The organism is Acinetobacter sp. IK23 (assembly GCF_035615275.1).
GTDB lineage: Bacteria > Pseudomonadota > Gammaproteobacteria > Pseudomonadales > Moraxellaceae > Acinetobacter > Acinetobacter seifertii.
The window spans coordinates 173,014-230,336 of the sequence record NZ_JANBNX010000003.1 but is presented as its reverse complement, the minus strand read 5'-3'; the positions used below and the strand labels follow the sequence as shown (position 1 = coordinate 230,336).

The 57,323-nt window shown below is 38.4% G+C and carries 58 protein-coding genes, 2 tRNA genes and 3 pseudogenes (1 of these 63 running past the window's edge); 35 read left to right on the top strand and 28 right to left on the bottom strand.

Annotation, left to right across the window (positions count from 1 at the left end; genetic code table 11):
* Positions 1–165, bottom strand: partial view of an alkyl hydroperoxide reductase subunit C gene (ahpC, locus tag MSG95_RS04300; RefSeq protein WP_324624549.1) — the start only. Its footprint begins 399 nt before the window's first position; the window shows 165 of its 564 coding nt (coding positions 1–165); its start codon is at positions 163–165; its stop codon lies off the left edge, out of view.
* A 352-nt stretch (positions 166–517) separates the two neighbouring features.
* On the opposite strand from ahpC, the gene hrpA reads away from it, so the two are divergent.
* Together hrpA and MSG95_RS04290 are read left to right on the top strand one after the other, a co-directional pair.
* Positions 518–4,375, top strand: a complete 3,858-nt coding sequence (hrpA, locus tag MSG95_RS04295; protein ID WP_077164568.1) for an ATP-dependent RNA helicase HrpA — start codon at positions 518–520, stop codon at positions 4,373–4,375.
* 95 nt (positions 4,376–4,470) lie between these two features.
* Positions 4,471–5,577 (top strand): beta-ketoacyl-ACP synthase III, encoded by a 1,107-nt coding sequence (locus MSG95_RS04290; protein ID WP_005802658.1) that lies wholly within the window; start codon positions 4,471–4,473, stop codon positions 5,575–5,577.
* A 105-nt stretch (positions 5,578–5,682) separates the two neighbouring features.
* On the opposite strand, the gene MSG95_RS04285 is transcribed toward MSG95_RS04290, so the two are convergent.
* From MSG95_RS04285 to benA, 7 genes and pseudogenes are all read right to left on the bottom strand, one after another.
* A complete protein-coding gene (locus tag MSG95_RS04285) occupies positions 5,683–6,945 on the bottom strand; it encodes an OprD family outer membrane porin (RefSeq protein ID WP_077164567.1) in 1,263 nt (420 codons plus the stop codon).
* A 44-nt stretch (positions 6,946–6,989) separates the two neighbouring features.
* Positions 6,990–8,348, bottom strand: coding sequence for an aromatic acid/H+ symport family MFS transporter (locus MSG95_RS04280; RefSeq protein ID WP_077164566.1), 1,359 nt, complete (start codon positions 8,346–8,348; stop codon positions 6,990–6,992).
* Between the two features lie 479 nt (positions 8,349–8,827).
* Complete coding sequence (gene benE / locus MSG95_RS04275; protein WP_077164565.1) at positions 8,828–10,021, bottom strand: benzoate/H(+) symporter BenE; 1,194 nt, start codon at positions 10,019–10,021, stop codon at positions 8,828–8,830.
* Positions 10,022–10,061: 40 nt separating this feature from the next.
* Entirely contained in the window at positions 10,062–10,847 is a 786-nt protein-coding gene (locus tag MSG95_RS04270) for a 1,6-dihydroxycyclohexa-2,4-diene-1-carboxylate dehydrogenase (RefSeq protein ID WP_077164564.1), read from the bottom strand.
* Positions 10,848–10,865: 18 nt separating this feature from the next.
* Positions 10,866–11,882, bottom strand: a complete 1,017-nt coding sequence (benC, locus tag MSG95_RS04265) for a benzoate 1,2-dioxygenase electron transfer component BenC (RefSeq protein ID WP_077164563.1) — start codon at positions 11,880–11,882, stop codon at positions 10,866–10,868.
* Between the two features lie 52 nt (positions 11,883–11,934).
* Positions 11,935–12,454: pseudogene (gene benB, locus MSG95_RS04260) on the bottom strand (benzoate 1,2-dioxygenase small subunit).
* Entirely contained in the window at positions 12,451–13,833 is a 1,383-nt protein-coding gene (gene benA, locus MSG95_RS04255) for a benzoate 1,2-dioxygenase large subunit (protein ID WP_004793610.1), read from the bottom strand. The pseudogene benB and the gene benA overlap by 4 nt, the downstream one beginning before the upstream one ends.
* A gap of 106 nt (positions 13,834–13,939) precedes the next feature.
* Here benA and MSG95_RS04250 point away from each other — a divergent pair.
* Positions 13,940–14,069, top strand: a pseudogene (locus tag MSG95_RS04250) (hypothetical protein).
* A gap of 44 nt (positions 14,070–14,113) precedes the next feature.
* Positions 14,114–15,073: a LysR family transcriptional regulator gene (locus MSG95_RS04245; protein WP_003652630.1), complete on the top strand. Its 960-nt coding sequence runs from the start codon at positions 14,114–14,116 to the stop codon at positions 15,071–15,073.
* 48 nt (positions 15,074–15,121) lie between these two features.
* On the opposite strand, the gene MSG95_RS04240 is transcribed toward MSG95_RS04245, so the two are convergent.
* The 7 genes from MSG95_RS04240 to MSG95_RS04210 all read right to left on the bottom strand — a co-directional run bounded on the left by MSG95_RS04240 (position 15,122) and on the right by MSG95_RS04210 (position 20,844).
* A complete protein-coding gene (locus tag MSG95_RS04240) occupies positions 15,122–16,003 on the bottom strand; it encodes a SphA family protein (protein WP_151819335.1) in 882 nt (293 codons plus the stop codon).
* A gap of 183 nt (positions 16,004–16,186) precedes the next feature.
* A complete protein-coding gene (locus tag MSG95_RS04235; RefSeq protein WP_017399432.1) occupies positions 16,187–17,248 on the bottom strand; it encodes an NADH:ubiquinone reductase (Na(+)-transporting) subunit F in 1,062 nt (353 codons plus the stop codon).
* A 14-nt stretch (positions 17,249–17,262) separates the two neighbouring features.
* The gene (locus tag MSG95_RS04230) at positions 17,263–17,625 is read right to left on the bottom strand and encodes a phenol hydroxylase subunit P4 (RefSeq protein WP_077164561.1); all 363 of its coding nucleotides are present in this window, start codon (positions 17,623–17,625) and stop codon (positions 17,263–17,265) included.
* Between the two features lie 59 nt (positions 17,626–17,684).
* Positions 17,685–19,211: an aromatic/alkene/methane monooxygenase hydroxylase/oxygenase subunit alpha gene (locus MSG95_RS04225; RefSeq protein WP_077164560.1), complete on the bottom strand. Its 1,527-nt coding sequence runs from the start codon at positions 19,209–19,211 to the stop codon at positions 17,685–17,687.
* A 45-nt stretch (positions 19,212–19,256) separates the two neighbouring features.
* The gene (locus MSG95_RS04220; protein ID WP_000049450.1) at positions 19,257–19,523 is read right to left on the bottom strand and encodes an MmoB/DmpM family protein; all 267 of its coding nucleotides are present in this window, start codon (positions 19,521–19,523) and stop codon (positions 19,257–19,259) included.
* 11 nt (positions 19,524–19,534) lie between these two features.
* Entirely contained in the window at positions 19,535–20,536 is a 1,002-nt protein-coding gene (locus MSG95_RS04215) for an aromatic/alkene monooxygenase hydroxylase subunit beta (protein WP_077164559.1), read from the bottom strand.
* A 20-nt stretch (positions 20,537–20,556) separates the two neighbouring features.
* On the bottom strand, positions 20,557–20,844 hold the full coding sequence (locus MSG95_RS04210; RefSeq protein WP_049065253.1) for a phenol hydroxylase subunit: 288 nt from the start codon (positions 20,842–20,844) through the stop codon (positions 20,557–20,559).
* Positions 20,845–21,213: 369 nt separating this feature from the next.
* Here MSG95_RS04210 and mobR point away from each other — a divergent pair, with 369 nt between their 5' ends.
* Entirely contained in the window at positions 21,214–22,884 is a 1,671-nt protein-coding gene (mobR, locus tag MSG95_RS04200) for a phenol degradation transcriptional regulator MobR (protein WP_077164556.1), read from the top strand.
* A gap of 57 nt (positions 22,885–22,941) precedes the next feature.
* Here mobR and MSG95_RS04195 read toward each other — a convergent pair whose 3' ends face one another.
* The gene (locus MSG95_RS04195; RefSeq protein WP_077164555.1) at positions 22,942–23,142 is read right to left on the bottom strand and encodes a heavy-metal-associated domain-containing protein; all 201 of its coding nucleotides are present in this window, start codon (positions 23,140–23,142) and stop codon (positions 22,942–22,944) included.
* 166 nt (positions 23,143–23,308) lie between these two features.
* Here MSG95_RS04195 and MSG95_RS04190 point away from each other — a divergent pair, with 166 nt between their 5' ends.
* The 3 genes from MSG95_RS04190 to MSG95_RS04180 all read left to right on the top strand — a co-directional run bounded on the left by MSG95_RS04190 (position 23,309) and on the right by MSG95_RS04180 (position 26,692).
* On the top strand, positions 23,309–25,780 hold the full coding sequence (locus tag MSG95_RS04190; RefSeq protein WP_151819336.1) for a heavy metal translocating P-type ATPase: 2,472 nt from the start codon (positions 23,309–23,311) through the stop codon (positions 25,778–25,780).
* 75 nt (positions 25,781–25,855) lie between these two features.
* The gene (cueR, locus tag MSG95_RS04185; RefSeq protein ID WP_004642046.1) at positions 25,856–26,257 is read left to right on the top strand and encodes a Cu(I)-responsive transcriptional regulator; all 402 of its coding nucleotides are present in this window, start codon (positions 25,856–25,858) and stop codon (positions 26,255–26,257) included.
* Between the two features lie 27 nt (positions 26,258–26,284).
* The gene (locus tag MSG95_RS04180; protein ID WP_025465127.1) at positions 26,285–26,692 is read left to right on the top strand and encodes a GFA family protein; all 408 of its coding nucleotides are present in this window, start codon (positions 26,285–26,287) and stop codon (positions 26,690–26,692) included.
* A 602-nt stretch (positions 26,693–27,294) separates the two neighbouring features.
* Here the strand turns inward: MSG95_RS04180 and MSG95_RS04175 are convergent.
* Entirely contained in the window at positions 27,295–27,651 is a 357-nt protein-coding gene (locus MSG95_RS04175; protein WP_004702697.1) for a four-helix bundle copper-binding protein, read from the bottom strand.
* Between the two features lie 478 nt (positions 27,652–28,129).
* Positions 28,130–28,459, bottom strand: a complete 330-nt coding sequence (locus MSG95_RS04170) for a hypothetical protein (RefSeq protein ID WP_077164553.1) — start codon at positions 28,457–28,459, stop codon at positions 28,130–28,132.
* A 374-nt stretch (positions 28,460–28,833) separates the two neighbouring features.
* On the opposite strand from MSG95_RS04170, the gene MSG95_RS04165 reads away from it, so the two are divergent.
* A complete protein-coding gene (locus MSG95_RS04165; protein WP_004702695.1) occupies positions 28,834–29,427 on the top strand; it encodes a LysE family translocator in 594 nt (197 codons plus the stop codon).
* Positions 29,428–29,474: 47 nt separating this feature from the next.
* Positions 29,475–29,693: a hypothetical protein gene (locus MSG95_RS04160; protein WP_004702694.1), complete on the top strand. Its 219-nt coding sequence runs from the start codon at positions 29,475–29,477 to the stop codon at positions 29,691–29,693.
* Positions 29,694–29,934: 241 nt separating this feature from the next.
* Here the strand turns inward: MSG95_RS04160 and xseB are convergent, their stop codons facing one another.
* Both xseB and xseA read right to left on the bottom strand, forming a co-directional pair.
* A complete protein-coding gene (gene xseB / locus MSG95_RS04155; protein ID WP_004702693.1) occupies positions 29,935–30,129 on the bottom strand; it encodes an exodeoxyribonuclease VII small subunit in 195 nt (64 codons plus the stop codon).
* The gene (gene xseA / locus MSG95_RS04150; protein WP_077164552.1) at positions 30,119–31,384 is read right to left on the bottom strand and encodes an exodeoxyribonuclease VII large subunit; all 1,266 of its coding nucleotides are present in this window, start codon (positions 31,382–31,384) and stop codon (positions 30,119–30,121) included. The genes xseB and xseA overlap by 11 nt, the downstream gene beginning before the upstream one ends.
* Positions 31,385–31,649: 265 nt before the next feature.
* On the opposite strand from xseA, the gene MSG95_RS04145 reads away from it, so the two are divergent.
* Together MSG95_RS04145 and MSG95_RS04140 are read left to right on the top strand one after the other, a co-directional pair.
* Positions 31,650–31,726, top strand: a tRNA-Met gene (locus MSG95_RS04145).
* A gap of 174 nt (positions 31,727–31,900) precedes the next feature.
* Complete coding sequence (locus MSG95_RS04140) at positions 31,901–32,134, top strand: hypothetical protein (protein WP_002119938.1); 234 nt, start codon at positions 31,901–31,903, stop codon at positions 32,132–32,134.
* A gap of 150 nt (positions 32,135–32,284) precedes the next feature.
* Here the strand turns inward: MSG95_RS04140 and MSG95_RS04135 are convergent, their stop codons facing one another.
* Complete coding sequence (locus tag MSG95_RS04135; protein ID WP_019457418.1) at positions 32,285–32,956, bottom strand: XRE family transcriptional regulator; 672 nt, start codon at positions 32,954–32,956, stop codon at positions 32,285–32,287.
* Positions 32,957–33,545: 589 nt separating this feature from the next.
* Between MSG95_RS04135 and MSG95_RS04130 the strand changes: the two genes are divergently transcribed.
* Together MSG95_RS04130 and MSG95_RS04125 are read left to right on the top strand one after the other, a co-directional pair.
* Positions 33,546–33,935 (top strand): hypothetical protein, encoded by a 390-nt coding sequence (locus MSG95_RS04130; protein WP_019457416.1) that lies wholly within the window; start codon positions 33,546–33,548, stop codon positions 33,933–33,935.
* Positions 33,936–33,971: 36 nt separating this feature from the next.
* Positions 33,972–34,517, top strand: coding sequence for a glycoside hydrolase family 108 protein (locus tag MSG95_RS04125; protein WP_077164551.1), 546 nt, complete (start codon positions 33,972–33,974; stop codon positions 34,515–34,517).
* Positions 34,518–34,612: 95 nt separating this feature from the next.
* Here MSG95_RS04125 and MSG95_RS04120 read toward each other — a convergent pair whose 3' ends face one another.
* Entirely contained in the window at positions 34,613–35,230 is a 618-nt protein-coding gene (locus tag MSG95_RS04120) for a LysE family translocator (protein WP_004702682.1), read from the bottom strand.
* Positions 35,231–35,742: 512 nt separating this feature from the next.
* On the opposite strand from MSG95_RS04120, the gene MSG95_RS04115 reads away from it, so the two are divergent.
* From MSG95_RS04115 to MSG95_RS04105, 3 genes are all read left to right on the top strand, one after another.
* Positions 35,743–35,958: a cold-shock protein gene (locus MSG95_RS04115; protein ID WP_004702680.1), complete on the top strand. Its 216-nt coding sequence runs from the start codon at positions 35,743–35,745 to the stop codon at positions 35,956–35,958.
* Positions 35,959–36,162: 204 nt separating this feature from the next.
* A complete protein-coding gene (locus MSG95_RS04110) occupies positions 36,163–36,372 on the top strand; it encodes a hypothetical protein (RefSeq protein ID WP_077164550.1) in 210 nt (69 codons plus the stop codon).
* Between the two features lie 294 nt (positions 36,373–36,666).
* Positions 36,667–37,482, top strand: coding sequence for a pyrroline-5-carboxylate reductase family protein (locus MSG95_RS04105; protein ID WP_004702676.1), 816 nt, complete (start codon positions 36,667–36,669; stop codon positions 37,480–37,482).
* Between the two features lie 161 nt (positions 37,483–37,643).
* Here the strand turns inward: MSG95_RS04105 and MSG95_RS04100 are convergent, their stop codons facing one another.
* On the bottom strand, positions 37,644–37,763 hold the full coding sequence (locus MSG95_RS04100; RefSeq protein WP_004702673.1) for a hypothetical protein: 120 nt from the start codon (positions 37,761–37,763) through the stop codon (positions 37,644–37,646).
* A gap of 421 nt (positions 37,764–38,184) precedes the next feature.
* On the opposite strand from MSG95_RS04100, the gene MSG95_RS04095 reads away from it, so the two are divergent.
* Positions 38,185–38,508, top strand: a complete 324-nt coding sequence (locus tag MSG95_RS04095) for a hypothetical protein (protein WP_004702672.1) — start codon at positions 38,185–38,187, stop codon at positions 38,506–38,508.
* Positions 38,509–38,831: 323 nt separating this feature from the next.
* A complete protein-coding gene (locus tag MSG95_RS04090) occupies positions 38,832–39,596 on the top strand; it encodes a hypothetical protein (protein WP_077164578.1) in 765 nt (254 codons plus the stop codon).
* Between the two features lie 76 nt (positions 39,597–39,672).
* Here the strand turns inward: MSG95_RS04090 and MSG95_RS04085 are convergent, their stop codons facing one another.
* A complete protein-coding gene (locus MSG95_RS04085; RefSeq protein ID WP_077164549.1) occupies positions 39,673–40,890 on the bottom strand; it encodes an MFS transporter in 1,218 nt (405 codons plus the stop codon).
* 110 nt (positions 40,891–41,000) lie between these two features.
* Here MSG95_RS04085 and MSG95_RS04080 point away from each other — a divergent pair, with 110 nt between their 5' ends.
* A complete protein-coding gene (locus tag MSG95_RS04080; protein WP_077164548.1) occupies positions 41,001–41,447 on the top strand; it encodes a winged helix-turn-helix transcriptional regulator in 447 nt (148 codons plus the stop codon).
* A 283-nt stretch (positions 41,448–41,730) separates the two neighbouring features.
* Here MSG95_RS04080 and MSG95_RS04075 read toward each other — a convergent pair whose 3' ends face one another.
* On the bottom strand, positions 41,731–42,603 hold the full coding sequence (locus tag MSG95_RS04075; RefSeq protein ID WP_077164547.1) for an aldo/keto reductase family oxidoreductase: 873 nt from the start codon (positions 42,601–42,603) through the stop codon (positions 41,731–41,733).
* A gap of 80 nt (positions 42,604–42,683) precedes the next feature.
* Between MSG95_RS04075 and MSG95_RS04070 the strand changes: the two genes are divergently transcribed.
* A complete protein-coding gene (locus tag MSG95_RS04070) occupies positions 42,684–43,319 on the top strand; it encodes a TetR/AcrR family transcriptional regulator (protein WP_077162549.1) in 636 nt (211 codons plus the stop codon).
* A gap of 301 nt (positions 43,320–43,620) precedes the next feature.
* On the top strand, positions 43,621–44,241 hold the full coding sequence (locus MSG95_RS04065; RefSeq protein WP_077164546.1) for a hypothetical protein: 621 nt from the start codon (positions 43,621–43,623) through the stop codon (positions 44,239–44,241).
* An 18-nt stretch (positions 44,242–44,259) separates the two neighbouring features.
* Here the strand turns inward: MSG95_RS04065 and MSG95_RS04060 are convergent, their stop codons facing one another.
* Positions 44,260–44,421 carry a hypothetical protein gene (locus MSG95_RS04060; protein WP_171262287.1) on the bottom strand — a complete coding sequence of 54 codons (162 nt, stop codon included), beginning with the start codon at positions 44,419–44,421 and terminating at the stop codon, positions 44,260–44,262.
* 133 nt (positions 44,422–44,554) lie between these two features.
* On the opposite strand from MSG95_RS04060, the gene MSG95_RS04055 reads away from it, so the two are divergent.
* Genes MSG95_RS04055 through MSG95_RS04045 form a run of 3 tightly spaced genes read left to right on the top strand, consistent with a single transcriptional unit; the run spans position 44,555 to position 45,616 of the window.
* Positions 44,555–44,908, top strand: a complete 354-nt coding sequence (locus MSG95_RS04055) for a lysozyme inhibitor LprI family protein (protein WP_077164545.1) — start codon at positions 44,555–44,557, stop codon at positions 44,906–44,908.
* A 29-nt stretch (positions 44,909–44,937) separates the two neighbouring features.
* Complete coding sequence (locus MSG95_RS04050) at positions 44,938–45,324, top strand: hypothetical protein (RefSeq protein WP_077164544.1); 387 nt, start codon at positions 44,938–44,940, stop codon at positions 45,322–45,324.
* Positions 45,325–45,364: 40 nt separating this feature from the next.
* On the top strand, positions 45,365–45,616 hold the full coding sequence (locus MSG95_RS04045) for a kynureninase (protein ID WP_228144394.1): 252 nt from the start codon (positions 45,365–45,367) through the stop codon (positions 45,614–45,616).
* Positions 45,617–45,720: 104 nt separating this feature from the next.
* Here MSG95_RS04045 and MSG95_RS04040 read toward each other — a convergent pair.
* Positions 45,721–45,796, bottom strand: a tRNA-Gly gene (locus MSG95_RS04040).
* Positions 45,797–45,859: 63 nt separating this feature from the next.
* Positions 45,860–47,281 (bottom strand): cysteine--tRNA ligase, encoded by a 1,422-nt coding sequence (gene cysS, locus MSG95_RS04035; RefSeq protein WP_032064088.1) that lies wholly within the window; start codon positions 47,279–47,281, stop codon positions 45,860–45,862.
* Between the two features lie 214 nt (positions 47,282–47,495).
* Between cysS and MSG95_RS04030 the strand changes: the two genes are divergently transcribed.
* From MSG95_RS04030 to MSG95_RS03985, 10 genes and pseudogenes are all read left to right on the top strand, one after another.
* Positions 47,496–48,473: a KpsF/GutQ family sugar-phosphate isomerase gene (locus MSG95_RS04030; protein WP_019457396.1), complete on the top strand. Its 978-nt coding sequence runs from the start codon at positions 47,496–47,498 to the stop codon at positions 48,471–48,473.
* A gap of 3 nt (positions 48,474–48,476) precedes the next feature.
* Positions 48,477–49,016: a KdsC family phosphatase gene (locus MSG95_RS04025; RefSeq protein ID WP_039250639.1), complete on the top strand. Its 540-nt coding sequence runs from the start codon at positions 48,477–48,479 to the stop codon at positions 49,014–49,016.
* A gap of 37 nt (positions 49,017–49,053) precedes the next feature.
* Positions 49,054–49,602, top strand: a complete 549-nt coding sequence (gene lptC / locus MSG95_RS04020) for an LPS export ABC transporter periplasmic protein LptC (RefSeq protein WP_004702654.1) — start codon at positions 49,054–49,056, stop codon at positions 49,600–49,602.
* Positions 49,586–50,134: a lipopolysaccharide transport periplasmic protein LptA gene (gene lptA / locus MSG95_RS04015; protein ID WP_004702651.1), complete on the top strand. Its 549-nt coding sequence runs from the start codon at positions 49,586–49,588 to the stop codon at positions 50,132–50,134. The genes lptC and lptA overlap by 17 nt, the downstream gene beginning before the upstream one ends.
* Positions 50,134–50,880, top strand: a complete 747-nt coding sequence (lptB, locus tag MSG95_RS04010; protein WP_077162546.1) for an LPS export ABC transporter ATP-binding protein — start codon at positions 50,134–50,136, stop codon at positions 50,878–50,880. Before lptA ends, lptB begins: the two co-directional genes overlap by 1 nt.
* 274 nt (positions 50,881–51,154) lie before the next feature.
* A complete protein-coding gene (locus MSG95_RS04005; RefSeq protein WP_039250636.1) occupies positions 51,155–52,621 on the top strand; it encodes a TolC family protein in 1,467 nt (488 codons plus the stop codon).
* Positions 52,618–54,753 (top strand): type I secretion system permease/ATPase, encoded by a 2,136-nt coding sequence (locus MSG95_RS04000; protein ID WP_151819510.1) that lies wholly within the window; start codon positions 52,618–52,620, stop codon positions 54,751–54,753. The genes MSG95_RS04005 and MSG95_RS04000 overlap by 4 nt, the downstream gene beginning before the upstream one ends.
* A 3-nt stretch (positions 54,754–54,756) precedes the next feature.
* Positions 54,757–55,951 (top strand): annotated as a pseudogene (locus tag MSG95_RS03995) (HlyD family efflux transporter periplasmic adaptor subunit).
* A gap of 92 nt (positions 55,952–56,043) precedes the next feature.
* Complete coding sequence (locus MSG95_RS03990) at positions 56,044–56,643, top strand: IMPACT family protein (RefSeq protein WP_077164542.1); 600 nt, start codon at positions 56,044–56,046, stop codon at positions 56,641–56,643.
* The gene (locus MSG95_RS03985; protein WP_077164541.1) at positions 56,636–57,247 is read left to right on the top strand and encodes a DapH/DapD/GlmU-related protein; all 612 of its coding nucleotides are present in this window, start codon (positions 56,636–56,638) and stop codon (positions 57,245–57,247) included. Before MSG95_RS03990 ends, MSG95_RS03985 begins: the two co-directional genes overlap by 8 nt.
* The last annotated feature ends 76 nt before the right edge of the window (positions 57,248–57,323 follow it).

Sequence of the window (57,323 nt, the reverse complement as noted above, 5' to 3'; positions counted from 1 at the left end):
AGCTAAGTCACCAAGTTCAGTTGGGCAAACGAAAGTGAAGTCAGCTGGATAAAAGAATACAACAGACCATTTACCTTTAAGGTTAGTTTCGTTAACTTCAACAAATTGGCCGTTGTGGTAAGCAGTTGCTTGGAAAGGTTTAACTTCAGTATTAATCAAGCTCATCATTGTCTCCATGATTGAGGTTTATATTTAAACTTGTTTACGAGATGTAGAATAAATAAAAATTCTTTATTGGGGAAATAGTATTTTTACATGACTAAAATCGGAAAATTGAATAAGTGATAAATTTACGATTTTTAAGTCCCCAAACACTGTATTCGATTTGACTGCAAAAACATGTAAATCAAATGACAGTTATCGTAAAAGAAACTTGCATAACAACATGAAGTCTAGCGAGACAAAATTCAAGGGTAAAATTTTAAAAAATTAAAAATATATAAAAAACCAACTGTTTTACCTGAAGAGCATTAAAGCGTAAAATAGCGGATTGTTGAATTTTCAGGAAAATTTATCTGTGCTGAATGGTTTAAATATAGATCAATGGGTGATGGCGAGAGATCGTTACCGTTTAAATCGTTTGCGTAAAGATAAAAAAGCCGATACTTCAGAGATTGAAAAATTATTTGAACAGTCTAATGCAAAAGTTAGACAGCGTTTTGAACGTCTACCTAAAATTAAACTGAATCAGGATTTACCTGTTTCTCAATATGCAGACCGTTTAATTGAAGCGATTCAAAAGCATCAAGTTATTATTGTGGCAGGTGAAACAGGTTCGGGTAAAACTACCCAACTTCCTCAAATTGCTATGTTAGCGGGTCGTGGTTTAACGGGCATGATTGGTCATACCCAGCCACGTCGTTTAGCTGCACGTAGTGTGTCGCAGCGTATTGCAGAAGAAGTCGGCGAAAAGCTTGGTGAATCGATTGGTTTTAAAATTCGTTTTAATGAACAAGGCTCGCAGGACTCTATTGTACGGTTAATGACCGACGGTATTTTGCTTGCTGAGTTAGGTAATGACCGTTTTTTATCTAAATATGACACGATCATTATTGATGAAGCGCATGAACGCTCACTCAATATCGATTTTATTATGGGTTATTTAAAGCAGTTACTGCCAAAACGCCCAGATCTAAAAGTGATTGTGACTTCGGCAACTTTAGATGTAAATCGCTTTAGTAACTACTTTAATAATGCACCAGTTTTTGAAGTAGAAGGTCGTAGCTACCCAGTTGAAGTACGTTATCGCCCAATTTCAGAGATGAATATTGGTGGTAGTGATGATGACGAGTTCGATGATTTTGAGGAAAACCTTCCTCGCGCAGTGGTACAAGCTGTAGAAGAATGTTTTGCCGATGCCGAAGAAAAAGGCCATCCTGAACATGCCGATATTCTGATTTTCTCAAGCACAGAACAAGAAATTCGTGAGTTGCAGGAAACCTTACAAAAGTACGGGCCAAGACACACCGAAATTTTACCGTTGTATGCACGTTTAGCTGTTTCTGAACAACAAAAGATTTTTAGTCCGGGTGGAAAAGGCCGTCGTATTATTATTGCGACCAACGTGGCCGAAACTGCACTGACGGTTCCAAATATTCGTTATGTAATCGACAGTGGTTTTGCACGTATATCGCGTTATAACTACCGTTCACGCGTACAACGTTTACCCATTGAAGCAATTTCGCAGGCTGCGGCCAATCAGCGTAAAGGGCGTTGTGGTCGTATTGCTCCGGGTGTGTGTATTCGTTTATATAGCGAAGAAGACTTCTTAAGCCGCCCTGAATTTACCGAACCTGAAATTAAACGAACCAACTTGGCTTCGGTTATTTTGCAAATGCAAAGCTTAGGGTTAGGTGAGCTAGAAAACTTCGATTTTATTGAGCCACCAGATTTCCGCCTTGTAAATGACGGTCGAAAACTACTCATCGAGTTAGGAGCACTTAACGAGAAGAAAAATGAGCTGACTAAAGTCGGGCAAATGATGGCACGTATGCCAATTGACCCACGACTCGCGCGCATGATTGTGGGCGGTGCTCATTTCGGGGTACTTAAAGAAATTTTAGTGGTTGTCAGTGCACTTGCAGTGCAAGACCCACGTGAGCGCCCTGCCGACAAACAAATGCAGGCTGACCAAAAGCATGCACTATTCAAAGAAGCAGATTCAGATTTTCTGTTTTATTTAAAACTTTGGGAGACTTTAAATCCTAAAGGTGAAGCAGGGATGTCTGAAAATAAACGTCGCCAGTTTGCTAAGCAGCACTTCTTAAGCTGGTTACGTTTACGCGAATGGAAACAGACACATAAACAATTGGTTGAGTTAGCTGAAGGTTTAAAACTGAGTTTTAATGAAAAACCTGCGAACTATGAAAACCTGCACCGTGCGTTGCTGACAGGTTTATTGTCTTTTATTGCTAATAAAACTGATGAACGTAATATCTTTATGGCAGTGCGTCAGCAAAAGGCGAAAGTCTTTCCTGCCAGTACTTTGCACAAAACCAATACTGCTTGGGTGATGGCTTTTGAGATGGTGGAAACCTCTCAGGTTTATTTACGTACTTTAGCCAAAATTGATCCTGAATGGATTTTGCTTGCTGCACGTGACTTATTGAAATATCACTATTTTGAGCCGCACTGGTCTAAGAAAGCTGGGATTGTAAATGCGTATGCTCAAATTTCGCTGTTTGGTTTAATTATTGAACCAAAGCGCTTAATTAATTTTGAGAAAGTTGACCAGCCTGCTGCTCATGAAATTTTCTTACGTGATGCATTAACCACAGGTAACTTAGGTACAGTTCCGCCATTTTTAAAACACAATTTACTTAAACTTGAAGAAGTTGAACGCGTTGAAGATAAATTGCGTCGTCGTGATTTGGTGGTGGATGAAGAAACGATTTATCAGTTCTATGCCTCTAAAATTCCTGAAGAAATTGCAAGTCGAAGTAGTTTTGAAGACTGGCGTGCAACGGTTGAAGCAAAAAATCCACGTTATTTATTTGTAGAAGATGATGCACTTTGGCTCAATGACCGTCCAACCACACAGCAATTCCCAGATCATTTGCATAATGGGCAGCTACGTTTAGCAACGACTTATCGTTTTGACCCAAGCCATGATGAAGATGGTGCAACGGTTCAAATTCCGGTACAAGCTCTTCCTCAGGTCGATGAAAACATCTGGTCTTGGGGTATTCCGGGTTGGCGTTTAGATTTAATCGAAGCACTACTAAAAGCTTTACCAAAAGACAAACGTCGTAGTGTAGTGCCTATTCCTGACACAGCTCGTAAACTCATGCAGGGTATCGATGCTGTACATTTGCGTCAGCATATTTTTAGTTATTTAGCTTTTGCTTTACGTGGTGAGCAAATTACTGAAAAAGATTTTTCGTTTGAACGTATTGATCCATATTTGGTGCCTTTCATTAAGGTGATTGATGAAAAAGGTAAGCTGATTGCCAAAGGCCGTGATTTACCCGAGTTAAAAGCACGTTGTCGTGTAGAAACGCATCGTCCAGTGAAACAGCAAAAAGGCGAATTTAAAACTTTCCCTGAAAACTTTACATTTGAAGCTTCGCAAAAGGTGACAGGTGTTGTTGTTAAACAATATCAAGCTTTGGTACCGACCAAAACTTTTGCTGAAATTGAAGTGAAAGATGATTCTGGTGTGGTTATACAAACCTTTAATGATCAGGCTGAAGCTATTAAGCAGCATCGTGAAGGGATTATTCGTCTGGTCCATATGCAACTAGGTGACTTGGTTCGTCAGTTGAAAAAGCAGATTTCAAAACCGCTCGCACTGGCTTATTCACCTTTAGGCGATAAAGCCAAACTTGAGCAGATGTTGGTCTATGCAACATTGCAGATGGCAATTACAACTTTGCCAATTAATGCTGATGAATTTAATAAACTGCTTGAGCAAGTTAAAAAGCAATTTTTGAGTTATGGTCAGCAAGCACTTGAGCAATTAAGTGATATTTACATTCAATGGCAGCAAATCCGTCGTCAGCTTTTAGTGCTTGATGCAGGGGTGTTTGGGCGTAGTATTGATGATATTGAAGATCAGTTAGATCTCATGTCACTTGGCAATTTTGTTTACTGCCAACCAGTCGATCTTTGGCAAGAATATCCGCGTTATTTAAAAGCGCTGCTATTGCGTTTAGATCGATTGCCAAATAATCTACAGCGAGATCATGCCGCTATTGATGATGTCGATCCATGGATGGACAAGGTATTTAAATTCAAAAACGATCCAAGAATCAAAGAATTGTATTTGATGTTGGAAGAATTTCGCATTTCTTTATTTTCTCAGCCGATGAAAACCAAGATGCCTATTTCGCCAACTCGACTGCAAAAGTTATGGGATCGTTTGGGAATCAGTTAAGATAGATCGGGGTTTGTTTATGCGTTTGTTTAGCCTACAAAGCAATTTATAAATGAAAGATTAACAGACCCTATTCATTTTTTTAGGAGTTTTACATGGGCATTCGTATCACAGGTACTGGGTTATTTCACCCAACAGAAATCATTTCTAATGAAGAACTGGCCGACAGTTTAAATGCTTATGTGGAACAATATAACCAAGAGAATGCAGAGAAAATTGCAGCAGGTGAACTCGAAGAATTACGTGGTTCTAGTGCTGAATTTATTGAAAAAGCGTCTGGTATTAAGCGCCGTTACGTGATTGAGAAATCAGGTATTCTCGATCCAACACGTTTACGTCCTCGTTTGTCTGAACGTTCAAATGATGAACTTTCACTTCAAGCAGAGTGGGGCGTGATTGCTGCGAAGCAGGCAATGGAAAATGCAGGCGTAACTGCTGAAGATATTGATGTTGTAATTTTGGCATGTTCAAATATGCAGCGTGCTTATCCAGCTGTAGCGATTGAAATTCAGTCAGCACTTGGCATTCAAGGTTATGCCTATGACATGAACGTTGCATGTTCAGCTGCGACTTTTGGTTTGAAACAAGCGGCTGATGCAATTCGTTCAGGTGCTCGCCGTGTTTTATTAGTGAACGTTGAGATTACTTCTGGTCACCTAGACTACCGTAACCGTGATTGTCACTTCATTTTTGGTGATGTTGCAACGGCTTCTATTATTGAAGAAACGACTACTAAGACTGGTTTTGAAATTTTAGATATTCATTTATTTACTCAATTTTCAAACAACATTCGCAATAACTTTGGTTTCTTAAACCGTAGTGAAGATGCAGTAGTTGACGACAAGTTATTCCGTCAAGATGGCCGCAAAGTATTTAAAGATGTTTGTCCGTTAGTGGCAAAAATCATTAATGCGCAGTTGGAGAAAATGCAGTTAACTGCAAACGATATTAAGCGTTTCTGGTTACATCAAGCCAATGCCAACATGAATGAACTAATCTTGAAATATGTTGCTGGTAAAGAAGCTGATTTAAGCCGTGCACCAATTATTTTAGATGAGTTTGCAAATACCTCTTCAGCAGGCGTTATTATTGCTTTACACCGTACAGGCCACGAAGTAGATAATGGCGAGTATGGCGTGATTTCATCTTTCGGTGCTGGTTATTCAGTGGGTTCGATTGTTGTACAAAAGCATGTTGCTTAAGCTACAAGATTAATTAAAAAAACGCTCGTAAGAGCGTTTTTTTATGAGCGAAATAATATAAAAAAGCAGGCCAAAATTGGCCCGCTTAGATTAAATCAAAATTTATTAAAACTTTTTGGTGTAGTTTACAAACAAGCGGTCTTCACCAAAGTCATTGCCGTGTTTTACGTTGTAATCAATCCGAATGTATTGCAGGGCAAGACCTTTTAAGAATGGTTGTTGAAATGCGTAGTTTAAAATCACATTCGACTCAGTTTCATGGTTTTTCTCACCATTGGCTGCTCTAAAATCATTTCCGTAAACATATTTCACCATCGCATTTAAGCCCGGAACGTAATCTTTAAAGTCGTAGCCGTACATAACGTGGTAAGACTTTTCATCTTTTTTAAAAAAGCCCGTGGCATTCCAGTTAATGAAGTATGTCTCTGGTAAGAAACCATCTGGTAATGGGTAAGCCGACTCACCCATAATTTGTTGATACCCCAAACCAAAGGTATGATTTTTTACTTTAAGTGTTTCTAATACTCCAATGTTTTGCGCATCGATATCAAAAGTATTGCCGTCATTTTTTGCATTGAAGTACTTAAACTTAGAAGTAAGCGCAAAGTTAGGTTGTTTCCAATTATGCTCTAATCCTACATAGTGTTTGTTGTAGAGGTCTTCTAAATTACCAAAGTAATATTCACCCTTGAGTAACGGCGTAAATTGATAGCGCAGGTCAATGTAATTTAAACCATCAGATTCTTTGGTAATACCATTTGAAGTGAACGAAAACTTTTTAAAATCTTCTTCATTTCGTGGCGAGACTTTTTCAACCCGACCAATTTCAGCATAAAGCTGATCTGAAAGTTGCGACTTAAGATTGGTTCCCCAATAAGAAGCAAGTAATTGTCGGCTGGCATCGACAGCCGTTACAGGTAAATCCAGCCAGAGTTCACCGATACTCAACAGGGTTTTGTCATAGCCCAGTTTTAAGGTTGCACCGTATTTTAAGAAATCTGATGCTTGAGATTGTGTTTCCTTATTAAAAGGTAAGACCGTGTCCGCAACGTGTTTATCTGAACTCAAGCGCACGGCGTATTGAACAGAAGCATCGGCTCCAATCGTGATAGGTTTATCTGCTATAACTAGTGGAGTGTCATGCATTTTCGATTTATAAAATAAAGATGCTGCCTGAGACCAACTGCCTGTGTCTTTGAGTGCATCATTATCAAAATCGCGGTTGATATAGGCGTTTTTTAAAGTGAACTTCCATTCATCTTCACTTTGTTGAGCTGTATCTGCCGCCCATAAACTTGAGCTAGTCAATAAACCTAATAATGTAGCTATTGCTAAATTACATGGTCTAAAACGGTGTAATAATTCCATAATCGATTTCCAAAAATATGCGCCAGTCCTCGGCGCATGTATTTTTACTGCTGGGTAAGCGTGTTTTGAGGGTTAAAAGTTGATGGCATTTGTGCAGCAACAGAGGCTTTGAGATTCACCATAAATATTGCAAGTGCAGCAATCACACCTGGAATTGCAATCGCTAAGAAATTCATTTGGTGAGGAAGCTCAAGTGTGAGTAGGGCTCCGGTTAAAACTGGTCCGATAATCGCACCGATACGGCCAATTCCAGATGCCCAGCCCATGCCAGTTGAACGAAGTGCCGTCGGATAGAACTGTGCAACGAAGGTGTAGAGTAAGATTTGCGAACCAATTGTGGCAGCGCCAGCAATCGCAATCAGGCTATATAAAATAATTTGCGGACTATTAATACCAAGCAGAATTAAAGCTGCTGATCCCACAACAAACATGATCGTAATAACAGGTTTTAAATGGAATCTGTCTGCTAAAGCACCGCCACCAATTGCACCGACCATGCCGCCAATATTAAGTGCAAAGAGAAATAACATGCTTGCACCTAATGAGTAGCCCGCTTGCAGCATGAGTTTAGGTAACCAGCTTCCTAACGCATACACCATGAGTAAGCACATAAAGAAAGCAATCCAGAACATAAATGTGCTGAAAGTACGACCTTGCTGGAAAAGCGCACGGACAGGTGCATCGGTTGTGGTGCTTTCATTTAACACCAGTTGTGTATTGGCGTTTACCTGAGTTTGAGGTGCAATTTTACAAACAATACTTTTTGCCTGCTCGCTATGGTTTGATTTCACTAAAAAGGTGAGAGACTCTGGCAAAAATTTCCAGATCAACGGCAGTAATAGCAGGGGAATACCTGCAATTAAAAACATGATTTGCCAGCCCATGTCTTTCACGAGCCATGCACCAAGTAGCGCTGATGTCATGCCGCCAATTGCATAGCCACTAAACATAATTGCGACTAATGTACTGCGGATTTTTTTGGGTGCGTATTCGGTCATAAGCGCAACGACGTTTGGCATAACGCCACCAATACCAAGGCCTGCAATAAAGCGTAAAATAGCAAACTCAGTTGGTCCTTTGGCAAAGGCACCTATAAAGGTAAATCCGCTAAATAAGGTGACACAAATCAGGATGGTTTTTTTACGTCCCAGTTTGTCTGAAAGTGTGCCGAAAATCATGGCACCAAACATCATCCCGAATAGAGCAGCACTGGCGAGTAAACCAGCTTCTACCGCAGTTAATGACCATTGCTGCATTAACAGAGGAAGAGCAACCCCATAAATAACTAAATCATATCCATCAAAAATAATAATAAGTAAGCACCAGATTAAAACTTTCCAATGAAAAGATGTAAAACAGGCTTTGTCAATTAACTCATTAATATTTACCTTGCTCGTATCCATTTTATTCACCTCCAATTTGTGAAGCATCGCGTTATTTTTTAATAAACTATTTTGTTATTGAATTAGAGTCAAAAACCTAATTGATATATCTTTATGTCTTTAAGGTATTGTGCCTTTTTTGATTTAATTATTTGAAAAATATGTATTTATTTTTATTTCTTTAGTTGGTTGTGTTGTGTCTTTAAAATGGGGTTAAATATTGTATTATGAGAATTTTAAGTATTTTATGGATGTTTTTTTATAGATTTTATTGATAATAATCACTCTTAAAAATATCGTTAAATTTATATTATGAATTGAAGTGAAAATATAAAAACAAAATACTAAAGTCTATTATTTAATTATTTTAGAAATTGATCTTAAAAATGAAATTTAATTTATATTCAATAAAAAATCGCCAAATCAAAATTAGCAAATTATTTGCATCCTGATTTGGCGATTGAGGCTTTATTTTAGTGGCGGGCGCTTAGATAAAAAACTTAATTTGTGGCTGAAGTTGAACGTGGGGTGAGAATGAAATGGGCGATTACACCAATACAAATACCCCAAAAGATTGAGCCTAATCCAAGGAAATGCATGCCTGATGCTGTTGCTAAAAAGGTAATAAGTGCGGCATCACGTTGATTGTCATTTTTCATGGCAACAGAAATATTGGTGGCAATCGCTCCAAGCAAGGCTAAACCTGCCAGTGCTGCAACTAATTCTTTAGGAAGTAAGCTAAATAGCATGACAATACTGCCAGCAAATAAGCCTCCTAAAATATAAAAAATTCCGTTGGCGATTCCTGCGATGTAACGTTTTTCTTTCAGTTCATGCGCATCTTTGCCCATGCATAAAGCTGCGGTAATTGAGGCAAGCACAATTGTAATACCGCCGACGCAGGCAACAGCTAAAGAGGCAATACTGGTGACAGTAATAATGGGTTTGGCTGGTGTGTCGTAACCGCTGAGTTTCATAATCGCCATACCTGGTAAAAATTGGCCGGTTAGGCTGACTAAAATGAGAGGAACAGCGAGGTTGAGTGTTGAGTTCCATGTCCATTCTGGGCTAATCCACTGTGGAATAGCTAAACTAAAACTCACATCAACCGGATTCATTTTGCCTAAAATGAGGCTTAATAAAACTCCGGCAGCTAACACCCAAATCATGGTGTAGCGCGGCATTAAACGTTTGGCAATTAAAAAGACAATGAGCATGCTAAAAACAATAAAAGGCATGCTATCAGACGCGGTAAATAGACCAATACCGAATTGAAAAAGAATACCCGCCATCATGCCGGCAGCGACGTCTTGCGGAATCCATTTAAGTAACTTGTCGAAGTAACCTGTAATACCAATTAAAAAAATAACGATAGCGGAAGTAATATAGGCGGCTACTGCTTCATTCAACGAGACGTTTGGAAATAGAGTAACTAACAGGGCAGTACCCGGTGCAGACCATGCAGTTATGACAGGCGTTTTATATTTAATTGAAAGATAAATACCTGAAACGGCGGCACCAATTGAGATTCCCCAAATCCATGACACCATCATGTCGGTGGACACATGGGCACGCTGAGCAGCTTGGAAAAAAATAATCAGTGGGCCTGAGTAAGAAATTAAAACCGCAAGAAAGCCAGCAACTGTTGCTGATATGGACCAGTCATTTTTTAATGTCTTGAACAGGGTTGCCATGTGTGATTGCCTCCATGCAAATCATGTAAAAAGATCAGGGCTAACCCTGATCTCCACCTCCGACTGAAATAACCGATCCGGTCATATAGGATGCTTCGTCTGATGCAAGAAATAAAATTGCATTGATTTGTTCTTGAATTGTGCCATAACGGCCCATAAATGTTCGATCTATGGTTTGATCAACCACTTGCTGCATCCAGTCTTTTTCATTTTGACTTAACGGATTGGCATTGCGTGGTACTTTCCGAGGTGGTGCTTCAGTTCCACCAGTCGCAACAGCATTGACTCGAATTCCATCTTTGGCATGTTCAAAAGCAAGCGATGCTGTTAGAGCATTTACACCACCTTTAGATGCAGAGTAGGGAATACGGTTAATACCACGGGTTGCAATTGAAGAGACATTTACAATCACACCCGATTGTTGCTTAATCATAGCGGGTAACACAGCGCGGCAGCACCATAACGTTGGAAACAACGAGCGATTCACTTCCTTAATGATCTCTTCTTCGGAAAACTCTTCAAAAGGTTTCATCCAGATCGCGCCACCCACATTATTAATCAGGATATCTACCCGACCATAGTGTTCAATGGCTTTTGCAACTACCGCTTGCGCGCCTGCATAGGTTTCAAGGTCAGCATTAATCGTGACAGCATCGCCACCCGCGCTCTGAATTTCTTTGAGAACGTCTTCAACATATTCAGAGCGGTCCGCCATGACGACTTGTCCACCTTCAGCTGCAACTTGTAGTGCCACGCCACGACCAATGCCTTGAGCACTACCCGTTACAATCACGACTTTATTAGTAAATCTTTGACGGTTTGACATAGATAACTTCTCCACCTGTTAATTCGCAGAGAATTTTTCAAACAAGAAATTAGCAGGTTTGATATTTTCAGTTTCTAACCAGCCACGTACAGCTTCTACCATTGGTACTGGGCCACATAGATAAACATCGACGTCCCCGCCATTTAACCATTCACTTTCAATATGACCAGTGACATAGCCTTTGCGTGCATGGTTGCTCTCAGGGCTTGCGACCACAGTTCGATATTCAAACCACGGGAATTTCGCCTGCAATTCATTGAGTTTTTCTAAAGCTACCAAATCAAAGTCATTAGTTACGCCAAAGACTAAACGAACAGGCTGTTCTGAACCTTTTTCTTCAAGCACTTGTAACATCGACATAAATGGGGCAATGCCAGTACCACCTGCGAGCATCAGCACTGGACGCGCTACATTACGTAAATAGAAGCTACCGAATGGGCCGGTAAATGTCATTTTGTCGCCAGCTTGGGCATTTTTGCTCAAGAATTCACTCATTTTGCCATTTGGTACGTTACGGACCACAAAGCCTGTTAAGCGATTGCCCGGTTTTGAGCTAAATGAATATGAACGTGTTTCGCCAGTTTCAGGAATAGCAACGTTGACGTATTGACCTGCAAGAAAATGAATATCTGGTTGACCTTCATCAAGTTGAATATCAAATGTGATCGTTGAGTCTGATAAGTTTTCAACGCGGGCTAATGTACCTTGGAAGCTATGAATTGCTGTTTTGCAAACATCTGACGAGGCTTGAATCTGGAATACCGCATCTGAAGTTGGGCGACATTGGCAAGCAAGAATATAGCCTTGCTCAGCTTCTTCTGGGGTTAGTGCATCTTCAATATAGGTTTCTTCTGGCATGTCATAACTGCCGGATTCGCAAAATGCGCGGCAAGTTCCACATGCACCGTCACGGCAATCCAAAGGAATATTAATTTTTTGGCGATAGGCTGCGTCAGATAGGGTTTCGCCTTGAGCTACGTTAATGAAACGTGTAACACCATCTTCAAATTGAAGTGCGATATTGTGGTTTGACATGGCATGTATCCTACAAAATATTTGAAACTTTTACCCTCAGCCAACAGTCCGTTTAACTGAGGGGGTATGTCTTAAAGGTGATAGATATCAATGACTTGATTGATGTAGTCATTTTTCAAAACGACATACTTGCTCAAGATCTTTGGTTGATCACCTGAAAAATCGATCACATAACGTGACATACCGAAATAGCTGTAATTTGTCTTGTAACGGAAACTCAAGGTATTCCAGTTAAAGCGAACTGTGACTTTGTCGCCATCGCGCTCAACAACTTCAACATTGGCAATATTGTGGCTTGTGCGTGTGTCCGGCATGGTTGCTGATGAGCGCTCAGTTTTAATACGGAACACACGATCTTCTAAACCTTGACGGTCTGGATAATAAATAAGTGAAATTTCAGATTGCGGATCTTCAGTTAATCTATCGTCGTCGTCCCAAGCTGGCATCCAGAAAGAAGCTTCGGGTGCATAGCATTCAATCCAATCTTCCCATTGTTCATCATCTAAAAAACGAGCTTCACGATAGAGAAACTGAGCAATATTTTCTAAAGTTGCTTTGTCTTGAGTGCTCATGCTGTTTCTCCCTGATCAGCAATTTCTTTCTCTGATGCAATCGCGTGTTTCATGGTGTGTAACCAATATTGATGTTGGGCAAGATATAAGCCTTCATCTTCAGTTTTAATCCCACTTAACATTGGTTTTAAACCGATTTCGTTTGCTGCATCGTCTGGTCCATAAATCCAGTGTTTTGAACCACGGCACATGTCATTCCATTCAAGGGCAATACCTGCGTAGCCTGCCTGACAAGCACGGAATTCTTCTAAATCGTCTGGTGTTGCCATACCTGAAGCATTAAAGAAATCTTCATATTGACGGATACGACGTGCACGAGCTTCGGGTGCTTCGCCTTTAGGAGCAATACAGTAAATGGTAACTTCAGTTCTATTAACCGAAAGTGGGCGAAGTACACGAATTTGCGAACCGAACTGATCCATCAAATAAACGTTTGGATAGAGACACAAGTTACGTGAACGCTCAATCATCCATTTCGACATCGCTTCACCGTATTTTTCGGTGTATTCGTCTGCTTTCGGGAAGTTTGGACGGTCTTCTGGGTTTGCCCATTGTGTCCAAAGCAACATGTGGCCATTTTCAAAGCCATACGAACCACCGCCTTGTTTACCCCAAGAACCTGCACTCATGGCGCGGATGTTATCGGCAGCTTGAGTTTCTTTACGGTGTTGAGTTGTTGCTGCGTAGTTCCAGTGCACAGCAGAAACGTGGTAACCATCAGCACCATTTTCAGCAGTGAGTTTCCAGTTACCTTCATAGGTATAAGTAGATGAACCACGTAAAACTTCTAAACCATGTTCAGACTGATCAACGATCATGTCGATGATTTTGGTGGTTTCACCTAAGAATTCTTCAAGCGAAGGAACATCGGGATTTAAGCTACCAAATAAGAAACCTTTGTAGCTCTCAAAACGAGCCACTTTTTTAAGGTCATGTGAACCTTCTTGGTTAAAGCAGTCCGAGTAACCGGCTTCGCTTGGATCTTTAACCTTGAGTAATTTACCTGAGTTGTTAAACGTCCAGCCGTGGAAAGGGCAGGTATATGTTGCTTTGTTACCGCGCTTGTGACGGCAAAGTTGTGCTCCGCGGTGTGAACATGCATTGATCATGGCATTGAGTTCACCGTTACGGTTGCGGGCAATAATGACGGGCTGACGACCAATGTGCGTGGTGTAGTAGTCATTATTGTTTGGAATTTGGCTTTCGTGTGCTAAATAAACCCAATTGCCTTCGAAGATGTATTTCATTTCGAGGTCAAAAAGAGCTTCGTCAGTAAATACTGAGCGATGAAGTTTAAATTCACCTGTATCGATGTTATCGACAAGTAATTCATCAATACGGTCAAGATGGCTAGTATTGATTACAGGAATACGTGGCATGTCCGTTCTCCGACTTTCCAAAAGTGTGGAAGTCACCAAGGCCTTAGCTACGATCTAAAAGGTCTTGATATCCTAATATTGTCAATGAAGCGCATGAGTGCGCTGGGTGTTTAACCGTGAATTGATGAAGATGAATCACTGGAAGATTGGCAAGAAGGCTTTTTCACAAAGCAATTCATCACTTCATCGGTTTGTTGCTTGTATATACCTTAAAAGAATGGTTAAACTGTGTCTAAGACTGAATTTGCATTTTTTTATATCTTAAAGGTATGGAAGCCTGATGGAACTAAGACATTTACGGTATTTTGTGGCTGTTGTTGAAGAACAGAGCTTTACAAAAGCTGCGGAAAAACTATTTATTGCTCAACCACCTTTGAGTCGACAGATTCAAAATTTGGAAAGTGAGCTTGGAATTCAACTGTTTGAGCGCGGAAGCCGTCCTTTACAGACAACCCCAGCCGGACATTTCTTTTATCAGCACGCCCTTAAACTTTTGTCGAATGCTGAAGAAATAAAAAGTATGACCAAACGTATTGGTCTGATTGAACGTAGTGTGACGATTGGTTTTGTTGGGTCTTTACTCTATGGTTTACTGCCGCGAATCATCTATTTATTTCGGCAACAGCAACCTCATTTGAATATTCAATTGATGGAGTTAAGTACGACCGAGCAACTACAGGCATTAAAAGAAGGGCGTATTGATGTTGGATTTGGACGTTTAAGAATTAGTGACCCTGCGGTGAGACGTATTTTGCTGCGTAAAGAACGCTTGGTGGTTGCTGCACATACGAGTCATCCGATTGCTCAGCGTACAGAAGGGGTATATCTGGCCGATCTCATTGATGAAAAGATGTTTATGTATCCCACTTCGCCAAAGCCTAATTTTTCGACCCAGCTTTTAAATATTTTTGCCGAGCACAGTTTGGTTCCAAAAAATATGCATGAAATACGGGAAATTCAACTGGCTTTGGGCTTGGTAGCAGCGGGTGAAGGTTTGTGTATTATTCCTGCCAGTGCCGATACCATTCGTTTTCCTCATTTAAATTACATTCCGATTTTAGATAACGGCGCAGTCAGCCCGATTTTCATCACTGCTCGTGCAATGGACCGAAGTGAAGATTTACAGCTTTTATTTGATTGTATTTATCAGGTGTATGATCTTGAAGGGATACCTTATCAACGGACGGTTTTCACGCTCGATCAGAACCCGATAGATGATTCAAACGGCATCGACTTTTAAATAAAGCAGGGCATAGCCTCAAAAGCTGAAGCTATGCGTTGATGTGTTTTAGAAAGCCCAAATTAGTTTTAGCCAGCTGGTATGTCCTTCGGGACGATATTCGACTTCGGTTTCTTTTAAAAATTTGGCTTCAATAGACCAGTTTTTATCGGCATATTGAATGCCTGGACCAATTGCAAAAGCCTGTCCTTTAAACCCAATGTCACTTCCGTTTACTTTGTCATCTGTGGTTTGTTTAAAAGCATAGCCTTCAACTGCAACTTTGAGTTTGGGGTTAATGCGGTAACCTAAGCTATAGTCACCCGCAATGTATTGTCCAGACTTATAGTCGGTCGCGTCGTTACGTGTATTCCAGCTATAAGACAGTTTAGTTGAAAGATCTAAGCCCGCCGCGTTGGCATAACTATATGCAAGAATAGGTCGAATGGTGTGATAGTTTTTCCCGAGATTGGCTTCAACTGGATGTGTCGTACTTGGAGTGTCGTAATCACCTGTTCCAAGTACGGTTTCTAGGGCTGCAATCCAGTGATGATTTCCTTGATGCCAGCCGAGCATACCACCCAAAATTAAGTCTCCGAGTCCTTGGTTTGAGTCAGCCATTCCATTTACTTTTAGTCTTAGATCAACCAATGGCTGGGCTGCATAAAACCCGAGTTGTCCATCCATAATTTTTTGATTGGTCATCCAGACCAAACGAGGAACCACAGCGTTGACATCAACATGGAACTGATCGGGACCATTTTGAAACTCTGATGCGTGATAATTTTGATAATAACTGAGTAAGTAGACACCAGCAGGTGGTAGGGCACCCGCCATCATCCCTTCGGCACCTAAGGCAAAAGAGTCCGAGCCGTTTTCTGTCGCAAATGCAGAAGGAAGGTAAAGGGTGCTGATTACACCACATATGATTGCAGCAATTTTGTTATTCATAGAATGTCCTATTCTGTGTTGTTTGACTTGTCACTGAAAAGCGTTATTCCTTAACGGTCTTTAAAACTTAAGTCTGTTTAACCTGTAAATTTTGAATGCAGAACTCCTGTGAGCTTTGTATTTGCTTTCTAAATTAAAAATACAAAGCTCATTTGAAAAAGTGGATTGTTGAATGATTTATCTTTAAATATGTTTGAATAAAGCCGAACGTGACTGTCCGGCAGCACCATCGGCTGCACTTAAGAAGCGTTCAGTGTGAATGTCCCTTTCGAATAAGCGACTTTGCATGAGAGTTGAAATTGCCGAGTCGATCATGATGGGTGGGCCGCACAAATAAGCTTTGTGTCCACCACATCGATTTTCAAAGTAATCGGCAACAGCCTCATGCACAAATCCAGTAAATCCAGTCCATTGATCTTCTACTTTTGGTGCATTCAGGGCAGGGATATAACGGAAGTTTGGATAGTCTTTTACGAGTTGTTCAAACAATTCTCGGTTGTACAGCTCTGCCAAGTCTCTTGCTCCTTGGAAGAGGTAAATCGTGCGACTATCTCCAGATTCAAGTAAATCTAAAATCATCGATTGTGGACTTGAAAGACCTGAACCACCTGCAATGAAAATGGCATTTTGATCATCTGACTTGCGTACAAAAAATTGACCATAAGGGCCCGAAATATCAAGCTGATCACCCGTGGCAAGTTGTTCATGTACATAAGTCGTCGCTGCACCACCTTCAACTTTACGAATATGCAGCTCAACGATGCCGACTTCACTTGGTGAATTGGCAATTGAAAACGCTCGAGTTCCTTCAATATCTGGGAACTGGACATTGATATATTGGCCAGCTTGGAACTCGATTGGGCGATCTAGTTGTAGTCGGATTCCTTTAATGGTTGGCGATAAGTCTTTTATTTCAATGACTGTCGCTTGATAGTCTTGAACCAAATGGCCTAAGAAATCTGGGTCTTCATCAACATCGGCTTCAATGACCATGTCGGATTGTGGTTTGCAGCAGCAGGCAAGCACCTTATTTTCATCACGTTCAATATCCATGAGTGCAAATGGCGAGGCTTCACCAACATCATAAAAACCATCGGTGACTTGAACCTTGCAGGTCCCGCAAGTGCCATGACCACAGGCAAAGGGTAACCAAACGCCTTGGCGTAAAGCGGCATCTAAGATGGTTTGATCTTCTTCTACTTCAATCGTTGTTCCGATCGGTTCAATGGTGACTTGATAACTCATGACACACCTCCGAATTAAACGTAGCTGTCGTTATAGCCATTTAATTCTGGCGTAACGAAACGAAGTAATGACTTATGCCCAAAACCAAGCTCTGCCAAGCTTTTTGTATTCTCTGGTTCGATTGTTTGACCATCTAAGGTGTATTGCACTTTTGACCAATCAATTTTGGCAAAATCTGGATGTTGGGCAAAACCACCTGTAATTTGTTGCTCAATCAACTGTCCAAATGTTTGTTGAGGCGAGGCAAGCATGGCATGTGCCGAGCAAAAAAGGGTGTGATGATCCCAACCCACGTAAAGTAAGAATTGATCGCCATAATTTTTTTGCAGATCAAGCGGTTCAAATTGATAGTTGTTGTGTATCGCGCGAACAGTCATGTCCAATCTCCTTATTTCCGATCAGGCAGCTTGATGACTGCCTGAACAATTCCTTGTGCTTAAGCTGCGTTGCCTTTCCATTTTTTCCAGCGCTGTTGATCTGGTGAACCTTCAATATCCAGATTGTCGGCGCCGACATTCATGCGGTAATAATCGCGGAGCATGGTTTCAAGATCACCGCCACCACAGTTGCCTTGCAAAATTTGATTTACAGGTAACCATGCTTGTATATATTTCTCAGGCTCGCGCTCGAAAATGTCATGACAGCCATCTGAACAGGTGTGGTAACGTTCGCCTTGGTAGATGCTATTGCGATAACTAAACTGAGTTGGGTCATCACCCATTTCGGTAAAGGTCATTGGAATCTGACAAACCTGACAAAGCTGTGGTAAACCTACGCTGTAGAAGCGTTTACCTTCGGCTTCCATTTTGCGAGCCAACTCCCATTTTGGACGGTAGTATTTATCGAAAGTGTCTGGATATTTAGCAGATAACCAATCCATTTCTTCGTCGGTTGGAATCCAAGTATGGAAACCAGCAGCATGACCAAAGTTATAGAAAATCCACCATGCCTGATGTGAGACATGCTCTTTTTCTTTCACAATGACATCGCTATATTTCGGCATACGAATGCCATAACGGCTTAAATCTTTAAATAGCGCACCGCCTGCCTGTTCAAAATAAACTTCCCAAGCTTCTTTCCAAGACATCACTTTGTTTGGCAACATGTAATCCATCATCATGCCCACAATTGAAAGCAAACGCGTCCCACGCCAGAACCATTTATCAATCCATTCCTGCACAATCGGCACGTTGTCTTCATGTTGTTCGAGCAAGAATTTCACGATTTCAAGACCGAGTGTCATGTGGCGTGCTTCATCTGACTGCGCACTAAAACCAAAGGTCACGGTTGCCATATCGCCGTTATAAGCTGCACCCGACATAAACGGCACAAATAGCAAATTGGTAAGTACATATTCAAAAGCAAAACTAATGGCTAATAAAAACTCGAAAGGGCCAGCAGAACGGGCATCTTCAAAAAATGATTTAGGCACAGACAAATACCAAACGCGGTCATGCATGTGCGCCCAATCCTGAAAACCATCAAAGAACTTGTTGTAATGGCTCATGGCATGAATTTGAGTCTGTACATGACGCAGCTCATCAATCGACTGCATCTGAGATGCAATACGTGCTCCAATACCACTAAATTGGCGACCTACATGGGCATAGCCTTGATAAGCCTGATATTCAAGGGGGGTCACCGCTGTTAAAAAGAGTTTGATCGCATTTAAGTAGCGTTCATTGCTGACATTCATCTGACCATTGTTTTGAGCAAAGGCATCAAAAATGGCATAAAGTTTTTTCTCTTTTTCTGCCTGATATTTCCAGTAAGCATCCATGGTTAAACGGAATGGATCTTCCCATTTAGACCAGTCAGTAATTTTGATGCCTTCAAACTCTTCATAAGGGAAGGCCTCTTTACGCTCAGCATAAGAAAAGTCCCAGTCCAGATCACGGGTTAATGCACGGTAACGATCTTTCGCATTTAATTTTTTGCTGGTTTCTTTCGTTTGAGTTGTCATGATTGATCATCCTTAAATCTTTGTTAAACAACATCTATGTTGTGATTAATTCCAATGAAGACGGAAAGTATCGTCATCTTCTTCGACATTGCCGCCCAGCGTAATCATGTTGAGTTGTAATGATTGGATGTCCCAATCTTGGCCTAGCTTTTCAGATACGGTTTCAGCTTTAATCACCAAATCAGTTTCACTTTCAATGCGAATCATGGCGGGTAAATACTGAATTGAAGCTTCAGGGTTATCTTCTTCAATCGCTTCGAGGATGTAGCGTGAAGTATCGTTGTCTTGTAATGCGAGATAGACTTTAGACATGTTGCTTCTCCTTAAGCGTTTGCAAGTTCTGGTTGTAGGCCGAGTTTTTTTGCACGTTCAATCACAACTTGTTCTGCTTGATCGACTGCATTTGCTGTTAAGGCTGCTGTTGCCCAAGGTGTAAAGGCCGCTTTTACTTGAGCTAAAGACTGAGTGAACCATTCATTTAATAGTTGTTTATTGTGATCGGATTCCGCTGCGGCAGTTTTAATGACGGTGTCTGACCACTTACGTAAATCACCTAAAGTGTCTTTCATAAACTCAGTCAGCATGGCTAAGTCACGAGCATTTTGAGTGACTAACCACTGATCAAACTGTTGATAAACAAGCTCTGTCACAAAGCCGTCAATCACAAGGTTCTGTAATAGGAAAAGTTTGAAATAGTCTTGCTCGGTGAGACTTTCTTCACACAGACGGCGTAAGCCTTGCCATGCAGGATGTTGCATCCAAGCCTGTTTTGCCTGCTGTAATGAATCGCCGCTATTACCATCTAAAGCTAGACCAATCCGTGAGATGTACTGTGCAATTCCTAAATGGTCCATCGCGGCATAAATACAAGCTTGGGTAAGTACGGTGCCATAACCATAGGCACTACCAGACATCATGTGTAAGTTTGCCGTTTGTTCAACGTGGCGAAATGGCAATAGGCACTCAATGACTTTGCCTTTGACTTCATCAGACAAATGCTCTGCAAGCTGACGTTTTTCAAAAAAAGCAAAATTACTTTCGGCAGTGTCTTGCAAACGCGCACGATGCTGAACATAAGTTCCATAATAGAATTGACGTGGATCTTTAAATGCATACCAGTCTTGCATTTGCAGGGCGGTATGGGTTTTATCATTTAAGGTCTTTTCAGGTTTCCACAAAGGACGATAGTGAAAGTTAGTTTCTGCCTGTACATCAAAACTTACTTCTTGATATCGAGTTGCTGGCTTACTACCAAATCGTCTTTCGATATAGGCATAGTTCTGGCGGATAGGTTCGACATTTGACGTTTTGATTTCTAAAGTCATGGCTTTATCTCCTTATATTTTTACATCTGATCATCGTGATCGTTGCTATTACGTTGCGTGCCGACTAAGGTTGCTTCAGTGCCATAGCGCCATTTTTCTTCCTGAGCATCATTAAAAGCTTGCTGCTCTTGGGTCATTTCAACCACTTGATTGGTCTTACAAAAATCATTAAATGCATGTTTAGGCAAAACCAGTTCCACAAATAGACTTGGGTCATGAATGGCGAAATCGAATTCGATGAACTCTGCGTTTAAGTCGCCAGTGACCCGAATATATTTGGTTAATACTTCGACTTGAGGTTGCGTCATGCTGTACTCCATCAAGACATGGTCTTGAAATTGATGAATGCTCCTTGCTCTCGCTATAGGCTTTACAAAAGCTATGCCAACTTTATTTTTTGTTATTAAAAACAATAAATTAAGATTTTTTATGAAAATGAAGAATTTTTAAAATTCACCATTTCATGAATTTTTTGAATGGTGAAATAGAGATATTCATGATTTGATGAAGAGGGTTGTAAAAATTTCTTTTTAGAATGTTTCAGGCTTTAAATGAAGAGATTTAGAAATACTTTTTTAGTATGAAGTTATGTCTTTAAGGTACTAGGATATTTATCTGGTTCTTCGATAAGATGAGATAACACCCAAATGTGTTTAATGGATTAAAACAGATCACTCATGGCTCGAGTAAAATACGATACAACGGGACGATACGCAGATCATCCGCAAGAAATTCATGATTTGCTGTCTAAACTGCACTTTGATACTGCCCACGGTCAAATCTGGTTTGATGAATATCGGATGCTGCTTTTACACACCAGCATTATGGGATATTTGCGTAAAGACTTAGCGCACATGATTGGTCTTGAGCGGACTAAGCGTTTTTTTATTCGATTGGGGTATCAAGCTGGGTTAAAAGATGCACAAGTTACAACAAAAATGCGTCCCGATTTAAATGAACACGATGCTTTTATGGCAGGCCCACAAATGCATGCGATTCGTGGAATGGTGCAAGTACAGGCCAACCAGCTCAATTTAAGCCACGATGAAAAACAGTTTTATGCCGATTTAAATTGGCTCAACTCTTTTGAAGCCGATGTGCATTTAGAGCATTTTGGCCCAAGTGATGAACCTGCGTGCTGGATGCTTCTGGGTTATGCGTGCGGCTACAGTAGTTTTGCGACGGGCATGACCATTATTTATCAAGAAATAGAGTGTAAAGCTTGCGGCGATGAGCATTGCCGTATTATCGGTAAGCCTTTAGAAGAGTGGGAAAATGCAGATGAGCTAATTCAGTTCATGTCTCCCGAACCCATGGAAAAAGAACTGATTGCGTTGCAGGCTGAACTTTTTGAGCTTAAAAAATCAATTTACAGTGACAGTGAAGCCGATTACCAATTATTTAGCTCAGTGGGTAAGTCAGCATCTTATAAACAGGTCTGTGCATTACTAACCAAAGCAGCAGGTTCGAAAGTTTCTATTTTGCTACAAGGTGAAACTGGCGTTGGTAAAGAAGCTTTTGCACGAGGGGTTCATGCAAATAGCCAAAGAAAAGACCAACCTTTTGTTGCGGTAAATTGTGCAGCGATTCCGTCAGAATTAATTGAGTCTGAGTTATTTGGGGTAGAAAAAGGTGCCTATACGGGGGCACATCAATCTCGCTTGGGCAAGTTTGAACGAGCCAATGGCGGTACTATTTTTTTAGACGAAGTGATTGAGCTTTCACCTCGTGCACAAGCGGCACTATTACGCATTTTGCAAGAAGGTGAATTTGAGCGAGTTGGAGATTCGCAGACACGTATTTTAGATGTTCGTGTAATTACAGCAACCAATGAAGATCTTGAACAGGCTGTGAAAACAGGGCGCTTTCGGGCAGATTTGTATTATCGCTTAAATATTTTTCCAGTCCAGATTCCACCTTTGCGGGAGCGCCGTGAAGATATTCCTTTATTGGTTGAACACTTTCTTCATCGTTTTGAAAAAATGTACGGCAAAACTATTCAGGGCGTAAGTGAAAAGACCAAAGTTTTTATGCAGCAATATGAATGGCCGGGAAATATTCGTGAGTTGGAAAACTTATTAGAAAGGGCGGTTTTATTAACGGACGATCAGCAACTGATTAAGTTAAATGCCATTTTTCCACAGATCAAGCATGACCCAGAGCAGGCTGTAGCTGTTGAAACTGACTTTGAAAAATTATTACAACCAGAGTTTAATTTAGAAGAACACGAGAAGCAGTTAATTTTAACGGCTTTAAAAAAGGCAAATCATAATGTGTCAGAAGCGGCACGCTTATTGGGACTAACTCGGGCAGCACTAGACTATCGAATTAAAAAATTTCAGCTTTGAGTCAATATCAACAAGCTCAAAAATAAAGGCCTAACTTTAAACGTTAGGCTTTATTCATTATTGCACTTTCGCTGGGAAACCATCTTCTTCAAGTGCTTCGGTAATTTTATCGACGCTTTCGCTGCTTTCAACAGTCACGATTTTGGTCGCTAAGTCTACATCTACTTTTGCATTTGGGTCGATATCTTGAATCGTTGCAGTCACGCCACGAGCGCAGCCACCACAAGTCATATTTTCAATAAGTAGTTTCATGTTCATACTCCATCAAGAATGAGATGTTTGTTTGGATAACACTGAGTCTAAACCTTGTCATGATTGTAAGGTCAAGACCAAATTTTTAAAAAATTATGCTTGACCTTCCCATGATGGGAATCTGTATGCTCAATACAGAATATTAAATTTTGCAGATTTGCAGAGGTGTTTGATGGACTCAAAAAACACAAAATTGCCAGCATATAGTGAAACACTTCCAATCGAAGGTATGACCTGTGCCTCGTGTGTAGGTCGTGTCGAAAAAGCACTTAAGAAAGTTGAAAATGTAGAGATTGCTAACGTTAATTTGGCAACAGAAAAAGCCGTTGTTTATTCAAATCAACCGATTCAGCGTGAAGCACTGGTTAAAGCAGTTGAACGAGCAGGTTATGATGTTCCAAAAGCTGCGCCAGAGGAGTTGTCTATTGAGGGCATGACCTGTGCATCTTGTGTTGCACGTGTTGAAAAAGCCCTTAAAAAAGTAGACGGCGTTCAAGAAGCCACAGTCAACTTAGCAACAGAGCAAGCTTGGGTGCAGGCAGATTCATCAGTCAATGTCGAAGACTTAATTCGCGCTGTTAAAAAAGCAGGTTACGATGCAAAAGCATCTGAAAAAAATCAAGATGAGCAGCTCGATAAAAAAGCGTCAGAGTTAGATCAGCTTAAAAAAGATTTGATCATTTCGGTTGTGTTGGCTTTACCTGTGTTTATTTTGGAAATGGGTTCACATCTCATTCCAGCTTTTCACATGTGGGTCATGCATACCATTGGTCAATACAATAGCTGGCTTTTACAATTTGTTTTGACCACATTAGTTCTCGTTTTTCCTGGTCGTCGTTTTTACCAAAAAGGGATTCCGGCTTTATGGCGTTTAGCGCCAGATATGAACTCGCTGGTTGCTGTTGGAACCTTAGCCGCCTATAGCTTCTCAGTCGTAGCAACCTTTCTGCCACAGGTTTTACCCCAAGGCACGGTCAATGTTTACTTTGAAGCGGCTGCCGTTATTGTCAGTTTAATTTTGCTTGGGCGATATTTTGAAGCCAAAGCCAAAGGACGAACCTCGCAAGCCATTCAACATTTAGTGGGAATGCAGCCCAAAACAGCTCGTATTCAGCGTGACGGTCAAGTGGTGGAAGTTGCAGTTGCCGAAGTGGTCAGTGGAACTATTGTAGAAATTCGTCCGGGTGAAAGGGTGCCTGTCGATGGTGAAGTGATTGAAGGGCATAGCTACATTGATGAATCTATGATTACGGGTGAACCTGTTCCTGTTGAAAAAATAGTAGGACATCAGGTGGTCGGTGGTACAGTCAACCAGAACGGTACTCTAAACATTCGGGCAACCGCAGTGGGTAGCTCATCTGTACTTTCACAAATTATTCGCATGGTTGAACAAGCCCAAGGTTCTAAACTTCCAATTCAGGGCTTGGTCGATAAAGTCACCATGTGGTTTGTACCGGCTGTCATGTTAATTGCTGCAATTACTTTCTTGGTCTGGTTTATCTTTGGGCCAGAGCCTGCGCTGACTTTTGGTTTGGTCAACGCCGTTGCAGTACTGATAATTGCTTGTCCTTGTGCGATGGGGCTTGCAACGCCAACTTCGATTATGGTCGGTACTGGACGTGGTGCTGAGCTCGGTGTCTTGTTCCGTAAAGGCGAAGCTTTGCAGCTTTTACAAGAAGCGCAGGTGGTTGCTGTTGATAAAACTGGAACGCTCACTGAAGGCAAACCGACACTGACAGACTTTAATGTGCAATCTGGTTTTGAACGTGAGCAAGTACTTACTTTGGTTGCTTCAGTCGAAGCCAAATCTGAACACCCAATTGCACTCGCGATTGTTCAAGCAGCAGAAAGCGAAGGCTTAAACTTATTACCCGTAACAGCATTTAACTCGATTACTGGTTCAGGTATTGAGGCTGAAGTATCAGATCAAAAAGTACAAATTGGCGCAGACCGTTATATGCACCAACTTGGTTTAGAGACCAACTCATTCCAAGCGATTGCTGCTCAATTAGGTGAAGAAGGCAAAACACCGCTGTATGTCGCCATCGATCAACAACTTGCTGCAATTATTGCCGTGGCGGATCCAATTAAAGAAACAACCTATGCTGCGATTGAGGCCTTGCATCAATTAGGTCTCAAGGTTGCCATGATTACAGGCGACAACCGTCATACGGCACAAGCGATTGCAAAAAAGCTGAATATTGATGAAGTTGTGGCAGAGGTTTTACCCGAAGGCAAAGTGGACACAGTTCGCCAACTGCAAAAACAATATGGTCGTTTGGCCTTTGTAGGTGATGGTATTAACGATGCTCCAGCCTTGGCGCAAGCAGATGTTGGGTTAGCCATTGGTACAGGAACAGATGTTGCCATTGAAGCAGCCGATGTTGTGTTGATGTCAGGTAGTTTAAAAGGTGTACCGAACGCAATTGCATTAAGTAAAGCCACCATGCGAAACATACGTCAAAACTTGTTCTGGGCATTTGTATATAACGTTGCACTTATTCCAATTGCAGCAGGTGCGCTATATCCAGCATTTGGTGTGTTACTTTCACCTATGTTTGCAGCAGGCGCGATGGCACTTTCTTCGGTCTTTGTTTTAGGCAATGCATTACGCTTAAAACGTTTTCATGCGCCAGTACAGTAAGGGTGCTGAAAATCAACTTTTGGTTTAAGATCATGACAACAGGTCTTAAACCAAATTTAATATTTGAGGTGTGAGATGAATATCGGTCAGGCATCCAAACATTCGGGCATTTCGGCGAAAATGATTCGCTACTATGAAGAAATCGGTTTACTTGAAGCAGCTCAGCGTTCTGCTTCTGGCTATCGCATTTATTCAGAAACAGACCTTAAAACTTTAAACTTTTTAAAGCATGCTCGAGAGTTAGGTTTTTCATCTGAACAGATGAAAGAGCTTATTTCACTTTGGAAAAATACAGACCGGCAGAGTGCAGAGGTGAAAGCCTTAACCGTAAAACACATTGCCGAATTAAAACAGAAAATTGCCCATCTCCAAGAAATGGTCAATATTTTGCAGGCTTCAGCCGATGATTGCTGCGGCAACCAGCAAGCTTCTTGTGCGATCTTAGATCACATTGAAAAAGGTGTGGGTGTAAGCTAAGTTTCATTAAAATAAAAAAGGAAAATCATAGTGTATACGGCATCTTGTCTATGTAATGGTATCCAACTACAAATTAATAGCGAATTAGAACCCATCATGGTGTGTCATTGCACACAGTGCCAAAAAGCTCAAGGTACTGCTTTCGCTGCCATTACTCAAGTACAAAAAAGTGACTTAAATATTGTGCAGGGTGAAAATCTTTTACAGGCTTATTTTGCATCACCTAATAAAAAGAGAGTGTTCTGTAAAACTTGTGGTTCGCCGATCTGGAGTGAACGTTTAGATAAGCCTGAAGTAGTGCGTTTAAGGGTAGGCCTTATTAATGAAGAAATATCGACATCTGTAATTTCTCATGCTTTTGTGTCTTCAAAAGTGAAGTGGTATCCAATTTGCGATAGTGCTCGCCAATATCCAAATGCGGTAGAAAACCCTTAAATATTAAGGTTGGATCGTATTTTATTCATTTGTAAAAAAACGTGAACAAGACTAGCCATGAATAAATAATGTGCTATAACTGTACCTAAGGTAATCGTAATATCTCCTCGATCCACAGGGAAACTTGGGACAGGGCAAAAGATACGATAGGACCTTACATATAGCTAGCAAAGAGCATGTAAGAGATGGATAGACACAAATCTTAGATTGCTCACCGTTGCAGAAAAGCCCGTGAAACGGGCTTTTTTAATGCCTGTAGAAAGCTATTTCTAATTTGAGAAGTGCATAAATTTTTAGACTATTTATGAAAAATTAATGTAAAAATAACAAAATATTTTAAATAAACAGACTATTCTGTATTGTAATTTGTTTTTATTAAGGGTACATTTAATCAACGGTTTAAAGTTCAAGCTTAATAATGAACTCATGGTCGTTGTGGGAGATCTAAGAGCCTGCATTTTCCCCAAGATGCGGGTTTTTTTTATGCCTAAAGAAAAGTAGTTATTCATCTCATCTAAAATTTTAATTTTCTAATTCTTTGTTTTTTAAATTTTTAAAACCTACGAGCTAAATAGGTCGTAGGTTTTTACGCTAACTAGAAGTTAAGCACGATATGCCTGACAAGCTTGGGCACATGCTAAACATGCTTTTGCACAAATCTGGCAATGCTCATGTTCGTGTTTACTACATTCAGCTGCGCAAAGTTGGCATGCACTGGCACATAATTGCATAGCTTGTTCAGCAAGTTCCGAATGTCTTAACTCTAAAGACGTACATAACTGACAGGTTTCTACGCAGGTTAAACAATGCTTAATACATTCACGCATCATATGCACATGCTCTTCTTGTAAGCATGCAGAGGCACAATGTTTACAAGCAAACATACATTCAATGCAGGCTTGAATAGAATTAGATGCTTGACTAAATAAAGAAGGATCAGGGGTTTGCGAGCTATTCATTTTAATATTCTCCTTTTCAAAGGCTTTTATTAAAAAACCGAATATTGTTATCTTTTTTCATTTTATAAAATCATTTCTCCTACAGGGACTTTTGAAATGAAAGGTCTACAAATGCTCAATAAGTGATTAACCTCGTATAAGAATGTTACATGTAATTGGCTCACTCAATTTTTGAAAGAAGATGAAGCACGAAGAAGAAATTTCTCAAACAAGACATAAAATTTATTTCGATATAATACTTTTGGCTAATTTCTTATTGTATGAATATTAGGCAAATTAGGAATGTGAACTTTGAAGGACACGAAATGGAAAACGTTAATCAATACGCTCACGGAGCTGAGCATGAAGTCCACATCCATTGCAAACGATCATTAAGTACATTAATACTGAGTATGTTCGTATTAATTACAACTGGTCGTTAAAAGAAAAAGCACCTGAGGGTGCTTTTTCTATATACAGCGACGATTAATAGATAATTTTAAGAACCTATAAAGCCGCGCCGTTTTTTGTAGGCTTTACGGTCATAAGAAGGAATATTTGACTGCTGGAGATCAATCGCCAGTTGTTTCTTGCGTTGCAACTGAACTTCATTAAGAAGAGCAGCATAAATTTTTGGTCGGTCAGTTTTAAACTTATCTACATCCAATGGAATCTTATCTTCATTCTTGACTAAATATAGAACAGAACCGTTTGCATTGGTTTCATATATTGTCCAGCCAAGCCGAACAATGTAGAGACCTGTTTTTTGATTTTTACCTAAATAAGCTTTAAACCCATCGGGATGAGGGCGAACATAAGCATTCATCATGCATCCTCCATCAACTATTTAATTCGATGAAAGCGACAATCAATGAATTGATGGGGAGCGATACATCTATTCAATAAAATCACGATTTCTAATTGTATATATATTGATCAATTTGGCAATTTCAAGTCATGTGATCATTTTGTGCAATAGTTAAAAAATAATATAATCTGACCGAAACTCATTAAAAAAATGTGTGACGTATTTTGCAAATTAAAAATTAAACAAATTATAATGAATCTAAGTTCACTTTTTAATATGATTATGATTTTAAAAATAAAAAAGTATTTGTAATATTTCTTGTTACAACGATTTTGTCGACAATAGATGCTCTTTTTTGACATATTTCGCCTAGAGCAATCAGTGAGTTTTGGCCTATGGTGTCATTTTTATTTATTGGACTTGTAGTCACTATCTTGCTGACTCCAGGACCAACAAATACATTATTAGCCTCGGCTGGCTTGCAAGCGGGGGTAAAGCATTCTCTTAAGTTAATTCCAGCAGAGGTAATAGGTTACCTGATCGCGATTACCTCATGGGGTGTTTTACTTGAGTCGGTATCTCATTTTATTCCATGGCTTCCAGCTATATTAAAATTGATGAGCGCGAGTTTCATTCTCTATCTTGCTTTTAAACTTTGGATAACATCGACTGAAGATATTAAGCTAGATCGACCACTGATCACGCCAAAGGCTTTATTTGTTGCGACACTTTTAAACCCTAAAGCGTTACTGTTTGCTTCAGCGATTTTTCCACATGCAGCGTGGGAAAATCCGAATTTGTATTTTATTCACATTGTTGTCTTTTTATCTTTAATTACCCCAATTGCTTTTTTATGGATTATGTTTGGAACAGTACTGATTTCAAATAAAGTAACTTGGTTGAATCAACGTAATTTACAACGTACGGCTGCATTTATTTTAACTTTTTTTGCGATGCCAATCGGCTATTCTGCGATTAGCTCATTTTAAACTTAACCGATTATTTATATTAAAAATTTATTTTTCAGGAGATTTTTATGAAAAGATTAAAAGTAATTATCAAGGATCAGTTTGACAAAGAATCAATTGCTTTGGCAAAAGTTAGACCAATGAATGACCATGCACTTGAACTTCATAAAAGCATTGAACATATTGAAATTAATGACGATATCATTTTGCCCAATATGGATTTGTTATATGAAAACCCTAAAGACGGCAAAATTTATCAGTTAATCGGTGCATTCAGTGAGGAATAACTATTAAATTAAATTTAACAATAACCAACTACATAGTTTGTGTTTATTAGAGTCTTAATGGTGGAAATTAAGCCAAACTAACGTATAGACACAATTAAAATATTGAACATTGGTAGTCATTATGGGACTATGTTTTTGCAAAAATGTGACCTAATCCTCATTTTTGCATTTCAGGACTAAGTGGTATTCACTAAGCCCATTCCTTCAATGAGAAGTAGGAATGGGCTTTTTTTATGAAATCTTATTCTTTGAAAGTTTCATCTAAAGCTTGTTGAACAGCTTCAATTCGAGACTTGCAAGCTTTGTAAGCGCTAATAGACTCTTCAACAACTTTCATTAGATTATCAATATCGGGACTTTCTTGAGATTCCAATAACTCAGCATTTTTCTTCAAAATATCATGACCATCTTTAAACGTTAACTCTTCATTTTTCATTTGGAATTACCTGTGTAATGTTGGCTTCAATCACACCATCTTGCATTTCAATTGCAATGGCGGGGCTTGAAATTTGCTGTATAGAGCGAATAGCTTTTCCTTCAGATCTGACTATTGCATAGCCTTTAGCTTGAACCTGTTTCGGGTTTTGCAAAAGAATTTCCTTCATTAAAGATTCGATTTGCGCTAATGAAAATTTAACTTGTTGCTGTGAGCTAAACTGAATACGTTCTTTCATCTGGTCAAGTAGACGATGCGCCGAGTTAAGCTGATTTTGTGCCGAAGACTTAATGTGTTGAAGCAGTTGATCATTTTTGCTTTGATACGTCGTGATTTGATGCTGAGAAAGCAGCTTAATAGTTTGTAGACTATCTAGTGCTTCTTGTACGCGTTCAACAATATGGTTGCGAATACCAGCAATCACTTTACTTGGAGTATCAAACGAACGGTGTGCAATCTCATCAAGGATGGTACGGTCTTTTTCATGTCCAATACCAACCCAAATTGGTACGCTGCGTTTACAGAGTAGGGCTGCGAGCTCATAATCATTTAAATAAGCTAAATCATTTACAGCGCCACCCCCACGAATAATTACAATTAGATCGGGTGGGAAGTTATAACGGTTTGCCCATTGCTTTAAACCAGTTGCCAACGACTCCATCAGACTAACGGCAGCCGTATTGCCCTGAAAGGTTGCATTTTGATAAACAAAATGACAAACCCCATTTCGCTCAAGAGCATCTGCATCTTTTTTAAAATCACCGAGGCCCGCAGCATTTTGTGGAGCAATCACTAAAACATTTTGTATATCAAAAGGAGTAGGGATGAGTTTATTTTTATGAATTAAACCTTCTTGAGTTAAACGCTCCACAATTTGTTGATAACGTTTTGCAATTTCACCAAGTGTAAAACTTGAGTCTATCTCTTCAATATTGACTGAAAATCCGTATTGCGGATCAAAACGCGCTCTAATTTTAATTAAAACATTTAAGTCACTTGCTAACTCAATTCCTGTTTCACGTTCAAACTTAAGAACAATTTTACTCGCTGAAAATTTCCAGATGGTTGCTTTACAACTAGCGATGACTTTATCTGTATCTGTGTCTTTCTCTGCAAGTTCTAAATAGTAATGTCCACCTTTAATATTTAAATTCCGAATCTCTGCTCTAACCCATACGGGATCGTCAAAGGTCAGGCGTATGACTTCCTGCACAGTGCCGAGATATTCGCTGAGCGAGAACTGAGGATCAGACATATAAACTATAAATGTATTAATGAGAGAAAGAATCTAGATAGTATAAAAGCTATCCAAGCAAGGCAATTGGTGTCTATAAATATCGGGTTCTATTTAAAATAAATACAACAATTTAACGAGCTAAAAGTTGGAAATTGATATGCCTATTTAGAGTAAGTGGTAAAAAATGAAAAATTAATAAAAAGATAATTGTTAATAATTACAACCGATTAAAAAATAAAGTTTGCTTTATAAAATATATAGGCGTATAAAGCTTACTTCCAATTGCGGGGTGGAGCAGTCTGGTAGCTCGTCGGGCTCATAACCCGAAGGTCGTTGGTTCAAATCCGACTCCCGCATCCAAAAATATTATGCTCTGTGATGTATCACTTTTCATGATACGAACTCATGAAAAGCAATTAGCTTATAAATAACCCTATATCAAGCTAAATATTAAATTCTAGACGAACTGTCCATACCTTAAATCTAGCGTTCTAATTACATACCGTAAAATCACATGAGCTCAGTGATGAGTAAATGATTGTGAATATAGTAAATGAGTGGCACATTGCCACAGCCGTAAATGGCAATGAGATTAATGTGAGGATTGTTCCTCATGTGCGTAAACAAAACTCTCTCGATGGATATCGTTGGGTTGAAGTTGGTAAAAAAATTCAACTTCAGTCTGGTGAAGAAATTGAGCTAAACCAAGATGGAAAAAGCTTCTATGCTGGTTTTAATCAACTTTATCGTTTAAATACATATTGTTGATAACACATGGCACTAAAGCAAGAAAACCTATCTCTTTTAAAGGAGATAGTTTTTTTTATATTTATAGAGTATAGAAATAATTAAAACTATAAAAAAGTAAAGTCTAAGTAAATTTTGAAATTATTATTTTAACTATATTTAATAACTTAATTAACCTGCTCGCCAGAACTGACGGCCCATAACCTTAAAGTTTTTACCGTTCTCTTCAGTTACACGGCGGTCTCTAAATTTTTCATTTAAGCTATGCAAAATTAAAGAACCATCTGCCTCTTTAAAAATTTGTTTAATCATTCCTTCACCAGCGAAATAAACAGCATAAATCTCACCATCAATGACTTCAGTCTGAGAAATATCAATGCCAACCAAATCCCCATCTTTAATGTAATCGGTCATGCTATCGCCTTTGGCTTTAATAATCCGCATACATTCTTGAGGAACGCGCTTTTCTTTAAAAAAAGAAGCAGGAAAAGGAATTTTTCCATTAATTGCATCAAAATGAAATTCGATTGATTCACCTGTACCACAAGAAAAACTTGCTTCAACCACATCAATCCAAAGATATTGGTCTACTGCATCATGACTTACCACAGTAGGACTAAACACATCACTTTCTTTAAAAGAATCTTCTGAGTTACCAGTGGTAAGCCAATAAGCATCTACACCTAAAAACTGTGCAATAAGTGGAAGAAAAGCAGATTTTAAGTTCTTTCCCGATTCTAAAGCTTGGTAGGCAGGCTGAGACATTTTTACTGCTTCAGCAACTTCTGCCTGAGTTTTCTTAGCTTTAATCCTTGAATCTTTTAAACGGTCTTTAAGAGCCATAGTGATCGCACCAGCTAATTTATAACAAATATATAACTTAAGTTATATCTAGTAAAACAACTATAGTTATTGACTAATAATAACTATAGTTATATTATCAGTTGTAAGGAACCATTGATAGTATGACCTAAATATTTTACTTAAATATATTTTTAATTTTTATCAATGGCTTAGTAAGTAGTGATTATTATTCTGCCTCAATGGACGACAGAATATAAAAAATGGCGATAGTGAATCAGTGATAGAGATCAGCTATTAAAAACAAAAAATGAAATAAAAAAAGCCCGATTCCGTGGATCAGGCTTAATGTTCGTCGATAAAGGGTATCAAGAACATGAAGAATCTAACAAAGAATTTAATGACTCACAAAAGTTTCCGATATATGGCAGCATGTTATGTCAAATTTTTGGTCAAAAAAGTGAAGCAATTCATCAACTTTACTCTTTTTTCTTGTTCTTATGCCAATGCTTAAATGCTGGTAAAAGGTCTATGAGATTGAGCGATTTTATTTAAATAGTTTCTCTAAAAAGGTATTAAATAACATTGGTTTATAAAATTTTATCCTTTTAGAGCGTGTGAGGATTGAGTTATGGGAAAGTTTTTAACGACTGATGGATTAGTGACTGCTTTTAATCTCTATGGTACGGCCATGATGATTGCTTTAGCTGTGAGTTTAGTCGTAGCAGTGGTTCTAATCATGCGTTTTCCTCGTTCACCTCAAGAATGGGTAGTCGGTTTGATTTGTACGATTGTCTCAAGCTTGACAGGTGGCTCATTCATTATCATGAAATGGAATTTGCATGAATGGGTAACAGATATATGGGGAATGATTACTTTAGGTGGATTCTTCTTTATTTGTGGATTACCTGGCTGGGCGATTGTGAGGTGGATATTTAACTTCATTAATAAACAAGAAGGAAAAACTATTGTTGAAGTGATGAAAGACTTAAAAAAAGCAAAAGATGATATTCAAAATTAATATCTAACAGTAGGTGATATAAATGAGGACAGTCCTATGAATATTGAACAATATTTAGATGCACTTATAAAACGTGAAGGTGGATATGTAAATGACCCATTGGACTCTGGCCAAGCGACAAAATTTGGAATTACTCAAGCAGTTGCTCGTAGTTATGGATATCAAGGTGAAATGACGGATTTACCTTTAGAAATTGCTAGAGAGATTTATAAGAAACAATATTGGCTTGAACCACGATTTGATCAAGTTAATTTAATCAGTCCCACTACTGCTGAAGAACTATTTGATACTGGAGTAAATTGTGGAATCAACTTTACAAAACCGCTTCTGCAACGGGCTTTGAACTTGTTAAATCGCCAAGGAAAAGAGGGCTGGACAGATCTTAAGTTAGATGGGGAATATGGACCATCTACATTGCAGGCTTTATCAATGTATATTGATAAGCGCGGTCATGAAGGTGAGGAGGTACTCGTACGTCTCCTTAATATTATGCAAGGTCAGCGCTATATTGAAATTACAGAAAAGAATCCAAAATATGAGCAATTTTTTTTCGGATGGATTGCCAATCGTGTGAGCTTATAAAAAGACCAACTTGCTAAAGCTGTTTTAAGCAAAAGGGCTGTAAAGCACTTAACAAGTTGGTCGTTTTTTGTTTGGTTTATATAAATAAAACTACTTTACTGAGTAATAAGTAAAATCGCTAAAAGGAAGAAAATACAGCCACTCACTTTATTTAGTTTTGCAAAATTATTCCCAGCGAGCATTTTCTCTTTAAAAATTGAAGAAAAATTGGCATAGACTAAATGAATTAAAAAACCAATAAAGCAAAATGTTAGAGATAAAACTAAAAACTGATTTAATATTTCTTTTTTAATATCAATAAATTGTGGAAAAAGTGCGATAAAAAAGACAATTGTTTTGGGATTCAGTAGTGATGCAAATAATCCCTGATAGAAAAGTTTTGATTTCTTTACACCTTTCTCGTCATGTGCAGTTTCTAGTAAATCTTGAGTAGGGGACTTTTTGATAAAGTTTTTATAGCCTAAGTACATCAAGTAAAAGGCTCCAATAAACTTTAAAACAGTAAAGATAGTGGGATTACTGGTAATAATAAGCCCAACACCACTTGCAGAAATTACAGCGATAATAAACATACCAATGATTAAACCACTAATACCGAATAAAGCTGTTCGTACACCATAATTGATTGAATTTGTTACTGTAAATAAAACGCCTGGTCCGGGGCTGGATAACGTGAGAAAAGCAATGGTTATAAATACTAAAAGACCGTTCACGTGGTTACTTCCTGTTTATCATCAACATATTAAGCTGCACGCGTACTTTAAAGTAGAAGAGATAATATGTATATACAAGTTGTATATTTTATAAAATAATAAAATATTTTAGTAATTCATCAAAGTGACTATGAAGCTTATAGTAAGCCTTAAAAATCTATAGAAGAAAAAATTTTCAGAGTGTAGAAAAATGAGATATATCTAATGAATATATCAATATTAAATCAATTAAATTTATTGTAAATAGTATTTAAAATCAATAAATAAGAAGATGGCGTCTGTGATCGAAATGAGTAAAAAATCAATTAATCGAGATAGAGATTGCAATTCGATAAGAAGCGTGTATAGTCGACTATAACTACAAAAATATTCTTGTTAACCTAAATCTTTCTTTTCGCAGTTTTATTTATAATCCTCCGTATTTTATAAGAAATTTAAGTAAACGCATATTTTTGAGTTTAATTGGTTTCTCCAATAACAAATGATAATTTTTTAAAAGTTAGGATTAATTTATGTCTAATACTACTGGTACAGTAAAATGGTTTAATGAAACTAAAGGTTTTGGTTTTATTCAATCTGATGAAGGTAAAGATGTTTTCGCACATTTTTCTGAAATTCAAACACAAGGCTTCAAAGTTCTTTTAGAAGGCCAACGTGTTCAGTTTACTGTGACACAGGGTAAAAAAGGCCCACAAGCATCAAATATCACTATTGTGAATAATGCTTAAATTTATATAATTTGATGATTTTATTGGGTTATCTTTAGAGTAAATTGCTCAAGTAATTTTTAAAAATCATTAATTTAGTTAAAAAACCCACTTCTTCCTTTGTGGGTTTTTTTACATGAACAATCAAATAAGTTGATTATTTTATTTATATAATATAAAAATTAAACTTATGCTTAAAAAGTTAAATCAATAATTGGTATAAAAATGGATATTTGTATTGGCGGTATTTTAAATGGCAAAGTTTGCAAAAATAACGAAAATTATTTTAGTGCGGGAAATCCTCACTCAGATGAAGTAACTCAATATGAGAAGCAGTATTTTCATTTAAATGGGAAGCTTTTATCTTTTTGGGTGTGTAGTGACATAAAATTTCAAGAAGCGTTAAAAATTGCCGAGAGTTTTATTAAAAAATAAGAAAGATTTTTAAGTTAATTTTAATTAAAAGCACTTTAAATTTAACGACTCAATTTCTCAAATGAGATAAGCTAAATATTATTTTTAATTACATATTTTTAACAATTTAAGTTATTTTGTTATTCATAAAGTCATGAGTGAAGAGTACTCTTAACTCAGAATATAACTTTGTTGTAAAATTAAACTTAATATTTATAAAAGTTTATTAAATTTATATAGTTTTAACGGTCTATGACTTAAGTCATAAATAATATTTCTTTTTGTAGTATATCTAAAGGAAGGAAATAACTCTAAATGTTGAATATAGTACAGCCTAATATTTGCTTTATTGGCAGCAGTAACTTGTCTTTAGCTTTGATTGGAGGTTTAGTTTTAAAGGGATTTCAAAAAGAAAAAATTAATCTTATAGAGGAAGTAAAGTTTGATAATGAAATCATTCTCAAGCAAAAGCAGCATGAGGTAAAAAAGGCTGATATTGTTGTTCTGTTACTAGATCCCAAAAACTTAAAAGCCATACTAGCGCCATTAAAAAAATGGTTAGTAGATAAAACTATAGTGTCGATGATGGCTGGGGTGAATATTAAACAACTTATGAGTATGACGGGCTCACAAAAAATTATACGAATTATTTCTAACCCCCCAGTATTAACTTATAGCGGTACACATGTGCTGATTGGTTCTGAATACTTGGAACCTTTAGATAAAGAGGTCATTGAGGTAATTTATTCAGCAACAGGTAAGACGTATTGGGCGCATTCTGAATCAGACGCTGATGCGATTATTGCGCTATCAGGTTCAGGGCCAGCTTATTTCTTTTATATTCTCGACAGTATGATCAAAACAGGTACGGCTATGGGTTTAGATAAGCAATTTGCTTTAGATCTAGCACTACAAGCTGCATCGGGTGCTGTGGAAATGGTACGTAAAAGTAACGTTCAGCCAAGTGAGTTATGTGGAAAGGTGACATTGGCTAATGGAATCACTGAATCTGCATTACGGATGTTTGAATTAGGTAATCTTTCTGATGATATTCGACTCGCTTTAAAAGCAGCGTATCACCGTAGTAAAGAAATAAGTGCAGAGATTAACGCTGAAATTATCAAACACTAGTTTTTATTTCTAACCAAGTACCTTTTAACCCTGAAATAACAAATTGTTGAAAGGTACTTGATACAGTCACTTTAACCATGTGCTTGCTGAATAAACATTTTAGTGTATTTAATCTTAACGAAAGCTCTTCTAAATTCACTTTGTAACTTCAAACTTTTAAATCAATGAAGTTTAAGAAAATATTCCCAAATAATAAAGCCGATGCCAAACCCTAACATTGAGTAGAGAGTAATAATAAATAATACAAAACTAGCTTTATTTTTCTTTCTCAAAAAATTCATGTTAGCTACCTCGTGTCTAGATATGTACCATCATGAACAGATGCGATGTGTAATCATAGATACAGAGTTTTTTTAAAAAAATATAACAGATAAGATGATTGTTATAATTTACTCATTAATTAAGTTTTTCTTAAATTTTCAGAGAGGTAAGCAATAGTAATAATATGCTGTAGGGCAATTAAGACGATATTTATTTTTAAATTTTAATGACTTTTAGAGGCGAAATGATCGATAGTCATAAAGTATATTTTTTGAATTAATTAGAAATTATACATTCAGTAGGTCGTAATCTTGATAAAAAATCTAGGAATTTATTTATATATTGTGATGGGGAAGTTTGCCTAATTTAAAAGTTGACCTTTTGAGACTTAAATTTTAGAGGATAAATTGCTACCCTTGCGCGTGAAATTAAGGTGAGACTATGAAATTTATATTCCTCTTTATGAGCGCTATCACACTTCCATGTTATGCGGCATCAGAAACAATGGAGATTCACTATTGTCAGCTTGTGAAAAATGCTGCAAAAGGAGTGATGGATGCAAGACAGCATGATGTACCAGTGATTGAACTACAAGAGATTGCGAGTCATCTTGAAGAAGTAGAGGCAAAGCAGTTGTATCAACAGCTTATTGATACAGCATATTCTTCAAAGTTATTTGAAGATCCTTTGACTAAGACAAAAGCTGTCGAAGACTTTCAAACGGCATGGCATGAAAAATGTTTAATCAAAAGTTCTATAAGCTGAACTTACATGTAAATCGAACCTACTCATTGAGTAGGTTTTTTATTTCAACTAACTAAATAATTTAAAAAAATGCTGCATCGGATACTATAAAAATAGGTGTCGCATTCCACTATCTTTATAGCTCATTTAGCTTTTATGACATGATTATTAAACGGTTGTGCATCGCAAAATGTTTACAACAAATAAAAGGCTAATTATGTCTTCTAGTTATTAATAGTACTCATTATAGGCAAAATTTGTAGTTTGTTTTTACTCTTAATTTGATCTTAAGGCTGGAACTCTTAGATATGGGCGAATCAGTAAGTATGTTTGGAGAACATACAATGATAAGTCATGAAAGTTTATCTAAAAGTTTAAGTAAAGTTCCGGAAGTCACTTTGCTATTCTGGATCATTAAAATTGCTGCCACAACTTTGGGCGAGACAGCTGGAGATGCGCTATCTATGTCCCTGAACTTGGGGTATGTAATTAGTACAGCCATTTTCGCGGTGATATTTGCAGTTTTTGTTGGCTTGCAAATTAAAGCTAAGAAATATAATTCATTTTTTTATTGGGCGACTATTATTGCTACGACCACGCTCGGAACCACAATTGCCGATTTTGTTGACCGAACTTTAGGCGTGGGCTATGCAGGGGGTAGTTTAATATTACTTATTTTATTAGGCGTCTCTCTGTTTGTTTGGTATTTAAGTTGCGGCACAATTTCGGTAAAAAGCATTCAGTCTGCTAAAAGCGAAGCTTTTTATTGGTTAACTATTATGTTCTCTCAAACTTTAGGGACAGCATTAGGTGACTGGACTGCAGATACCCAAGGGTTGGGCTATACGAGCGCGGCTTTAATTTTTGGTACTTTATTATTGGTATTAGCAATTTGTTATTTTTATACCAAAATCTCAAGAACATTATTATTTTGGTTAGCCTTTGTTCTTACCAGACCCCTAGGTGCAGTATTGGGAGATTTCCTCGATAAACCCATTGCACATGGTGGGTTAGAGCTAAGTAGATTTAGCGCATCTTTCGTTTTGTTGGCTTTTATTGTGATTTGTTTAACTGTCTTTAAACCTAAAGCAGTACAGACAGCTCATTAAATTAACTCTTAAAAAAGACCGCATTACTCTGTTGGGTGATGTGGTTTTTTTATTTGGGGCTAGATTTCATCGATATTTAAGAGACTTTACGTGTTATCCACCAAAATAATAGCGCCAAACAACTAACACTTGCACCGAGTGTACATACGCCCAGCCATCCAGCATAAGCATAAGTAACAGTTGTGCTAATTGCACCTAGCCCACTTCCTACCGCGTAAAAGAGCATGTATAGCCCAACGAGCCGACTATGCGCTTCTGGATGAGTACGAAAAATCATACTCTGGTTGGTCACATGCAGAGCTTGTCCACCTAAATCTAACAGTACTATGCCAATTATGAGCGCCAAAAGTGAGTAGTCCATGAGCGAGAGTGGTACCCATGCGCTTAGCAATATTAAGAGTGCTATGGCGCTTGTACGTTGAGCATAACCGTGGTCAGCCCAGTGCCCAGCTCGTGCGGCAACTAATGCACCTACAGCCCCGACAAGCCCAAAAGCCCCAATTACAGTGTGCGAAAAACTATATGGTGGTGCACTTAACGGCAGTACCAACGCGCTCCAAAAAATATTAAACGCCGCGAACATGAGTAAAGCTAAAACACCGCGTACTTGTAGAGTTTTCTCTTGGCGAAGCAGTTTGAGCATTGATGTTAAAAGCTGTAGGTAGCGCATGTTAACTGGCTGAGTTTTTAAATGAGGAAGGCGTTTCCAAAGTGGCAACGCAAGGATGAGCATAAGTATTGCTGCGCAAAAGTACACACCACGCCAACCAGCAATATCGCTAATTCCTCCTGAAAATATTCGGGCAAGCAGTAAACCTATAAACACACCACTTTGTGCAGTACCTACTACATGTCCTTGCTCATGTGGGGCAGCAGTACTTGCAGCATAAGCAATTAGTCCTTGAGTCATGGCTGTGCCGAGTAAACCGACAGCAAGCATTCCTGCCAATAGAACACTTACAGAATGAGCAAAGGCAACCACGAGCAATGCGGATACTAAAGCCAGTAATTGTAGGGTCATTAATCGACGTCGATTTACAAGATCACCCAACGGTACTAGAAACAATAGGGCAAGAGCGCAGCCAATTTGTGTGGCTGTCACTACACCGCCTATTGAGGCATGGCTAACATTAAAGTCTTTAGCCAATATGTCGAGCAAAGGCTGCGCGTAATAGACATTTGCCACACTCGCACCACTGGCTATAGCAAACAGCAAAATTACGCCACGAGGCATGCTTGAAAGCGGTTTATCACTTTTGGCGTGTGAAGTAGAAGATGCAAGAGAAGCTTTCATGGCCTAAATCCATTTAATCTAGTTTTAAAATGCAACTAGTTGAATGTTAAGTCTACTAGTTTTAAAATGCAACTGGATGGCTTGTTACTGATTATTGATAAGGAAACTCAATGACGAACTCTACATTGTTAAAAGATGAGCCTTGTCCTGTTGCGCGCTGCGTCAACCTTATAGGAGACCGATGGTCACTGCTTATTGTGCGTGATGCTTTTGATGGAATGCGCCGTTTTAAAGATTTTCAGCAGAGCTTAGGAGTGGCTAGAAATATTCTTTCTGATCGACTGAAAAAGTTAGTAGATGCTGGTGTTCTTGAAATGCAAGATGCTTCTGATGGTACGGCTTATCAGGAGTATGTGTTGACTATTAAAGGAGAAAGTTTGTTTCCAGTAGTGGTAGCTTTACGACAATGGGGAGAGCATAACTTATTTGAAAGTGGTGAGCGTCATTCTCTATTAATTGATAAAAATACAGGTCAGCAAATTCCATTTATGGCACCCGTTGGACAAGATGGAAAAGTGCTCAGAGGTTCAGATACTCAAGTACAGAAAATTAAATGAAATATTGTTAATACTTTATTTTAGGCGTAAAAAAGCCCTTGCTCGAAAGCTAAGGGCTTAGTCATTCATTGATCTAGCAATGAACTATATAAGGCTCATCTCATACTAAGGCTAGTATATATGAAATTGAGTCAATAAAGAAGGTAGTAGTGTCTTTACAGTTATAAAAGGTTCTAACATAGATTTTGAGTACTAATAGCTAAAAACCACCTAATTTTCTCAAATTAAGTGGTTTAAATTTTGGAATATGGGCATAGGCTGGAACTTACTTCCAGCCAAACAATTAGCTGTTATTTAATGAGCTTAGTAAATTGTAGACTTCATCTGACAAGATCAATTTGGAAGCACCAATATTTTCTTCTAAATGAGCTACCGATGATGTGCCAGGAATTAATAAGATATTAGGCGATCGTTTTAATAGCCAAGCTAATGCGACTTGTTTCGGAGTTGCACTAAGATCATTTGCTATAGCAGATAATGTATCTGATTGAAAAGGTGTAAAACCACCTAGCGGAAAAAAGGGTACATAACAAATTCCTTTCTTAGCCAGTTGATCAATTAATACATCATCTTGACGATTGAACAGATTATATTGGTTTTGTACACAAGCAATATCTGTGATTTTCTCAGCTTCAATAATTTGAGCTTCTGTAACATTGCTTAATCCAATATGTTGAATTAAACCTTCTTCTTTTAATTTAGCTAGTACAACAACTACTTCCTCAATGGAACCTTCAGAAGGCATCATGGGGTTAAACATTGCTCGAAAGTTTACAACATCTAAAGTTTGTAGACCCAAATTACGCAAATTATCATGTACATCTTTTTCAATTTGTTCTGCAGAAAAAGCTGGTAGCCAAGAAGCATCTTCTCCTCGCTTTGCTCCAATTTTTGTGACAATGGTAAGATCATCTCGATAAGGATATAGAGCCTCTCGAATGATTTGATTGGTTATGTGAGGACCATAAAAATCGCTGGTATCGATATGATTAATACCTAACTCGATGGCGGTTTTTAGGACATTTATTGCAGCATTTTTATCTTTTGGTGGTCCAAATGCATGGTGACCTGCCAGTTGCATTGCACCATAGCCCATTCTATTTACAATTTTATTTCCAAGTTTGTATGTATCGGATAGATTTATAAGATCGGACATAAGTTTTCCTCAGACTTTACTTTCAATATTGTTAAAGATAAAGTTTATGAAGAATCCTTCACATTTAGAATTCGCATTTTATGTCTATAAATAAAACTGCTCTGAAGCCACGAAAATCACCAGTTCAGGCGCGTTCAACAGCAACAATAGAAGTTCTTCATGAAGCAACCATTCAGGTTTTACTCAAAGAAGGAATTGTAAAATGTAATACCACACGTATTGCTGAAAGAGCGGGTGTATCAGTTGGTAGTATTTACCAATACTATCCAAACCGAGATTCTTTATTAGCTGCAGTTTTGCAACGTCATCTTGATAGCGTTGCTGAAAAAATTGAAGAGCTTTGCCTGAAATATGAAAAGACTTCAATTAAGACCCTAATCTCAGCTTTAGTCGATGAAATAATCTTGGCAAAGTTGAGTAATCCTGAGGAATCAAAGGCGCTATATGCTATTTCAGGAGAAAGAGGGGGATTGGATCTTTCAAAGCGAATGAATGACCGTATGTTAGCTGCTATTTCAAATTTATTGGAGAGTGCTTCGGATATTGAGTTTGATGATAGTCAGATCGTCGCTGAGTTTGTTTTAGGTGCAATTATGGGATTAATAAGAAGAGTGCTTGAAAATCAGGTAACAGATAAAGTGGAGCAGGTATTAGAGTCTCATTTAAAATTAATGGTCGTTGCTTATTTACAACAAATTGGACATATAAAGAATTAAAAAATTTTAATCTGACAAATATAAAAGCTTTTTTTGTATGGAAAGAAGAGTGATAAAACCTCTCTAAATTTATACATAGCCAATAAAAAAACCACTTAATTCTTTCGAATTAAGTGGTTTTTGAATTTTGGAGCGGGAAACGAGACTCGAACTCGCGACCCTAACCTTGGCAAGGTTATAATAATTATTAAATAACAATAACTTGAAATTTAATGGAGCCGAAGTGGTGTCGAATAATTTTTTACAATTTTATATCTCTTTACTATATGATTTTATCAAAAATTAATCAGAAATTTAATATATGAAAAACTTCTTGATTTTTGCACTCTCAATAGTAGGAATTTTTTTATTATGCTTGGGTTTATCTTTTATTATTAAAAGAACAATTGGTCTAGATGGAGATTATTTATCTGCATTCGCAACAATAGTTGCCGCATTGGTAGCATTTTATCTTTTTAATGATTGGCGTGAACAACATCGTCTCCATAATTTAGAATCACTTAAATTTTCATTAAATCAGGGGTTTATAGAAATGGACTTGGCTTATAATGAGCTACGAATTTACTTATGTGATCCTGATACCCAAAAAAATATCAGTTTGAGTCAATATGCATTGATTAACAATAAGTTAGATCTAGCTATTGAATCATTTTGCTTAGACCTTTGTCATTACGAAAGAATCATAAAAGAATTAAATATAAATAAAGAAAAATTAAATGCTTTACCTATTGATGTTCAAGAAAAATCTTTAAATTTATATCAAATCCTTAACCCTGGATTTATGATTAACGATTTTTATAAAATGGTTGAAGAGTTACAACCAATTTTGATGTCTAGAACTATATATTCTGAATTTAAAGTATTGAAAATAAATGTTAATACAGATATTCAAAAAATTATTCTAGATTATTTAAAAAAATAAAGGTGCATAAGGCACCTTTTAATTTTTACGTCTCGACTGCCGTTGCTGCCTTTGTCTATTTAAATTTTCAAGGATAGGAATAACTTCATTTGGATCGTAAAGATGCTTGCCATCAGCCCCTTTATTGAATGGACGAAGCTCATCAATAATTAATTTTCGAGACAGGCTATAGCGATCCATTAACCATGCTGCTGTAACTGGAATGGTTGCTAAAGCTAAATAACTAAAATATCTTTTAATAATAAAAGTCGTTTCATGTAATAATCCAAATGTAATGATTAAAATAGTTGGAAATGGGAAAGGTATAATACAAATGAATAAATTAATGCTTACTTTATTGGTATTATTTTGTGGGGTGGCTCATGCAGAGTGCAAGACTGCTAATGTATATTCTGATATAGAGTGTTATGAGAAACAGTTAAAGACTGATAAAGCTAATATGAATAAAATTTACAGTAAATTAGCTTCAAACTTGGATAGTGAAGGGAAGGCCAGTTTGGAAAATTCCCAAAAAGCTTGGATTGATTATCGCACAAAGCAGTGTTCTGGATTAATGGGATATTATGGGTCTCAAGCAATGGGGGCAGGCTCTCGTTTAATTATTTTGAGTTGTGAAGCGGATAAAACAAAAGAGCGTCTTAATGAACTTAAAAATTTGGATCTTTAAAGTAGGTTCGAAAAATAGGAATTAACTCTGTGAATAAAATCTTAATAATATTAACTATGTTTATTTCAGTTCAAACTTTTGCTCATGAAAACCCAGATAGAATGGGTCAATGCTTTGTGGTTGATGGAAAGAATCTTACTAAACCTTGTATTGTATCTTCTGGTGGTGGTACTGGAGGATTGTATACAGCTTTAAGAATTGGCAAGCAAAACTTTTTAATTGAAGAATCTACTATGGATTCAGATAGTGATGAACGTCCAATATTCATGGGTAAAGATGATGATCATGTGGTGGATGCAGTTAATTATTATCGGGATGGTACAACCAAAAAATTGATTAAAAATTATAAAGATGATTCATGGTCATGTTATAGCCAAATTAAAGGCAAGCTAGACGCTTGTTACCGAATTCGTTAATTTTTCTGACTTTAAAACTATTTTGGTATTTCTTAAAAACTTGAGTAAGAGGGCTTATGAATCAAATTCTAGTATTATCCTTTTTATATTTTTAGCAGGTTGTAGCGATAAAGATCCAAACAGTAAGCCTATATATGGCAAGGAATATGGATTGCCTGCTAATTGTAGGGCTTATATTCAAGTTGCTATAAATCAGTGGAAAAAAGGAACATACGATACTGAAACTACAATGGATGCTATTGAGCGAAATTGTGGTGAAAATGGGGAGCTTTGGAACTATAAGCCCAAATAAAGTACCCTAAGATACTCTAGAGCTAATTTACTGTTATTTGTTTTATAATTGAGAAGCAATAAAAAAACCACCTAATTCTTTCGAATTAAGTGGTTTTTGAATTTTGGAGCGGGAAACGAGACTCGAACTCGCGACCCCAACCTTGGCAAGGTTATGCTCTACCAACTGAGCTATTCCCGCAATGTGAGCACATTATAGAGTGTTTCATTAAAGTGTCAACACTCTTGTGATCTAATTGAACGTTTAATCAGCACGACGCCAAACTGTACCTTGACGTGTATCTTCAAGTACCACACCTTGGTCGAGCAAAGACTGACGAATACCATCTGCTTTCGCAAAGTCTTTAGCTTTTTTCGCATCAACACGTTGTTGAATGAAATCTTCAATTTCAGCATCAGACAAAGCAAGCGCTTCTTGTCCAATATCTGATTTTAAGAAATCATCTACATTGTGTTGTACCAAACCTAAAATGTTGGTGAGGTGACGTAAAGTCGAATAAAGCACAGTTGCTTGGTCAGCTTGCTCTTCTTTTACGGCACGGTTTAACTCTTTGTTGAGTTCAAACAATACTGCCATTGCTTCAGCCGTATTGAAATCGTCACACATTGCGTTGTTAAAGCGTTCAATAAAACTTTGATCAAGCGTTTCAGTTGTCTTTTGACCATATACTTGTTGATAAGCTTTAAATGAATGATAGAAACGAGTTAAAGAAGTTTTTGCTTCTTTTAGCGCTACATCAGAGAAGTTCACAGGGCTACGGTAGTGTGAAGACACAATAAAGTAGCGAATCACTTCAGGGTGGAACTTCTCCATTACATCACGAATCGTGAAGAAGTTGCCTAAAGACTTAGACATCTTTTCACCATCAACGTTAATAAAGCCAACATGCATCCAGTAGTTCACATATTGCTCACCAGTTGAAGCTTCACTTTGAGCAATTTCATTTTCATGGTGTGGGAACATTAAATCAGAACCACCACCATGAATGTCAAAGTGATTGCCTAAGCAGCAAGTCGACATTGCAGAACATTCGATGTGCCAACCCGGACGACCATTACCCCAAGGAGATGCCCAAGATGGTTCGTTTTCTTTTGCATGTTTCCAAAGTACAAAGTCAAAAGGGTGTTTCTTCTCAACTTCTACATCGACACGTTCACTTGCACCAGCTTGCATATCATCTAGCTTACGGCCAGAGAGGCGACCATATTTTTCAAATTTGGTCACTTCAAAATAAACATCGCCGTTTGAAGCTGGGTAAGCAGCGCCTTTATTGACTAAATTGCCAATCATATTTTGCATCTGATCGATATATTCAGTCGCTTTCGGTGCTTCATCGGGTGCAGCACAACCTAAATTGGCTGCATCTTCATTCATAGCATCGATGAAACGAGTGGTGAGCTGTTGGATGGTTTCACCATTTTCTTGAGCACGTTTGATGATTTTGTCGTCAATATCAGTAATATTGCGAATGTAGCGAACATTCCACCCTTGACTACGTAAGAAACGAATAATGTAGTCAAATGCAACCATAACTCGAGCGTGCCCGATATGACAGTAGTCGTAAACGGTCATACCGCAGACGTACATATCGATGTGACCTTCTTTGCGAGGTACAAATTCAACTTTTTTTCGTTGCTCAGAGTTATATAAAACAAATGGTTGCATAAGGGTTTTCAAACACTCAACAAAAATAGTGTTACATCATAACTTATGCATCATTTTTAAAAAAGTTTTATGCATTAATTTTATAAGCTTGTGAAATCTTATACATTTAAAAACGTGTAACTGATTGAGTTATGCTAGAATGCCCCCAAATCTTTTGATTAAAATCACCGATCTCAATAGAGAGATCAGATCAATTATTTTGAGTCACACTCGTATGCCTAATCCTACAGATTTCCAAAGCAGTGCATTAGCTACATTGCGCATTGAGCAACAAGCCATAGATGTATTAGCAACACAAATTGATGACCGTTTTAACCGTGCTTGCGAAGTACTGTTGCAGTGTAAAGGTCGTGTTGTGATTACAGGTATGGGTAAATCTGGGCATATTGGTCGAAAAATGGCGGCGACATTTGCCTCTACAGGGACGCCATCTTTCTTTATGCATCCTGGTGAAGCAGGCCATGGCGATTTAGGTATGCTGGTTCGTGGCGATGTGCTTATTGCAATTTCCAACTCTGGAAAAAGCGATGAAATCATGATGCTCATGCCACTGATTAAACATCTTGGCGTACCTATGATTACGATTAGCCGTACTGATAAAGGCCCAATGCCACAAAATGCTGATATTGCTTTAACTTTAGGTGAGTCTGATGAAGCTTGTCCTTTAGGTTTGGCACCTACATCAAGTACGACGGCAACACTAGTGTTAGGTGATGCTTTGGCCGTTGCATTACTTGAAGCACGTGGTTTTACTGCTGATGATTTTGCTCGTTCGCATCCAGCAGGCGCATTGGGTAAGCGTTTACTTTTACATGTAAAACATTTAATGCATACAGGCGATGAACTACCAAAAGTTTCGCCAGAAACCCCAATGAATCAAGTGCTTTATGAAATTTCGAATAAGCGTTTGGGTTTAACGACGATTGTTGATGAACAAGATCATTTGCTCGGTATTTTTACAGATGGGGACTTACGTCGCCTCATTGATAAACAGCAAGGTTTTGATGTGAATTTACCTGTTTCTGATGTGATGACAAAAAAACCGTCAACTATTTCTCAAGAAGCACGTGCTGTAGAAGCGTTACAACAGCTTAACCAGAAAAAAATTAGTCAGTTTGTGGTGGTCGATGACCAAAACAAAGTGATTGGTGTAATTAGTATGCATGACCTTATTCAGGCAGGGGTGAATTAATTCATGGCATCGTATGCATTGTTAGAACAAGCACGTCATTTACAGGCATTGGTTCTGGATGTTGATGGTATCTTGAGCGATGGCTTTGTTACATTAACCAATACGGGTGATGAAATTAAATCATTCGATATTCGTGATGGTTTAGGCATGAAACTTGTTCAAAAAGCAGGTATGAAAGTCATTATCATTACTGGTCGAAAAAGTAATATCGTTGACAAACGCATGTCTGATTTGGGTGTAGACCTTGTTTTTCAGGGTCGTGAAGACAAAGGCTCAGCACTTCGCGAAGCTTGTGCACAGTTTAATATTTTGCCTTCTGATTGCTTGTATATGGGCGATGATTGGCCTGATCTTTCGGCTTTTTCGATTGCCGGAATGAACGTTACTGTGCCAAATGGACATGAAGAAGTACGTCGCCGTGCACACTTGGTTACCCAAGCGATGGGTGGTCGTGGAGCTGTACGTGAAGTCTGTGATATGTTGCTGATCGCAAAAGGCATTTACCAAGAACTTCTTGAAAAATATCTTGCAGTACCGCATTAATAACAAGATTACTTAAAAAGGTAGGCTATTCCTGCTCATGGATACCAGAGTTTTATATATTGTTGCTGTAGTGGTTGCTGCTGTAAGTGGTGGTTACTACTACTATAGTGGCAAGGCAAAAAAACTGGACATTGGTTCGGCGAAGAATATGACTTATTCGGCGCAGGGCGTCCATTTGACTCAAACTGATGACAAAGGCAATTTGTATGTTCGTGCTGAAGTTCGTCAGCTTGAACAGGATATGCAACAAAAAACGTCGAAGTTGGATCAACTTAATGCCTCTATGTATAAATTAGGTAAAGTTGATGCAACATTCTTTGCTAAACAAGCTTATGGCTATGATGATAATCAAAAGGTTGTCTTATCGGGTGATGTGGTTGCAACTAAGATTGCACCTCAAGGAACAATTGAGTTTCAAACCGATCAGTTAACTGCCTATCCAAAAAACAGAGATATTGAAACAAATCATCAAGTGATTGTTCAGTCTCCACAAGGCGAGTTTGTGAGTAAAGGATTAAAAGGCAATTTGAATAACGGTCAGTACGAATTTTTTAATATTCGAGGAAAGTATGCACCAAAGTCTTAATTTAAAACGTTCTTCAGCTTTCCTAAAACAAGCTGCGGTAATTACATTCGTTGCTTTAACATCTGCTTCGACGTTTGCTTTGCCGTCTGACCGTAATCAACAAATTTCATTGGTTGCAGACCGCGCAACATATAATGAAAAAACTGGTTTGACGACTTATACCGGTAATGTTGTGATTGAGCAAGGTACGATGAAGCTACAAGCAGATTCGATTGTTGCTAATCTTAACTCGAAACGTGAAATTCAGGTTATCACTGCAAAGGGTAGACCTGCTAAGTTTCAGCAGCAAGTGAACGCGAATAAAGGCTTAGCGCGTGGTGAGGGTCAGACCATTGTTTATAATGCTGATACTGGCATTATTACTTTGTCTGGTGGTGCATATTTATATCAAGATGGTTCAAGTATTCGTGGTAACTCTCTGAAATATAGTATGAATAAAGGTGATGTCGAAGCTCAAGGCTCTTCTTCAAACCGTGTACAAATTATTATTCCACCGTCAAGTTCAAAAAGTTTCCCAGGAGCGCGTGACTAATGCAGCAAGCTCTTCAACAACCGCAAACTTTGTGTATTAAGCACTTAGCAAAAAACTATAGTAAGCGTTGGGTAGTTAAAGACGTCTCTTTTAGTATGCAAAGTGGACAGATTGTTGGTTTGCTTGGTCCTAATGGTGCTGGTAAAACGACGAGCTTCTATATGGTCGTTGGACTGGTACGCATGGATAAAGGCGAGATCCATCTTGACGACTTAGATATGTCCGATTTGGCGATGCATGAGCGTGCACGTAAAGGTATTGGTTATTTACCTCAAGAAGCCTCTATTTTTAGAAAACTGACAATTGCTGAAAATATTATGTCGATCTTAGAGACGCGTAAAGATTTGAATAAACAGCAACGTCAACAACGTCTTCATGAGTTATTGAATGACTTTAAAATTAGTCATATTAAAGATTCATTAGGAATGAGTGTATCGGGTGGTGAACGTCGCCGTGCAGAGATTGCGCGTGCTTTGGCAGCAGACCCTAAATTTATGCTTTTAGATGAACCATTTGCGGGTGTCGATCCAATTTCAGTCGGTGATATCAAAGACATTATCCAGACCTTAAAAGATCGTGGCATTGGCGTACTCATTACAGATCATAACGTTCGTGAAACTTTAGCAATCTGTGAGCGTGCATATATCGTGAGTGAAGGCTCAGTGATTGCAGAAGGTACGCCACAAGAGATTTTAGACGATGAACAAGTTCGTAAAGTCTATTTGGGTGATGATTTTACAGTTTAGTTAAAGCCACTAATCTGTTTGGTTAAAAAGAGGTCAAGGCCTCTTTTTTCATTTTTGGAGGTTTTGTAAATAAAAACAATAATATATACCACTCATTTAATAAAAAAATAATGTGTGATTTATTCGGCCAATTATGCTGTTTTAACTAAAAAACTCTGTAGAATGGAGATGCTTTTAAACGATAACAAACAACATCAACAAGATAAGCATGATTGGATATAACCAGAAAAGAAAGAAAGGGAAATGTAGAAAGCAAGCTTTCCTGAAAGGGCTAATGCTTTTAAGTTCACTACATGTACCTGTCGTGATATACGCTGCTAAACCAAGTGAGCAATATCACACCTTGAAAGATAACTTGTCACAACTTTTTGTCCCGAAAAGTAGTGATGATTTTAAAGTAGCCAAGATGCAAGAGCTTAGTAATTTTAAGCTAGATCGTTCTATTGTGCAGGAATTTCCAACTGTTCAACTTAATGACAATTCGGCTTCATCTTTTAACGCCTTGCCCTCTAAAAAACTGACACTGCAAGATGCAGTAAAAATTGCGATTCAGCGTAGTCCGGATATTTCACAATCTATTGCAACTTTAGCAGGTCAAAATTCAGGTGTTGACGTTGCTAAAGCTGGTTACTATCCTCAGCTTGCCGGAGGCGTCTCAACTGGTGACTTGACCACTGGAGAACGAGGAAGGCAGTTACTCACTTTAACTGCCACTCAAATGCTTTTTGATTTTGGTAAAATCAAATCAGGTGTAAGCGTTGAACAAGCTAAAGTTCAGGTGGAACAAGCAAACGTTCTGGTCAGCGTAGATACCCTTGCGCTTGATGTTGCGCAGACTATCGTCAATATTCAGCGTTATCTGCAACTTAATAAAATTGCTGAGCAGCAAATTGCAGGTATTCAAAGAATTCAAGATATTGCTAACCTGCGTGCAAATGCGGGTGTCGCGAGTCAAGCTGACCCAATTCAGGCACAGTCATACTTACAAGCTGCACAGTCAACTTTAATTGCCCAACAATCATTGTTACGTCAGTATCAACAGCATTTAAGAACATTATTGGGTGCTGATGTTACTCGTACAGGTTGGATTATTTCTGATGATTTAGTGAAGCAATCTGACCTATATGGTGAGCCTGAGTTTAATACTATTCCTAAAATGATTGCCGCACAGGCAAGTGTTGAGGTTGCCAAAGCGCAAAAAGAACAAACCCGTTTAACTCGCTATCCGACCTTAGCTGTGAAAGGCTCAGTTAGTCAGGCCATTAATGGTAAAAATCCAAATAACGATAAAGATAACGGTTTATATAGCTCAGTCATGCTAGAAGCAACGAGTCAGTTTTATCAAGGTGGGGCAACCGCTTCACAGGTAAAAATGGCAAGTTACGCTGAAGAAGCTGCGAAAGCTAAAGTAAATTCAGTATATATGGATGTGCTGGATCAAATTCGAACCAGTCGCGAACAGATTGAGAATAAACAGCGTCAAATGCAGGTTTTGGTAAGTCGCCAAGCAACCACGGTTCGTACACGTGAACTTTACCAAGAACAATACAAGCTTGGTACTCGTTCACTGGTCGATTTATTAAATGCCGAACAAGCCATTCACAGTGCCAACTCAGAACTCGAATCAGCACGCTATGACATTTATAACAGCATTGTTCAGTACATTGAAGCAACAGGACGTTCCCGCCAAGCCTACGGCTTAAATAATATTTCAATTCAGGGGTTCGAAGTACAACCATGATGACAAAAATAAATTACCAGCCTTGGTTACAGGCGGTCTTAACTATTGCCAAACATTACCGTATAGAACCGTCAGAAGAAAGAATTCGCTTACAACTTGATTGGAACCAAAACCAGAATCTTGATGACATCTTGCAGTTAATGACGCGTCAGGTCGGTTTAAATCTTCGTAAGGCACCATTCTCGTTAGACTTATTAAACCCATGGCGTTTACCAGTTATGGTGGAGTTTAATGATGGACAAGTCGGGGTTATCGATAAGGCAGATACGCAAGGAAATGTCAGTATTCAGTTCAGTGGAGATCAAGGTCTTTCTCAGAACTTATCTTTAGAAGCACTGAAAACGACACTTAAAAATGTCTATATCTTGCGCCCTGAAATGTCTATTCCAGATGCGCGTATTGATGAATATATCAAGCCATACGAAGCAAACTGGTTCTGGTCAATTGTTTTAAGAGACTGGAAGCGTTACATCGATATTATGTTTGCCTCTTTAATTGCCAATATTTTGGCACTGGCAACCATTATTTTCTCAATGCAGGTCTATGACCGTGTTGTACCATCACAGTCGATTCCGACCTTGTGGGTTTTGGCAGGTGGTGTACTGATTGCAGCTCTTTTTGAGTTTACCTTACGAGTTTCAAGGGTTTACTTATCCGATATTATCGGTAAACGTGCTGACTTACGTGTTTCGGATCGTGTGTTTGGCCACGCCCTAAGAATTAAAAATAAGGAACGTTCAAAATCTACAGGTAGTTTTATTTCCCAGATTCGTGAACTTGAAGGTGTTCGTGAACTGGTGACGTCAACCACCATTAGTGCAATTGCAGATTTTCCATTCTTTTTCTTATTCATTACTATTTTTGCCATTATTGGTGGCAAATTATTTTGGGTAATGTTGCTTGTTGTTCCTCTCATGATTTTGCCGGGTATTTTGGTACAGAAGAAGCTGGCACAACTGGCACAAGAGGGTATGAGAGAATCTTCAATCCGTAACGCAATTCTTGTTGAAGCTGTGCAAGGTATTGAAGACATTAAACTATTACGCGCTGAGTCACGTTTCCAAAACCAGTGGAACCACATGAACGAGGTTTCAGCCGATATTGGTATGAAACAGCGTAAAATTGTGGGTACCTTGATGGCTTGGACCCAAATGATTCAAGGTCTAACCTATGCCATTGTGGTTTTAGTTGGCTGTTTTGCCGTGATGGATGGTGAAATGACCACAGGTGCGTTAGTGGCATGTTCAATTTTATCTTCACGTATGCTGGGGCCGATTGCCCAAATTACAGGGGTATTAGGACGTTTACAGCAAGCGAAAGTTGCCAAACAAAGTTTAGATGAACTCATGCAACGTTCGATCGATCAGGCTGATCGCTCTCATTTAGTACATAAGGCTGTCTTAAACGGAAATTATGAATTAAAAAATTTATTGTTCCAATACACTGACGATGACACAAAACCAAGTATTGCGATTCGCCATTTGCAGATCCGTGCGGGTGAAAAAATTGCAATCTTAGGTCGTAATGGTGCAGGTAAGTCGACCTTGCTTCAACTTTTATCTGGTATGCAGGTTCCAGTTCAAGGCGCTGTGCATTTAGATGGTCTAGATCTTTCTTTAATTGACCCATCTGATGTGCGTCGTGATATGGGCTTACTTAACCAGAGTGCTCATTTATTTTACGGTACGATTCGTGAAAATCTAACCTTAGGCGCACCGCTTGCAACGGATGAAGACATCCTTCGTGCATTGGTTGTGACAGGGGCACTTCCTTTTGTTCAAGAGAAAAAAGAAGGACTTGATCACCTCATTTTAGAAGGTGGCGTTGGTTTCTCTGGTGGTCAAAGACAAGCCTTATTGCTTGCACGTTTATTAATCCGTCAACCTAATATTCTCTTACTTGATGAACCAACAGCAGCGATTGATGATGTGGCAGAGAAGCAACTGATTGATCACCTTAAAGGGTGGTTGGCACATCGAACATTGGTTGTGGCAACACACCGTCGCGCTGTTTTAGAACTGGTCGATCGTATTATTGTCGTGAATGAGGGCAAGATCGTGATGGATGGACCAAGAGATCAAGTACTTAATCAATCATTAGCCCAACAAAAACAAGTAAGCCAAGGGGGATAATTCATGAGCGAACCACAACAAGAACTCACCCGTTCAATGAATGTATCTTATACTGAACCACCATTACCACGTGCCAGTTTAGTGATTTGGATTGTAGGTATTGGACTCATTAGTTTGTTTGTTTGTTTGGGCATGGTTTTTTCAGTTAGAAGAAGTGTCAACAGGTACAGGTAAAGTGATTCCATCATCTAAAGAACAGGTGATTCAATCATTAGAAGGCGGTATTTTAACTAAACTGAATGTGCAAGAAGGCGACATTGTTCAAAAAGGTGAAATTCTTGCTCAATTAGACCCAACGCGTTTTGCGTCAAATGTGGGTGAGTCTAGATCTTTATTAATTGCAGCTCAGGCCACATCAGCGCGTTTACGTGCAGAAGTGAATGGCACACCGTTAGTCTTCCCTGAAATCGTTGCAAAAGACCCTAAACTTGTTCATGAAGAAACAGCGTTGTATGAATCTCGTAGAGCTGATCTTGAACAGACATTGTCAGGTTTAAGACAAGCTTTGAAATTGGTTCAGCAAGAGCTGGCAATGACAGAGCCGCTAGTTGCGAAAGGCGCAGCGAGTGAAGTTGAGGTTTTACGTTTACGTCGTGAAGCAAATGATTTGCAAAATAAAATGAACGATGCACGTAACCAGTATTATGTGAAGGCTCGTGAAGAGTTATCTAAAGCCAATACAGATAGCCAAACTCAACAACAAATCGTACTAGGACGTAGTGACAGTTTAGATCGTGCTGTATTTAGAGCGCCTGTACGAGGTGTTGTAAAAGAAATTACTGTGACAACGCATGGTGGTGTTATCCCGCAAAATGGTAAGTTAATGACAATTGTTCCAATTGATGAACAATTGCTTATTGAAGCGCGTATTTTGCCACGTGACATTGCATTTATTCGTCCGGGTCAAGAAGCTTTGGTGAAGATCACAGCTTATGACTATTCAATTTATGGCGGTTTAAAAGGTAAAGTTACAGTTATTTCTCCAGACACGATTCGTGATGAAGTTAAACAAGATCAGTTCTACTATCGTGTTTATATCCGCACTGATACAGATAAGCTCTACAACAAACAAGGTAAAGCTTTTGGTATTACACCGGGTATGGTGGCAACTGTAGATATTCGTACTGGTGAGAAAACTGTAATGGATTACTTGTTGAAACCGTTTAATAAAGCGAAAGAAGCATTACGAGAAAGATAATAGTAAAAGCCCCGAAATTCGGGGCTTTTTTATGGGTTTGCTTCTATTAAATTCACGCTATAATTTGATTTTTATTATGCTTTATTTATTTTATGGCTTTTACGATTGCGTCACTTGTTACATTTGAAGAAGAAATTAAAAAAAGTAGATTTCAGGCGATTGCTGCGCCAGTAGAAAATGAGCAACAAGTAAAAGAATTTTTAGAACTCAATAAAGATATATCGACCACACATCAATGTTGGGCGTGGAAAATTGGACATAACGTCCGCTTTAATGATGATGGCGAGCCATCTGGTACGGCAGGGCGGCCAATCTTGGCGACTATTGAAGGTAACGACTTAACTAACATCATCGTGATGGTGAACCGCTGGTATGGTGGCATAAAACTTGGAACTGGTGGTTTAGTACGGGCTTATGGTGGTTGTGCAGGGCAATCCTTATTGTTAGCTGAACGAATTGAACTCATTGCAAAGAAAACCATTCACTTTTCTTGTCATTTTAATGAATGGGCTATTTTTCAATATGAACTTTCACAACATCAAATAGAATACCAAGAAACTTATACCGCAACAGGTGTAGATATTGAAGCTAGACTACAAGTCCACCAAATTGAACCACTTGCTTTGAAACTTCGCGACGTTACGCGTGGCCGTGAAGAATTAAAAGTTGAGGAGGAATTAACTGATGACTGACTCCTTACTCAAGTACCGTGAGCAACATAAACACCGTTTAAATTATATGCCGTGGTTATATTGGACACTAAAACCTAAAAACCGTGCATGGGCTGAAGAGTGGCAAAAAGAATATCAGGCTTATTTAATGGACATGGAGACAGTCGAGATTGGTGAGAACTGTTTTATTTCACCTTTAGCTCATATTTTTGCCGAGCCTGGTCGAAAAATTAAGATTGGTGATAATTGCTTTATTGCAGCCGACTGTAGTTTGCATGGACCGCTTGAGATTGGTAACGAAGTCGCAATTAACCATCATTGTATTTTAGATGGTGGGCGAGCTGGCATCAAATTACATGACCAAGTTCGTATAGCTGCTTATTGCCATCTCTATGCATTTGATCATGGTATGCAATTAGACCGTCCACTTTACCAACAGCCTGTCACTTCTAAAGGAATTGAAATTGAGCAAGATGTTTGGTTAGGTGCACATGTAGGAATAAAAGACGGTATTAAAATTGGAAAACATGCTGTTATTGGTATGAATAGTATGGTGACTAAGGATGTCGAACCCTATCATATTGTGGGGGGAAACCCAGCGAAATTTATTCGCTTAAGAGAGTAATACAGTCTTAAGAGTGTAATAAAATGTTTGATCTTTAAACAAAAAAGTGGATTTTAATACATAAACCTTAACATAC

Bases quoted from the DNA above. Each gene is read 5' to 3' on its own strand.
- MSG95_RS04290 (WP_005802658.1), top strand. From the start codon at position 4,471: ATGGGCATTCGTATCACAGGTACTGGGTTATTTCACCCAACAGAAATC.
- MSG95_RS04285 (WP_077164567.1), bottom strand. From the start codon at position 6,945: ATGGAATTATTACACCGTTTTAGACCATGTAATTTAGCAATAGCTACA.
- MSG95_RS04280 (WP_077164566.1), bottom strand. From the start codon at position 8,348: ATGGATACGAGCAAGGTAAATATTAATGAGTTAATTGACAAAGCCTGT.
- benE (WP_077164565.1), bottom strand. From the start codon at position 10,021: ATGGCAACCCTGTTCAAGACATTAAAAAATGACTGGTCCATATCAGCA.
- MSG95_RS04270 (WP_077164564.1), bottom strand. From the start codon at position 10,847: ATGTCAAACCGTCAAAGATTTACTAATAAAGTCGTGATTGTAACGGGT.
- benC (WP_077164563.1), bottom strand. From the start codon at position 11,882: ATGTCAAACCACAATATCGCACTTCAATTTGAAGATGGTGTTACACGT.
- benA (WP_004793610.1), bottom strand. From the start codon at position 13,833: ATGCCACGTATTCCTGTAATCAATACTAGCCATCTTGACCGTATTGAT.
- MSG95_RS04245 (WP_003652630.1), top strand. From the start codon at position 14,114: ATGGAACTAAGACATTTACGGTATTTTGTGGCTGTTGTTGAAGAACAG.
- MSG95_RS04240 (WP_151819335.1), bottom strand. From the start codon at position 16,003: ATGAATAACAAAATTGCTGCAATCATATGTGGTGTAATCAGCACCCTT.
- MSG95_RS04235 (WP_017399432.1), bottom strand. From the start codon at position 17,248: ATGAGTTATCAAGTCACCATTGAACCGATCGGAACAACGATTGAAGTA.
- MSG95_RS04230 (WP_077164561.1), bottom strand. From the start codon at position 17,625: ATGACTGTTCGCGCGATACACAACAACTATCAATTTGAACCGCTTGAT.
- MSG95_RS04225 (WP_077164560.1), bottom strand. From the start codon at position 19,211: ATGACAACTCAAACGAAAGAAACCAGCAAAAAATTAAATGCGAAAGAT.
- MSG95_RS04220 (WP_000049450.1), bottom strand. From the start codon at position 19,523: ATGTCTAAAGTCTATCTCGCATTACAAGACAACGATACTTCACGCTAC.
- MSG95_RS04215 (WP_077164559.1), bottom strand. From the start codon at position 20,536: ATGACTTTAGAAATCAAAACGTCAAATGTCGAACCTATCCGCCAGAAC.
- MSG95_RS04210 (WP_049065253.1), bottom strand. From the start codon at position 20,844: ATGACGCAACCTCAAGTCGAAGTATTAACCAAATATATTCGGGTCACT.
- mobR (WP_077164556.1), top strand. From the start codon at position 21,214: ATGGCTCGAGTAAAATACGATACAACGGGACGATACGCAGATCATCCG.
- MSG95_RS04195 (WP_077164555.1), bottom strand. From the start codon at position 23,142: ATGAACATGAAACTACTTATTGAAAATATGACTTGTGGTGGCTGCGCT.
- MSG95_RS04190 (WP_151819336.1), top strand. From the start codon at position 23,309: ATGGACTCAAAAAACACAAAATTGCCAGCATATAGTGAAACACTTCCA.
- cueR (WP_004642046.1), top strand. From the start codon at position 25,856: ATGAATATCGGTCAGGCATCCAAACATTCGGGCATTTCGGCGAAAATG.
- MSG95_RS04175 (WP_004702697.1), bottom strand. From the start codon at position 27,651: ATGAATAGCTCGCAAACCCCTGATCCTTCTTTATTTAGTCAAGCATCT.
- MSG95_RS04170 (WP_077164553.1), bottom strand. From the start codon at position 28,459: ATGATGAATGCTTATGTTCGCCCTCATCCCGATGGGTTTAAAGCTTAT.
- MSG95_RS04165 (WP_004702695.1), top strand. From the start codon at position 28,834: ATGGTGTCATTTTTATTTATTGGACTTGTAGTCACTATCTTGCTGACT.
- MSG95_RS04160 (WP_004702694.1), top strand. From the start codon at position 29,475: ATGAAAAGATTAAAAGTAATTATCAAGGATCAGTTTGACAAAGAATCA.
- xseB (WP_004702693.1), bottom strand. From the start codon at position 30,129: ATGAAAAATGAAGAGTTAACGTTTAAAGATGGTCATGATATTTTGAAG.
- xseA (WP_077164552.1), bottom strand. From the start codon at position 31,384: ATGTCTGATCCTCAGTTCTCGCTCAGCGAATATCTCGGCACTGTGCAG.
- MSG95_RS04140 (WP_002119938.1), top strand. From the start codon at position 31,901: ATGATTGTGAATATAGTAAATGAGTGGCACATTGCCACAGCCGTAAAT.
- MSG95_RS04135 (WP_019457418.1), bottom strand. From the start codon at position 32,956: ATGGCTCTTAAAGACCGTTTAAAAGATTCAAGGATTAAAGCTAAGAAA.
- MSG95_RS04130 (WP_019457416.1), top strand. From the start codon at position 33,546: ATGGGAAAGTTTTTAACGACTGATGGATTAGTGACTGCTTTTAATCTC.
- MSG95_RS04125 (WP_077164551.1), top strand. From the start codon at position 33,972: ATGAATATTGAACAATATTTAGATGCACTTATAAAACGTGAAGGTGGA.
- MSG95_RS04115 (WP_004702680.1), top strand. From the start codon at position 35,743: ATGTCTAATACTACTGGTACAGTAAAATGGTTTAATGAAACTAAAGGT.
- MSG95_RS04110 (WP_077164550.1), top strand. From the start codon at position 36,163: ATGGATATTTGTATTGGCGGTATTTTAAATGGCAAAGTTTGCAAAAAT.
- MSG95_RS04105 (WP_004702676.1), top strand. From the start codon at position 36,667: ATGTTGAATATAGTACAGCCTAATATTTGCTTTATTGGCAGCAGTAAC.
- MSG95_RS04100 (WP_004702673.1), bottom strand. From the start codon at position 37,763: ATGAATTTTTTGAGAAAGAAAAATAAAGCTAGTTTTGTATTATTTATT.
- MSG95_RS04095 (WP_004702672.1), top strand. From the start codon at position 38,185: ATGAAATTTATATTCCTCTTTATGAGCGCTATCACACTTCCATGTTAT.
- MSG95_RS04090 (WP_077164578.1), top strand. From the start codon at position 38,832: ATGATAAGTCATGAAAGTTTATCTAAAAGTTTAAGTAAAGTTCCGGAA.
- MSG95_RS04085 (WP_077164549.1), bottom strand. From the start codon at position 40,890: ATGAAAGCTTCTCTTGCATCTTCTACTTCACACGCCAAAAGTGATAAA.
- MSG95_RS04080 (WP_077164548.1), top strand. From the start codon at position 41,001: ATGACGAACTCTACATTGTTAAAAGATGAGCCTTGTCCTGTTGCGCGC.
- MSG95_RS04075 (WP_077164547.1), bottom strand. From the start codon at position 42,603: ATGTCCGATCTTATAAATCTATCCGATACATACAAACTTGGAAATAAA.
- MSG95_RS04070 (WP_077162549.1), top strand. From the start codon at position 42,684: ATGTCTATAAATAAAACTGCTCTGAAGCCACGAAAATCACCAGTTCAG.
- MSG95_RS04065 (WP_077164546.1), top strand. From the start codon at position 43,621: ATGAAAAACTTCTTGATTTTTGCACTCTCAATAGTAGGAATTTTTTTA.
- MSG95_RS04060 (WP_171262287.1), bottom strand. From the start codon at position 44,421: ATGGATCGCTATAGCCTGTCTCGAAAATTAATTATTGATGAGCTTCGT.
- MSG95_RS04055 (WP_077164545.1), top strand. From the start codon at position 44,555: ATGAATAAATTAATGCTTACTTTATTGGTATTATTTTGTGGGGTGGCT.
- cysS (WP_032064088.1), bottom strand. From the start codon at position 47,281: ATGCAACCATTTGTTTTATATAACTCTGAGCAACGAAAAAAAGTTGAA.
- MSG95_RS04030 (WP_019457396.1), top strand. From the start codon at position 47,496: ATGCCTAATCCTACAGATTTCCAAAGCAGTGCATTAGCTACATTGCGC.
- MSG95_RS04025 (WP_039250639.1), top strand. From the start codon at position 48,477: ATGGCATCGTATGCATTGTTAGAACAAGCACGTCATTTACAGGCATTG.
- lptC (WP_004702654.1), top strand. From the start codon at position 49,054: ATGGATACCAGAGTTTTATATATTGTTGCTGTAGTGGTTGCTGCTGTA.
- lptA (WP_004702651.1), top strand. From the start codon at position 49,586: ATGCACCAAAGTCTTAATTTAAAACGTTCTTCAGCTTTCCTAAAACAA.
- lptB (WP_077162546.1), top strand. From the start codon at position 50,134: ATGCAGCAAGCTCTTCAACAACCGCAAACTTTGTGTATTAAGCACTTA.
- MSG95_RS04005 (WP_039250636.1), top strand. From the start codon at position 51,155: ATGCTTTTAAGTTCACTACATGTACCTGTCGTGATATACGCTGCTAAA.
- MSG95_RS04000 (WP_151819510.1), top strand. From the start codon at position 52,618: ATGATGACAAAAATAAATTACCAGCCTTGGTTACAGGCGGTCTTAACT.
- MSG95_RS03990 (WP_077164542.1), top strand. From the start codon at position 56,044: ATGGCTTTTACGATTGCGTCACTTGTTACATTTGAAGAAGAAATTAAA.
- MSG95_RS03985 (WP_077164541.1), top strand. From the start codon at position 56,636: ATGACTGACTCCTTACTCAAGTACCGTGAGCAACATAAACACCGTTTA.